The sequence below is a fragment of the Sulfitobacter sp. G21635-S1 genome, assembly GCF_027213915.1.
Classification (GTDB): Bacteria; Pseudomonadota; Alphaproteobacteria; order Rhodobacterales; family Rhodobacteraceae; genus Sulfitobacter.
Genome location: NZ_JAPWGV010000033.1, coordinates 1 through 52773 on the forward strand (window position 1 = coordinate 1; position 52773 = coordinate 52773).

At 61.3% G+C, this 52773-nt stretch carries 66 protein-coding genes, 1 tRNA gene and 1 pseudogene (1 of these 68 only partly in view); 47 read left to right on the forward strand and 21 right to left on the reverse strand.

Annotation, left to right across the window (positions count from 1 at the left end; translation table 11 throughout):
• Window positions 1–185: 185 nt before the first annotated feature.
• The gene (locus O4H53_RS23495; protein WP_269367413.1) at window positions 186–737 is read right to left on the reverse strand and encodes a L,D-transpeptidase; all 552 of its coding nucleotides are present in this window, start codon (window positions 735–737) and stop codon (window positions 186–188) included.
• A 499-nt stretch (window positions 738–1236) separates the two neighbouring features.
• On the opposite strand from O4H53_RS23495, the gene O4H53_RS23500 reads away from it, so the two are divergent.
• Window positions 1237–2211 (forward strand): response regulator, encoded by a 975-nt coding sequence (locus tag O4H53_RS23500; protein WP_269367414.1) that lies wholly within the window; start codon window positions 1237–1239, stop codon window positions 2209–2211.
• A 487-nt stretch (window positions 2212–2698) separates the two neighbouring features.
• Here the strand turns inward: O4H53_RS23500 and ettA are convergent, their stop codons facing one another.
• Window positions 2699–4354, reverse strand: a complete 1656-nt coding sequence (gene ettA, locus O4H53_RS23505) for an energy-dependent translational throttle protein EttA (protein ID WP_269367415.1) — start codon at window positions 4352–4354, stop codon at window positions 2699–2701.
• Window positions 4355–4547: 193 nt separating this feature from the next.
• Here ettA and O4H53_RS23510 point away from each other — a divergent pair, with 193 nt between their 5' ends.
• The 4 genes from O4H53_RS23510 (at window position 4548) to O4H53_RS23525 (ending at window position 8316) form a co-directional block, all read left to right on the forward strand.
• Entirely contained in the window at window positions 4548–5234 is a 687-nt protein-coding gene (locus tag O4H53_RS23510; RefSeq protein ID WP_269367416.1) for a methyl-accepting chemotaxis protein, read from the forward strand.
• A 395-nt stretch (window positions 5235–5629) separates the two neighbouring features.
• Window positions 5630–6070, forward strand: coding sequence for a universal stress protein (locus tag O4H53_RS23515; RefSeq protein ID WP_269367417.1), 441 nt, complete (start codon window positions 5630–5632; stop codon window positions 6068–6070).
• Between the two features lie 16 nt (window positions 6071–6086).
• Window positions 6087–7634, forward strand: a complete 1548-nt coding sequence (locus O4H53_RS23520; RefSeq protein WP_269367418.1) for an alanine/glycine:cation symporter family protein — start codon at window positions 6087–6089, stop codon at window positions 7632–7634.
• Window positions 7635–7716: 82 nt separating this feature from the next.
• Window positions 7717–8316 carry a nicotinate-nucleotide adenylyltransferase gene (locus tag O4H53_RS23525; RefSeq protein WP_114277477.1) on the forward strand — a complete coding sequence of 200 codons (600 nt, stop codon included), beginning with the start codon at window positions 7717–7719 and terminating at the stop codon, window positions 8314–8316.
• On the opposite strand, the gene O4H53_RS23530 is transcribed toward O4H53_RS23525, so the two are convergent.
• Entirely contained in the window at window positions 8299–9123 is an 825-nt protein-coding gene (locus O4H53_RS23530; RefSeq protein ID WP_269367419.1) for a DMT family transporter, read from the reverse strand. The genes O4H53_RS23525 and O4H53_RS23530 overlap by 18 nt on opposite strands.
• Window positions 9124–9209: 86 nt before the next feature.
• Here O4H53_RS23530 and dacB point away from each other — a divergent pair, with 86 nt between their 5' ends.
• From dacB to O4H53_RS23545, 3 genes are read left to right on the forward strand one after another with little or no spacing between them, the layout of a single operon-like run.
• Window positions 9210–10706 carry a D-alanyl-D-alanine carboxypeptidase/D-alanyl-D-alanine endopeptidase gene (gene dacB / locus O4H53_RS23535; RefSeq protein ID WP_269367420.1) on the forward strand — a complete coding sequence of 499 codons (1497 nt, stop codon included), beginning with the start codon at window positions 9210–9212 and terminating at the stop codon, window positions 10704–10706.
• Between the two features lie 24 nt (window positions 10707–10730).
• Window positions 10731–11498 (forward strand): polysaccharide deacetylase family protein, encoded by a 768-nt coding sequence (locus tag O4H53_RS23540; protein ID WP_269367421.1) that lies wholly within the window; start codon window positions 10731–10733, stop codon window positions 11496–11498.
• Window positions 11491–12345: a GNAT family N-acetyltransferase gene (locus tag O4H53_RS23545; protein WP_269367422.1), complete on the forward strand. Its 855-nt coding sequence runs from the start codon at window positions 11491–11493 to the stop codon at window positions 12343–12345. The genes O4H53_RS23540 and O4H53_RS23545 overlap by 8 nt, the downstream gene beginning before the upstream one ends.
• A gap of 6 nt (window positions 12346–12351) precedes the next feature.
• Here the strand turns inward: O4H53_RS23545 and O4H53_RS23550 are convergent, their stop codons facing one another.
• A complete protein-coding gene (locus O4H53_RS23550; protein WP_269367423.1) occupies window positions 12352–12774 on the reverse strand; it encodes a tellurite resistance TerB family protein in 423 nt (140 codons plus the stop codon).
• A gap of 116 nt (window positions 12775–12890) precedes the next feature.
• On the opposite strand from O4H53_RS23550, the gene O4H53_RS23555 reads away from it, so the two are divergent.
• The 3 genes from O4H53_RS23555 to O4H53_RS23565 all read left to right on the forward strand — a co-directional run bounded on the left by O4H53_RS23555 (window position 12891) and on the right by O4H53_RS23565 (window position 17498).
• Entirely contained in the window at window positions 12891–14471 is a 1581-nt protein-coding gene (locus O4H53_RS23555) for a lysine--tRNA ligase (protein ID WP_269367424.1), read from the forward strand.
• Window positions 14472–14636: 165 nt separating this feature from the next.
• Window positions 14637–15050, forward strand: coding sequence for a DUF4864 domain-containing protein (locus tag O4H53_RS23560; protein WP_269367425.1), 414 nt, complete (start codon window positions 14637–14639; stop codon window positions 15048–15050).
• A 159-nt stretch (window positions 15051–15209) separates the two neighbouring features.
• The gene (locus O4H53_RS23565) at window positions 15210–17498 is read left to right on the forward strand and encodes a glycosyl hydrolase family 28-related protein (protein ID WP_269367426.1); all 2289 of its coding nucleotides are present in this window, start codon (window positions 15210–15212) and stop codon (window positions 17496–17498) included.
• A 44-nt stretch (window positions 17499–17542) separates the two neighbouring features.
• Here the strand turns inward: O4H53_RS23565 and O4H53_RS23570 are convergent, their stop codons facing one another.
• Window positions 17543–18208: a hypothetical protein gene (locus tag O4H53_RS23570; RefSeq protein ID WP_269367427.1), complete on the reverse strand. Its 666-nt coding sequence runs from the start codon at window positions 18206–18208 to the stop codon at window positions 17543–17545.
• Between the two features lie 129 nt (window positions 18209–18337).
• Window positions 18338–18523 carry a PLDc N-terminal domain-containing protein gene (locus O4H53_RS23575; RefSeq protein WP_114272772.1) on the reverse strand — a complete coding sequence of 62 codons (186 nt, stop codon included), beginning with the start codon at window positions 18521–18523 and terminating at the stop codon, window positions 18338–18340.
• 106 nt (window positions 18524–18629) lie between these two features.
• Here O4H53_RS23575 and O4H53_RS23580 point away from each other — a divergent pair, with 106 nt between their 5' ends.
• From O4H53_RS23580 to O4H53_RS23600, 5 genes are all read left to right on the forward strand, one after another.
• A complete protein-coding gene (locus O4H53_RS23580) occupies window positions 18630–19178 on the forward strand; it encodes a hemerythrin domain-containing protein (RefSeq protein WP_269367428.1) in 549 nt (182 codons plus the stop codon).
• 74 nt (window positions 19179–19252) lie between these two features.
• Complete coding sequence (locus O4H53_RS23585) at window positions 19253–19441, forward strand: DUF3008 family protein (RefSeq protein ID WP_269367429.1); 189 nt, start codon at window positions 19253–19255, stop codon at window positions 19439–19441.
• Window positions 19442–19558: 117 nt separating this feature from the next.
• Window positions 19559–19915, forward strand: a complete 357-nt coding sequence (locus O4H53_RS23590; protein WP_269367430.1) for a PRC-barrel domain-containing protein — start codon at window positions 19559–19561, stop codon at window positions 19913–19915.
• 50 nt (window positions 19916–19965) lie between these two features.
• A complete protein-coding gene (locus O4H53_RS23595) occupies window positions 19966–20298 on the forward strand; it encodes a DUF4160 domain-containing protein (protein WP_269367431.1) in 333 nt (110 codons plus the stop codon).
• Complete coding sequence (locus tag O4H53_RS23600) at window positions 20282–20527, forward strand: DUF2442 domain-containing protein (RefSeq protein WP_269367432.1); 246 nt, start codon at window positions 20282–20284, stop codon at window positions 20525–20527. The genes O4H53_RS23595 and O4H53_RS23600 overlap by 17 nt, the downstream gene beginning before the upstream one ends.
• 47 nt (window positions 20528–20574) lie before the next feature.
• Here the strand turns inward: O4H53_RS23600 and O4H53_RS23605 are convergent, their stop codons facing one another.
• From O4H53_RS23605 to O4H53_RS23615, 3 genes are all read right to left on the reverse strand, one after another.
• Entirely contained in the window at window positions 20575–20949 is a 375-nt protein-coding gene (locus O4H53_RS23605) for a hypothetical protein (RefSeq protein WP_269367433.1), read from the reverse strand.
• 202 nt (window positions 20950–21151) lie between these two features.
• Window positions 21152–23356: an excinuclease ABC subunit UvrB gene (gene uvrB, locus O4H53_RS23610; RefSeq protein ID WP_269367434.1), complete on the reverse strand. Its 2205-nt coding sequence runs from the start codon at window positions 23354–23356 to the stop codon at window positions 21152–21154.
• A 111-nt stretch (window positions 23357–23467) separates the two neighbouring features.
• Window positions 23468–23752 carry an antifreeze protein gene (locus tag O4H53_RS23615; RefSeq protein WP_269367435.1) on the reverse strand — a complete coding sequence of 95 codons (285 nt, stop codon included), beginning with the start codon at window positions 23750–23752 and terminating at the stop codon, window positions 23468–23470.
• A 144-nt stretch (window positions 23753–23896) separates the two neighbouring features.
• Here O4H53_RS23615 and O4H53_RS23620 point away from each other — a divergent pair, with 144 nt between their 5' ends.
• The 3 genes from O4H53_RS23620 to O4H53_RS23630 all read left to right on the forward strand — a co-directional run bounded on the left by O4H53_RS23620 (window position 23897) and on the right by O4H53_RS23630 (window position 25469).
• Window positions 23897–24208, forward strand: a complete 312-nt coding sequence (locus O4H53_RS23620; protein ID WP_114272766.1) for an ETC complex I subunit — start codon at window positions 23897–23899, stop codon at window positions 24206–24208.
• 141 nt (window positions 24209–24349) lie between these two features.
• The gene (locus O4H53_RS23625; RefSeq protein ID WP_269367436.1) at window positions 24350–25303 is read left to right on the forward strand and encodes an MYG1 family protein; all 954 of its coding nucleotides are present in this window, start codon (window positions 24350–24352) and stop codon (window positions 25301–25303) included.
• A gap of 89 nt (window positions 25304–25392) precedes the next feature.
• Window positions 25393–25469: transfer RNA gene (locus O4H53_RS23630), tRNA-Arg, on the forward strand.
• Window positions 25470–25501: 32 nt separating this feature from the next.
• On the opposite strand, the gene O4H53_RS23635 is transcribed toward O4H53_RS23630, so the two are convergent.
• From O4H53_RS23635 to O4H53_RS23645, 3 genes are all read right to left on the reverse strand, one after another.
• Complete coding sequence (locus O4H53_RS23635) at window positions 25502–26578, reverse strand: tyrosine-type recombinase/integrase (RefSeq protein ID WP_269367437.1); 1077 nt, start codon at window positions 26576–26578, stop codon at window positions 25502–25504.
• Window positions 26575–26787: a hypothetical protein gene (locus O4H53_RS23640; RefSeq protein ID WP_269367438.1), complete on the reverse strand. Its 213-nt coding sequence runs from the start codon at window positions 26785–26787 to the stop codon at window positions 26575–26577. Before O4H53_RS23640 ends, O4H53_RS23635 begins: the two co-directional genes overlap by 4 nt.
• A 65-nt stretch (window positions 26788–26852) precedes the next feature.
• Entirely contained in the window at window positions 26853–27017 is a 165-nt protein-coding gene (locus O4H53_RS23645; protein WP_269367439.1) for a hypothetical protein, read from the reverse strand.
• A gap of 41 nt (window positions 27018–27058) precedes the next feature.
• Here O4H53_RS23645 and O4H53_RS23650 point away from each other — a divergent pair, with 41 nt between their 5' ends.
• Window positions 27059–27748 carry a DUF4145 domain-containing protein gene (locus tag O4H53_RS23650; protein WP_269367440.1) on the forward strand — a complete coding sequence of 230 codons (690 nt, stop codon included), beginning with the start codon at window positions 27059–27061 and terminating at the stop codon, window positions 27746–27748.
• A gap of 51 nt (window positions 27749–27799) precedes the next feature.
• On the opposite strand, the gene O4H53_RS23655 is transcribed toward O4H53_RS23650, so the two are convergent.
• The 9 genes from O4H53_RS23655 to O4H53_RS23695 form a co-directional block, all read right to left on the reverse strand.
• The gene (locus O4H53_RS23655) at window positions 27800–27931 is read right to left on the reverse strand and encodes a hypothetical protein (RefSeq protein ID WP_269367441.1); all 132 of its coding nucleotides are present in this window, start codon (window positions 27929–27931) and stop codon (window positions 27800–27802) included.
• Between the two features lie 64 nt (window positions 27932–27995).
• Window positions 27996–28313: a hypothetical protein gene (locus tag O4H53_RS23660; protein WP_269367442.1), complete on the reverse strand. Its 318-nt coding sequence runs from the start codon at window positions 28311–28313 to the stop codon at window positions 27996–27998.
• Window position 28314: 1 nt separating this feature from the next.
• Entirely contained in the window at window positions 28315–28554 is a 240-nt protein-coding gene (locus tag O4H53_RS23665) for a hypothetical protein (RefSeq protein WP_269367443.1), read from the reverse strand.
• 19 nt (window positions 28555–28573) lie between these two features.
• A complete protein-coding gene (locus O4H53_RS23670) occupies window positions 28574–28720 on the reverse strand; it encodes a hypothetical protein (protein WP_269367444.1) in 147 nt (48 codons plus the stop codon).
• On the reverse strand, window positions 28717–29079 hold the full coding sequence (locus tag O4H53_RS23675; protein ID WP_269367445.1) for a hypothetical protein: 363 nt from the start codon (window positions 29077–29079) through the stop codon (window positions 28717–28719). Before O4H53_RS23675 ends, O4H53_RS23670 begins: the two co-directional genes overlap by 4 nt.
• Before the next feature lie 208 nt (window positions 29080–29287).
• The gene (locus tag O4H53_RS23680; protein WP_269367446.1) at window positions 29288–29560 is read right to left on the reverse strand and encodes a hypothetical protein; all 273 of its coding nucleotides are present in this window, start codon (window positions 29558–29560) and stop codon (window positions 29288–29290) included.
• Window positions 29557–29979, reverse strand: coding sequence for a hypothetical protein (locus O4H53_RS23685; RefSeq protein WP_269367447.1), 423 nt, complete (start codon window positions 29977–29979; stop codon window positions 29557–29559). Before O4H53_RS23685 ends, O4H53_RS23680 begins: the two co-directional genes overlap by 4 nt.
• A 131-nt stretch (window positions 29980–30110) precedes the next feature.
• Window positions 30111–30512, reverse strand: a complete 402-nt coding sequence (locus O4H53_RS23690) for a hypothetical protein (protein ID WP_269367448.1) — start codon at window positions 30510–30512, stop codon at window positions 30111–30113.
• 109 nt (window positions 30513–30621) lie between these two features.
• A complete protein-coding gene (locus O4H53_RS23695) occupies window positions 30622–30984 on the reverse strand; it encodes a helix-turn-helix domain-containing protein (RefSeq protein WP_269367449.1) in 363 nt (120 codons plus the stop codon).
• 407 nt (window positions 30985–31391) lie between these two features.
• Here O4H53_RS23695 and O4H53_RS23700 point away from each other — a divergent pair, with 407 nt between their 5' ends.
• The 27 genes and pseudogenes from O4H53_RS23700 to O4H53_RS23830 form a co-directional block, all read left to right on the forward strand.
• Window positions 31392–31622, forward strand: a complete 231-nt coding sequence (locus O4H53_RS23700) for a hypothetical protein (protein ID WP_269367450.1) — start codon at window positions 31392–31394, stop codon at window positions 31620–31622.
• A gap of 127 nt (window positions 31623–31749) precedes the next feature.
• Complete coding sequence (locus O4H53_RS23705) at window positions 31750–32082, forward strand: hypothetical protein (protein ID WP_269367451.1); 333 nt, start codon at window positions 31750–31752, stop codon at window positions 32080–32082.
• Window positions 32075–32383, forward strand: coding sequence for a hypothetical protein (locus O4H53_RS23710; protein WP_269367452.1), 309 nt, complete (start codon window positions 32075–32077; stop codon window positions 32381–32383). The genes O4H53_RS23705 and O4H53_RS23710 overlap by 8 nt, the downstream gene beginning before the upstream one ends.
• On the forward strand, window positions 32380–33522 hold the full coding sequence (locus O4H53_RS23715) for a DUF7146 domain-containing protein (RefSeq protein WP_269367453.1): 1143 nt from the start codon (window positions 32380–32382) through the stop codon (window positions 33520–33522). Before O4H53_RS23710 ends, O4H53_RS23715 begins: the two co-directional genes overlap by 4 nt.
• A complete protein-coding gene (locus O4H53_RS23720) occupies window positions 33519–34121 on the forward strand; it encodes a hypothetical protein (RefSeq protein WP_269367454.1) in 603 nt (200 codons plus the stop codon). Before O4H53_RS23715 ends, O4H53_RS23720 begins: the two co-directional genes overlap by 4 nt.
• Complete coding sequence (locus tag O4H53_RS23725; RefSeq protein WP_269367455.1) at window positions 34118–34426, forward strand: hypothetical protein; 309 nt, start codon at window positions 34118–34120, stop codon at window positions 34424–34426. Before O4H53_RS23720 ends, O4H53_RS23725 begins: the two co-directional genes overlap by 4 nt.
• Complete coding sequence (locus O4H53_RS23730) at window positions 34423–35232, forward strand: DNA adenine methylase (RefSeq protein ID WP_269367456.1); 810 nt, start codon at window positions 34423–34425, stop codon at window positions 35230–35232. Before O4H53_RS23725 ends, O4H53_RS23730 begins: the two co-directional genes overlap by 4 nt.
• On the forward strand, window positions 35225–37072 hold the full coding sequence (locus O4H53_RS23735; RefSeq protein ID WP_269367457.1) for a DNA primase family protein: 1848 nt from the start codon (window positions 35225–35227) through the stop codon (window positions 37070–37072). The genes O4H53_RS23730 and O4H53_RS23735 overlap by 8 nt, the downstream gene beginning before the upstream one ends.
• A gap of 401 nt (window positions 37073–37473) precedes the next feature.
• The gene (locus O4H53_RS23740; protein WP_269367458.1) at window positions 37474–37779 is read left to right on the forward strand and encodes a hypothetical protein; all 306 of its coding nucleotides are present in this window, start codon (window positions 37474–37476) and stop codon (window positions 37777–37779) included.
• Window positions 37776–38636 carry a hypothetical protein gene (locus tag O4H53_RS23745; protein ID WP_269367459.1) on the forward strand — a complete coding sequence of 287 codons (861 nt, stop codon included), beginning with the start codon at window positions 37776–37778 and terminating at the stop codon, window positions 38634–38636. The genes O4H53_RS23740 and O4H53_RS23745 overlap by 4 nt, the downstream gene beginning before the upstream one ends.
• 219 nt (window positions 38637–38855) lie before the next feature.
• The gene (locus tag O4H53_RS23750) at window positions 38856–39470 is read left to right on the forward strand and encodes a hypothetical protein (protein WP_269367460.1); all 615 of its coding nucleotides are present in this window, start codon (window positions 38856–38858) and stop codon (window positions 39468–39470) included.
• A 130-nt stretch (window positions 39471–39600) separates the two neighbouring features.
• The gene (locus O4H53_RS23755) at window positions 39601–40257 is read left to right on the forward strand and encodes a terminase small subunit (RefSeq protein WP_269367461.1); all 657 of its coding nucleotides are present in this window, start codon (window positions 39601–39603) and stop codon (window positions 40255–40257) included.
• Between the two features lie 2 nt (window positions 40258–40259).
• Window positions 40260–42380 (forward strand): terminase gpA endonuclease subunit, encoded by a 2121-nt coding sequence (locus O4H53_RS23760; RefSeq protein WP_269367462.1) that lies wholly within the window; start codon window positions 40260–40262, stop codon window positions 42378–42380.
• A gap of 3 nt (window positions 42381–42383) precedes the next feature.
• Window positions 42384–42587 carry a phage head-tail joining protein gene (locus O4H53_RS23765; protein ID WP_269367463.1) on the forward strand — a complete coding sequence of 68 codons (204 nt, stop codon included), beginning with the start codon at window positions 42384–42386 and terminating at the stop codon, window positions 42585–42587.
• Window positions 42588–42589: 2 nt separating this feature from the next.
• Window positions 42590–44056, forward strand: coding sequence for a phage portal protein (locus O4H53_RS23770; RefSeq protein ID WP_269367464.1), 1467 nt, complete (start codon window positions 42590–42592; stop codon window positions 44054–44056).
• The gene (locus O4H53_RS23775) at window positions 44053–46206 is read left to right on the forward strand and encodes a head maturation protease, ClpP-related (RefSeq protein ID WP_269367465.1); all 2154 of its coding nucleotides are present in this window, start codon (window positions 44053–44055) and stop codon (window positions 46204–46206) included. The genes O4H53_RS23770 and O4H53_RS23775 overlap by 4 nt, the downstream gene beginning before the upstream one ends.
• 91 nt (window positions 46207–46297) lie before the next feature.
• Window positions 46298–46648, forward strand: a complete 351-nt coding sequence (locus O4H53_RS23780) for a DUF2190 family protein (RefSeq protein ID WP_269367466.1) — start codon at window positions 46298–46300, stop codon at window positions 46646–46648.
• Window positions 46648–46974 carry a head-tail joining protein gene (locus O4H53_RS23785; protein WP_269367467.1) on the forward strand — a complete coding sequence of 109 codons (327 nt, stop codon included), beginning with the start codon at window positions 46648–46650 and terminating at the stop codon, window positions 46972–46974. The genes O4H53_RS23780 and O4H53_RS23785 overlap by 1 nt, the downstream gene beginning before the upstream one ends.
• On the forward strand, window positions 46974–47144 hold the full coding sequence (locus O4H53_RS23790) for a hypothetical protein (protein WP_269367468.1): 171 nt from the start codon (window positions 46974–46976) through the stop codon (window positions 47142–47144). Before O4H53_RS23785 ends, O4H53_RS23790 begins: the two co-directional genes overlap by 1 nt.
• Window positions 47144–47560, forward strand: coding sequence for a hypothetical protein (locus O4H53_RS23795; RefSeq protein WP_269367469.1), 417 nt, complete (start codon window positions 47144–47146; stop codon window positions 47558–47560). The genes O4H53_RS23790 and O4H53_RS23795 overlap by 1 nt, the downstream gene beginning before the upstream one ends.
• Window positions 47561–47588: 28 nt before the next feature.
• Complete coding sequence (locus O4H53_RS23800; RefSeq protein ID WP_269367470.1) at window positions 47589–47978, forward strand: hypothetical protein; 390 nt, start codon at window positions 47589–47591, stop codon at window positions 47976–47978.
• Window positions 47978–48307, forward strand: coding sequence for a hypothetical protein (locus O4H53_RS23805; RefSeq protein ID WP_269367471.1), 330 nt, complete (start codon window positions 47978–47980; stop codon window positions 48305–48307). The genes O4H53_RS23800 and O4H53_RS23805 overlap by 1 nt, the downstream gene beginning before the upstream one ends.
• Window positions 48308–50252: 1945 nt before the next feature.
• Window positions 50253–50447 (forward strand): annotated as a pseudogene (locus O4H53_RS23810) (phage tail tape measure protein); the annotation flags it as partial.
• Between the two features lie 191 nt (window positions 50448–50638).
• Window positions 50639–51391, forward strand: a complete 753-nt coding sequence (locus O4H53_RS23815; RefSeq protein WP_269367472.1) for a hypothetical protein — start codon at window positions 50639–50641, stop codon at window positions 51389–51391.
• On the forward strand, window positions 51382–51966 hold the full coding sequence (locus O4H53_RS23820) for a hypothetical protein (protein WP_269367473.1): 585 nt from the start codon (window positions 51382–51384) through the stop codon (window positions 51964–51966). Before O4H53_RS23815 ends, O4H53_RS23820 begins: the two co-directional genes overlap by 10 nt.
• Complete coding sequence (locus tag O4H53_RS23825) at window positions 51966–52382, forward strand: DUF6950 family protein (RefSeq protein WP_269367474.1); 417 nt, start codon at window positions 51966–51968, stop codon at window positions 52380–52382. The genes O4H53_RS23820 and O4H53_RS23825 overlap by 1 nt, the downstream gene beginning before the upstream one ends.
• Before the next feature lie 83 nt (window positions 52383–52465).
• Window positions 52466–52773 carry the 5' end (the start) of a phage tail protein gene (locus tag O4H53_RS23830; protein WP_269367475.1) on the forward strand. The gene runs 1786 nt beyond the window's last position, so 308 of the gene's 2094 nt are visible here — the first part of the coding sequence; the start codon lies at window positions 52466–52468; its stop codon lies off the right edge, out of view.

Sequence of the window (52773 nt, forward strand, 5' to 3'; positions counted from 1 at the left end):
AAGGGAGGCGCTCCGAATGCGCGTCTCAATGCGCCCTCCCAGGCTCGGGCGCGGCCCTTCGTTCGAAAACGTAACGCAGAGCGCAGAAGAACGATTTACCTCCGGCGGCAGCCGTTTCCGGGTTTGTCAGCAGCCTCGGGCCGATACATCGTACCGGCCCCTTTCCAGTCAAGATGTCGCGTCTCTCAGAGAACGGTGACCTTGGTGCCCAGGGGCACACGTTCGTAGAGATCCTTGACGTGTTCGTTCAGCATCCGGATGCAGCCGTTGGACACGGACCGGCCGATGGAGTTCGGCTGGGTTGTGCCGTGGATGCGGAAATAGGTGTCCTTGCCGTTCTGGAACAGGTAGAGCGCGCGTGCGCCCAGCGGGTTGCTGGGGCCACCGGGCTGCGCATCGGTGTTGCCCTTGAAGCGGCCATAGGCCTGGGGGTCGCGTTCGATCATCTCGTCGGTGGGGCGCCATGTGGGCCATTCTTTCTTGACGGCGATGGTCGCGGTCCCGGTGAATTCCAGACCGGCCTTCCCGACGCCGACGCCATAGCGGATCGCACGGCCGGGGGATGTGACGAGATACAGGTAGTGGCTGCGCGGCAGGATCAGCAGTTGACCGGGTTGGTACTGGCGCTTGATCGACACTTCCTGAGGGGTCGGGTCATATGCTCCGGCCTGGGCGCTCAGGGCGTGTGGCAGGGCGGCGGCAGCCAAGGAACTGGCGATAAATGTACGGCGGCGCATGTAATGCTCCATGTAAATGGGGTTGGCAGATGATCCATTTTCCAGAGCGTTTGTCTCGATGACAAGTGGAGTCCCTTAAAATATCTGCCGGTTGTTGCACAAAGGCCGGAATAGCTGACGGGCCTTCCCGACCCTTGGGGGAAACGCGGAGGCTGGCACAGAGTTCCCGTGAACCGGAACGCGCCCCGCGCCGGACAGGAAGGTCAGCCGCAGGTGATTCACGCCCCCTTGGTGCGATCTGACGGACGTTTTGCCCTTCGGCATGTTCTGGCCTTAAAGTCTTGAATCAAAGGGCATTTAGGGCATGAAATGGGAAGCGTGACATGTTGCCGACGCGAGTACGGCATATTCCTGACCAGGTTGGCACAAAGTCGTCGCCAATCTTAAAATTGTCTTAATCTGGTCGCAAAAACGCCCCCGATCCCTCACCACCTTTTGCTGATGCCACGGAATGACCGATCTGGCGCCGCAGGTAACCGACGAACCTTGAGGAAAACGCATGCGTATTTTGGCCGTTGATGATGATCCGGTGATTCTCGACCTGCTCGAACGGGCATTGGCCGACAGCCGGGGATATGAGCTGACCACCTGCACGTCGGGCGAGGATGCTCTGAAGTTGCTGAAAGGACCGATTGCCCCTTTCGAGTGTTTCCTGCTGGATGTCATGTTGCCGGGGATCGGCGGGATCGAGCTTTGCGATGCGATCCGCCAGACAGCGGCCTATCGCACCGCGCCAATCATCATGATCACCGCCAGCCGCGAGCCTGACCTGATGGAACGTGCCTTCTATGCCGGGGCCACCGATTTCATGTCCAAGCCGCTGGATGGCGTGGAGCTGAGCGCGCGGATCGTTTCGGCGAGCATGCTGAACGACAGCCTGCACCGCGAACGCGAGGCGCGGCATACGCTGGCCGATCTGACGGCCAAGATGAAGCTGCGCTTCGATGAGGCGGTCAGGCTGAGCAACCCGGAGGTGACGGATCTGCTGGCGCTGGAAAACACGCTGCTGCGGATGCCGGAAGGCTGCTATGCGATGACATTGTTTTCCATTGATGTGATGGGCCTGCGGGGGATTCACCGCGCGGTCAGCCCGATGGCATTCCGTTACCACCTTGAGGCCGTCGCGGGGGCGGCTGTTGATGCGTTCAAGCACCGTACAGCGCGGCTGGCCTATACCGGGTCGGGGCGTTTCATGGGTGTCGTGATGGGGCGTGAACGGTTCGACCGTGACGCCGTGTTGACAGGGATCAACGCAAGCCTGTCATCGGATTGGGATGCCACGGCAAGCGGCACGCCGATGCCGCCGGCGATCCGGCTGACGACACTGTCGGATCAGCGGTTGTGGTCGGGTGTGTCGGCCAGCGACATGCTGCGCACGAAAAAGGCGAATGTCGATCTGCTGCGCGGCGTTCAGGAGGAGCAGGAAGACAACCTGTTCAGCAAGCTGGAAGCCAGGGTGCCACGCGCCTCTTAAGGGGGTTCGGAAGGGCCATTGATCAAAACGGCCCGTTCCTTCTGTGCGTGATGGACCCTCGCGTTCAACAGAGGGAAGTAAGCCATTACCGCTGAGTGCGAACGGGCTTGTAAACAAGCCCTCAGATTGCTGACAAACCCGGAAACGGCTGCCGCCGGAGGTAAATCGTTCTTCTGCGCTCAGCGTTTCGTTTTCGAACGAAGGGCCGCGCCCGAGCCTGGGAGGGCGCATTGAGACGCGCATTCGGAGCGCCTCCCTAACAAATATCAATGTTGTCAGTGTGATACGAGAAGTCACCAAAAGCGCCCTCCCGGGGGGAGGGTCGGGCGCGGCCCGGGCTTTCAGCCCGCGCCAAGGGTTGTGGCTGGCGTCGTGGAAGAACGATTTCGTTGTTTCGGGGGGGCGGGTGCAGGAACGTGCTTTTTCAGCAGCCTGCGGGCTTGTAAACAAGCCCTGCCTCGCACACGTTGAATTTGCTACGCAAAGGTCAACGTACAAACTTCTTGTGTTTCAGCCGCTTGGGTTCCAGCGCATCCGCGCCGAGGCGGCGTTTCTTGTCTTCCTCATAGTCTTCGAAGTTGCCTTCGAACCATTCCACATGGGCCTCGCCCTCGAAGGCGAGGATGTGGGTGCAGATCCGGTCGAGGAAGAAGCGGTCGTGGGAGATGACCACGGCGCAGCCCGCGAAATCCACCAGCGCATCTTCGAGCGCGCGCAGGGTTTCGACGTCAAGGTCGTTGGTCGGTTCGTCAAGCAGCAGGACGTTGCCGCCCTCTTTCAGCAGGCGTGCCATGTGGACGCGGTTGCGCTCACCACCCGACAGCAGGCCGACCTTTTTCTGCTGGTCGCCGCCCTTGAAATTGAACGACGAGCAATAGGCGCGGGAATTGACCTCGGCATCGCCCAGCTTGATCAGCTCGGCCCCGCCGGTGATGGCCTGCCAGACGGTATCCTCGGCATTCAGGTCGTCGCGGGACTGGTCCACATAGGACAGATCGACGGTATCGCCATATTCGATGGAACCCGCGTCGGGCTTTTCCTGACCGGTCAGCATCCTGAACAGCGTCGATTTACCCGCGCCGTTGGGGCCGATGACCCCGACAATCCCGCCCGGCGGCAGGGAGAAATCCAGCCCTTCGACCAGCAGCTTGTCACCCATCGCCTTTTTCAACCCCGCGACCTCGATCACCTTGGAGCCGAGGCGCGGGCCATTGGGGATGACGATCTGAGCGCGCGACAGCTTCTCGCGCTCGGAGGTTTCGGCCATCTCGTTATAGGCGTTGATCCGGGCCTTGGATTTGGCCTGCCGTGCCTTGGCACCCTGGCGCATCCATTCCAGTTCGCGCTCCAGCGTCTTCTGCTTGGACTTGTCCTCGCGCGCTTCCTGCGCCAGGCGCTTGGCCTTCTGTTCCAGCCAGTCGGAGTAGTTTCCTTCGTAGGGAACGCCGCGGCCACGGTCGAGTTCGAGAATCCAGCCGGTGATGTCATCCAGGAAATAACGGTCGTGGGTGACGATCAGGATGGTGCCCTTGTAGTCGATCAGGTGCTGTTGCAGCCAGGCGATGGTTTCCGCGTCCAGGTGGTTGGTCGGTTCGTCGAGCAGCAGCATGTCAGGCGCTTCGAGCAGCAGCTTGCACAGGGCCACGCGCCGCGCCTCACCGCCCGAGAGGGAGGCAACATCGGCGTCGTCGGGGGGGCAGCGCAGCGCCTCCATGCTGACGTCGATCTGGCTGTCAAGGTCCCACAGGTCCTGCGCGTCGATGTCATCCTGCAGTTTGGCCATCTCATCGGCGGTTTCGTCGGAGTAATTCATCGCCAATTCGTTGTAACGGTCGAGGATGGCCTTTTTCGCGGCGACACCTTCCATCACATTCTCACGCACGGTCTTGGTCGGGTCGAGCTTGGGTTCCTGCGGCAGATAGCCGACGCGCGCGCCTTCGGCGGACCAGGCCTCGCCGGTGAAATCCTTGTCCATGCCTGCCATGATCTTGAGCAGGGTGGATTTACCCGCGCCGTTCACGCCGACGACACCGATCTTGACGCCGGGCAGGAAGTTCAGGTGGATGTTTTCAAAAAGCTTTTTTCCGCCCGGATAGGCTTTGGAGACGCCGGACATGTGATAGACGAACTGATAGGCGGCCATTGCGGTTTCCTGTCTGGTCAAAGAGGTTTCGCCCCGCAATATCGCGGTGATCGGTCAAGATCAACGCAGTCGTAAAACGAGGGTGGCCGCGCAGGTGATACCTCGGCGGGCCCCGCTGTTTTCCGCGCAGGCGCCCTGCTGGAAACGAATTCTTCAGCATTGCGGCACTAGCTTGCACCTGAAAGGAGCCAAAATGCTCGATTCCCGGGATGACGATGCGCAGGCCGACCAGCCGGGCGATGCGCATGAAAACGCGATCGACGCGGTCGTGTCGATTGATGAACGCAATAATATCTCTGCCTTCAATCCGGCGGCGGAGCGGTTGTGGGGCTATGACAGCGCCGAGGTGATCGGCAAGAACGTCAAGATGTTGCTGCCCCCTGACATGCGGGCAACCCATGACAGTTTTGTCGACCGCCATCGCAAGTCCGGGCAGGACCGCATTGTCGGCACCAGCCGCGAAGTGCCGATCCATTGCAAGGACAACACCACCGCCTATGCGCGGCTGTCGCTGCGCCGGTCCGTGACGGCAGCGGGTGCACAGGGATATACCGCCTACCTGACCGATATGACCGAACAGCATCGCAAGACGACCGACACCGTCGAGGTGATGCGCGACCTGCTGGACCAGATCGACAGGTTGACCACGGGTATCAACACCATCGCGCAGCAGACCAACCTGTTGTCGGTCAATGCTTCTATCGAAGCGGCAAGGGCGGGTGACATGGGGCGGGGCTTTGGCGTGGTCGCGATGGAGATCAGGGCCCTGTCGAACCAGGCCAAGGAGATCACGCTGGAAATCGAGAACGTGGTGGAATCCGGCAGGCAATCAGTTGGCAAACTGGCGCAGGAGGCGACCCCGACCGGGCAGGGCGGTTGAGGCAGGACCGTCCCGATCGTGATCACGCTGAACGCCCGGCGTGGCCCGATGCCGTGCGATGTTTCAATATCTGCGCGAATTGCCCGATGGCATGAACTGTCCGATGACATGCGTCGATTCTACTGAGGCGAGAAGATTTCTGCAGGCAGTTCGGCTGCTCAAGACTGCATCTGCCAAGCGAAATTGATGCTTTCGGCTGAGAAATCGGGTGATTTTAGGCGTTTTTACCGGAAACTGAACTTTTTCAGTCGATGTGAATTCAAAATCTCTGTTACGCTTTTGTTAACCTGCGAGGGTCGGTCGATGTCCGCCCTACGTGGGGAAACGAAGTGGTGTCCATGCAGGGACGGGGTTTCCCGCCGCTGCAAAGGCACAGGGACAACAGGGAACATCTCATGTCAAAAACCGCAATCGTTGTGGGTCTGGACGGGTCGGAGGCCGGCGAACGCGCGCTGGCTTTCGCCAAAAGCAGAGCCGAAATGATCGGGGATTGCTCAATCACGCTCTGCTACGTGATTGAATGGTCACCCTTTTCATTCCAGACACCCGAGGAAAACGAGCAGCGCCACAAGCGCCGCGAAGAGGAATTGAAACTGGCGCATGAGCGGGTCATCGACCCCGCAGTCGCCCAGGCCAAGGCCGACGGTTTCGAAGTGACCGGTGTCGTCAAGCACGGCGATGCGGCGGATATTCTGGAGGATATCGCCAAGGCGCAGAGCGCCAGCCAGATCGTGGTGGGCCGGGTTGGTGCGCGCGGTCTGAAAGAGCGCCTGTTCGGTGGTGTCACGGGGCGGCTGGTCGCTTCGGCGAGCGTCCCGGTCACAATCATTCCCTGAAGCAGAGGTTTTCGACATGTCCAGACTATACGCAGTACTACTGACCCTGATCGCCTCTGTCCTGCCGGGCCTTGCCGCGGCACAAGAGGCGGTTGGCGTCGACCAGCGGATCAACCAGATCTTTGCGGATTACACCGGTTGGTACGTTTCCTTCATCTTTGCGCCCGTACCGGGCACAACCTTTTCCTGGATCGCCCTTTGGCTGGTGGTCGGTGCCGTGGTGTTCACGGTCTATTTCGGGGCCATCCAGTTCAAGGGTTTCGTGCATTCCATCCGACTGGTGAAAGGTGACTATTCCGATCCCAATGACGCGGGCGAGGTCAGCCACTTCCAGGCGCTGGCGACGGCGCTGTCGGGGACCGTGGGCCTAGGCAACATCGCGGGGGTCGCGGTTGCGGTCAGCATCGGGGGGCCGGGTGCGACCTTCTGGATGGTGGTCGCGGGCCTCTTTGGCATGGCGACCAAGTTCACCGAATGTACGCTGGGTGTGAAATACCGCAACGAATACCCGGACGGCAGCGTCTCGGGTGGTCCGATGTACTATATCACCAAGGGGTTCAAGGAGCGCGGTCTGCCACTGGGCGGCTTCATGGCGGTTCTGTTCTCCATCTTCACGATCCTGGGCGCGCTGGGCGGGGGCAACATGTTCCAGGCCAACCAGGCACATGCACAGATCGCGGGTGTGGTGGGTGATTATCCGGGCTGGATCACCGGTGTGGTCCTGGCGGGCGTCACCTTTGCCGTGATTGCAGGCGGTCTGAAGTCCATCGCACGGGTCACCGAAAAGGTCGTGCCCTTCATGGGTATCTTCTATGTGCTGGTGTCGATCCTCATCCTGCTGATCAACTTCGATCAGATCGGCTGGGCCTTTGGGCAGATCTTCATGGGTGCCTTTACCGGTCTGGGTGTTGTCGGCGGCTTTACCGGCGCGCTGATCCAGGGTTTCCGCCGTGCGGCCTTCTCCAACGAGGCGGGCATCGGGTCGGCGGCCATCGCGCACTCTGCGGTGCGGACCAAGGAGCCGGTGACAGAGGGCTATGTGGCCCTGCTGGAGCCGTTCATCGACACGGTGGTGATCTGCACGATGACCGCTTTGGTGATCGTGATCAGCGGCGTGATGAACGTCGACCCGGAAACCGGTCTTTACATCTGGAATGCCGAGGCAGGCCGGATCGCGACCGACGGGGATGTCAGCGGTGTTGCCCTGACCTCGGCCGCCTATGCCAAGGCGTTCTCCTGGTTCCCGGTCCTGCTGATGGTGGCGGTGGTGCTCTTTGCCTTCTCCACCATGATCAGCTGGTCCTACTACGGGCTGAAAGCCTGGACCTACCTGTTCGGTGAAGGGCATACCAAGGAGCTGGTGTTCAAGATCATCTTCTGCCTGTTCATCGTGATCGGTGCGGCGGCAAGCCTTGGCCCGGTGATCGACTTCTCGGATGCGATGCTGTTCTCCATGGCGATCGTGAACATCATTGCGCTGTATTTCCTGATGCCGATCGTGAAACGCGAGCTGAACAGCTATGTCACGCGTCTGCGTGCGGGCGAGTTCGTCAAGCACAAGTAGGCTGATGCATTGACAATGGGGCGCAAAGCCCTTCCTTTCGGCCCCTGAAGAAATTCGGGGGCCGATTTTGTTGCGCCATAGAATGCCATATGCCGCAGCCGGTCAGGTGATCGGCCTGTTGGGCGGGTCGTTCGACCCGGCCCATGCGGGCCATGCCCATATCACCACCGAGGCGCTCAAGCGGTTTGGTCTGGATCGGGTCTGGTGGCTGGTCAGCCCCGGCAACCCGCTGAAGACCCGTGGGCCGGAGCCGCTGGACAAGCGGATGGACCGCGCCCGCGAGGTCATGCGCCACCCCCGCGTCGAGATCACCGATATCGAGAGCCAGCTTGGCACGCGCTATACGGCGCAGACGCTGGCCAGGTTGCGCAGGCTTTATCCGAATGTGCGCTTTGTCTGGCTGATGGGTGCGGACAACATGGCGCAGCTGCATCAGTGGCAGGATTGGCGCGGGATCATGGAGACCGTGCCGATTGGCGTTCTGGCCCGCCCCGGACAGCGCATTTCGGCGCGGATGAGCCGGGCGGCGGGGCTTTATGCGCCCTACCGGATTCCGGGGCGTTTCAGCCATCTGCTGGGGCTGGCCGATGCGCCGGCCTGGTGTTTCATCAACGTGCCGATGAACGATGCCTCCTCGACCGCGATCCGGGCGCGGGGCGGCTGGTCAGCGCAGGCGGGTTGAGGCCAGCCCGGCCCCGATGATCAGCGCCAGCCCGGCCCAGGTGAAGGTATCGGGCAGGTCACCGAAGATGATCCAGCCCAGAAGGACAGCCGCGATCAGCTGGAAATAGACCAGCGGCGCCAGCCGCGTGGCAGGGGCGATGCGGTAGGCAAAGAGCAGCAGAAGGTTGCCCAGCATGGAGAACAGGGCCGAAGCCAGGGTCAGCCCGGCGATGGGCAGGGTCATCGTCGGCAGGTTGAGCAGCCCGAGCGGCATCAGCAGAAGGCCTGCGATTACAAGCTGGGTAAAGGTCAGCGCCATCGGGCTGCCCAGCCCGGACAACCAGCGCGACATGGTCAGGAAAGTGCCGTAGCAGGTGCCGGCGGCCACCGCCCAGAGCACGTCCAGATCTCCGTCCGGACCGGGGCGGACCACCAGCAGCACGCCGATAAACCCCAGCACGGTCAGGGCGCTGCGCAGCGGTGTGACGGCTTCACGCAGGAAAATCACCGCCAGAACATAGCTGACCAGCGGCCCGACAAAGAAGGCGGCAAAGACTGTGGCGATGTCGACCGTCTGCAACGCCATCTGGATGCAGGAGATGCCCATGGCGAGAACGGCTGCACGTGCCCAGATGCGCCAGTTGCGCAGCAGCGCATCGCTGCCGCGTGGCAGAAAGGGCAGCAGGATCATGGTGCCCAGGGCAAAGCGGGACCATGCGACGAACAGCGGAGAAACGCCCAGACCGCTGGTAAGCAACTTACCGGCGCTGTCCCCGCCGGGGATCAGGGACATGGCAACAAACATGATCAGAACGGCACTTTGCATCAGGCCTGCTAGCACGCATTCACGGTCTGTAAAATGTGAAATGAGACTGCTTGTGGAAGACCGCGAGGTGCGGTTTAACCGGGCGCATGGGCAAGCTTGTTTCACGTCGGTTTTTTCTGGGTTCGATTGCGGCCTTCGGCACCATGCCCAGGGGCGTCCTGGCCGAGCCGCCGACCGCATCCCTGCGTCCCGTTCTGCGGGGGGAGGATTTCCACAAACGCGCGGTGGCCGATGTGGAAGCCATCATCCGCGAGGCGCATTTGACCGGCGATGTGGCCTTTGCCGTGGCGCGGGCCGATACCGGGGCCTGGCTGGAATGTCGGAATGAACAGGCAGGGACCCCGCCTGCCAGCGTCGCCAAGGCGATCACGGCGCTTTACGCGCTGGCGGCTTTGGGGCCTGATCACCGGTTTCAGACCCGTCTTTGCGCCACCGGTGGGATCAAGGATGGCGAGGTGCAGGGCGACCTGTGGCTGGTGGGCGGCGGCGATCCGACGCTGGATACCAACGGGCTGGCCGATATGGCCGCTGACCTGAAAGCCGCGGGGGTGCGGGCGGTCAAGGGCGGTTTCAAGATCTATGAGGCCGCGCTGCCGGTGATGCGCCAGATCGATCCTGAGCAGCCCGATCATGTGGGATATAATCCGGCGGTGTCGGGGATCGCGTTGAATTTCAACCGGGTGCATTTCGAATGGAAACGGGCCAGCGGCAGCTATTCGGTGACCATGGACGCGCGGTCTGACAAGTATCGTCCGGCGGTGGCGATGGCGGCCATGCAGGTGCAGGACCGCAGTGCGCCGGTCTATACCTTTGAAGACCGCGGCGGCACCGATCACTGGACCGTGGCGCGCGGGGCACTGGGCGACGGCGGGTCGCGCTGGTTGCCCGTGCGCAGGCCGGGGCTTTATGCGGGGGATGTGTTTTCCACCATGGCGCGGTCGCAGGGCATCAAGCTGGACCGGCCGGAGGTTGTTGACACCTTGCCCGAGCAGGTCGAAACGCTGGTGACCCGGCGCAGCGGGCCGTTGCGCGGTATCCTGCGCGAGATGTTGAAATATTCCACCAACCTGACGGCGGAAATGGTGGGCATGGCCGCGACGCTGGCCCGCGGGGAACCGGCGGCAAACCTGCGCGCCTCTGCCGCCGCGATGAACCGCTGGGCGGTGGCGGAACTGGGCATGACGGCACCCAAGCTGGTGGATCATTCCGGCCTGGGAGATGACAGCACCGTCACGGCGCTGGATATGGCGCGGGCCCTGGTCAAGGTGCAGGACAGCGGGCTGCGCCCGATCCTGAAACCTTTCGGCATGCGCGATGCCAAGGGACGCCCGATGAAGGATCATCCGATTGCGGTGGATGCCAAGACCGGAACGCTGAATTTCGTATCCGGGCTGGCGGGATATCTGACGGCGACGGATGGCACCGTGATGGCCTTTGCCATTTTTGCATCCAACCCCGGGGAGCGCGCCAAGATCAGCCGCGAGGAGCGTGAAAGACCGCCCGGTGCGCAGGGCTGGAACAGCCGTGCAAAGCGCGTGCAACAGGCGCTGATCGAACGCTGGGGTGCGCTCTACGGCAGCTGACCCATGGGGCAGAAGGAGATTTCCATGGCAAGCTGGGCCGATCTGGACGAAGAGCTGCGCCTGTGGCGCGCGACAGGCGAAATACCCACCTTCTGGTGGCGGGATGACGATACCGAAGCGCCGACCGCCGATCTGGAGCGGCTGATTGTACTGGCAGAGCGGTTTTCGGCCCCCTTGCATCTGGCTGTGGTGCCCCATGCGATTGATCCCGGCCTCGCGCCGCGCCTCGGGGCGTCACCGCTGGTTTATGCGTTGCAGCACGGGTTTTCGCACAAGAACCACGAGCCCAAGGGCGCGCGCGCCTCAGAAGTCGGGGTGAATCGTGACATCGCCTTGCAGGAGGCGGATCTGACGCTTGGCTGGCAGCGGATGGTGGCGGCGGGATTGCCCAACCTTCTGCCCGTCTTTGTCCCGCCCTGGAACCGGATTGCGGAGAAGACGCTGATGGTCCTGCCGCGTCTGGGCTATCACGCTGTGTCGATCTTTGACCGGCGGCCGGAGAATCCTGTGGGGCTGCCGCATTTCAATGGTCATATCGACCCGATCCGCTGGAAAGAGGGCGCGCGTTTTGCCGGTACGGAAAAGACGCTGGAGCAGGCGGTGCGCCACCTGCGTCAGCGCCGTCTGGGCGAGGCCGAAAAGGATGAGCCGACAGGCTTTGTCACCCATCATCTGCAGACCGACGAGCCAACCTGGGATTTCAGCGCCGCCTTGCTGGAGCGGCTGACATTCCGGGATGCGACCCGCTGGATCGCGCTGCCTCAGGTCCTGAAAGGAGCCCACCTTGGTTGAGATTGCCTATGCCGTGCCGTCGGAGCGCGAGGAAGTCGCGCAGTTCATGAACGCGGTCTTTGTGAAAGCGAAATGGGACATCGACGGCTGGCGCCGGCTGGTGGCCGGGCGCTGGTGCGGACCGGAGGGGCGCTATGCCATCACGGTGCGCGATAACGGGCGGCTGATGGGGGTTCTGGGGTTGGTCTATGCCGAGCGGATCACGGCGGAAGGGGTGCGGACCACGGCGGACATGACGTCATGGTATGTGTTGAAAGACCTGCGGGGGCAGGGGGTTGGCGGCAAGATGATGGCGCTAGCCACCTCTGATCCTGAGGTCACGGTCACCAATTTTTCCAGCGCCAAGGCGGCGGTCAGCGTGTTGGAGCGTGCGGGGCTGGAGGTGCTGGACAGCGAGCGGCTGGTCTGGCTGCCGTCAGAACTGCCGAAGTTCAGGGTGCATGAGGATCCGCTGGCGCTGGGCGACAGGCTGACGGCGAAGGACAGGCGGATCATCGGTGATCATCAGGGTCTGCGCCTGCGGCATCTGGCGGTGGAAACGCCGGACGGGTTGTGTGTGATGGTGGTCTATCCGCAGAAGAAGCACGATGAATATGTCACGCATGAGATCATGTATCTGGCTGATCAGCCGCTGTTTGCGCGGCATGCCAGGCAGATCGCGGCGTCTGTCCTGCCCGAACGGGAGGCGATCCTGTCACTGGACCGCAGGTTCGCGGCAGAGGGGATCGAACCGGACGATGTACGCGCCTTTGCCACGCCGAGGTTCTGTCAGAAGGGGCTGCTGCACCCCTCCGAGATCGACATGCTTTATTCCGAATGCGTGTTGCTGAACATCAAGATCCACTAAGCGCCGTCAGCTGAGGTGACGCGCGCGCGCGCCGCGTTCGATGGCGGCGGCATGCAGGCGGTCGATGTTCAGCTCGTAACGGATTTCTTCGAGCAGACGCAGTTCGGCTTCTTCGAGCTTGCCATCGGCGGCGGCGACGTCGCAGGCCAGCGCATAGGCGGTCTCATACAGGCGTTCCGGCAGCGCCTCGCGGATCAGGCCGAAGAGCGCGTCGAGCCCGTCTTCCTGTTCGAAGAGGTCGAACACGGTCTTGCTGATGGTGCTGAGCCGGTCGTTGTCATAGCCCGCAAAGATCGGCAGCATGTTGACCGAAGACTGGATCTTCATCAGTTCGGTGGTTCTGATGTGCTCGTCAGACGCGGAAACGGCGACCATCATCGCGACAAGACTGTCCTGCGCGCTGAGCGACAGGGAGGGATCGTCAGGCATTGAACTTCCTTTGATGCTGTGTTGGGTACAGATTATTGACCCGGTCCGCCCGGCGCAATAGGAAGCGGCCTGACCTGCGCGCATTGGGCGCTCGGGTGCCAATGATGGAAAATGTGATGTCTGATATGCGTGACGCCGCGATGAGCAGCAAGGCCTGGCCCTTTGAAGAAGCGCGTCGGGTGCTCAAACGGTATCAGAACAAGCCGCCGGAAAAGGGTTTTGTGCTGTTCGAGACGGGCTATGGCCCCTCTGGCCTGCCGCATATCGGGACCTTTGGCGAGGTGCTGCGGACCACGATGATCAAGCGCGCTTTTGAGGAGATTTCGGACATTCCGACCAAGCTGATCTGTTTTTCCGACGATCTGGACGGGATGCGCAAGGTGCCGGGCAATGTGCCGCAGCAGGAGATGCTGGCCGAGCATATGCACAAGCCGCTGACATCGGTGCCGGATCCCTTCGGCACGTATGAGAGTTTTGGCCATCACAACAACGCCATGCTGCGGCGGTTCCTGGATACTTTCGGGTTCGAATACGAGTTCTATTCGGCGCGGGAGTTCTATCAATCGGGCCAGTTCGACGCGATTCTGCTGCGCGCTGCGGAACGGTACGACGAGATCATGGCGGTGATGCTGAAATCGCTGCGCGAAGAGCGGCGTCAGACCTATTCGATCTTCCTGCCGATCCACCCGGAGACGGGGCGGGTGTTGTATGTGCCGATCCGCGAGGTGAATGCAAAGGATGGCACGATCACCTTTGATACCGAAGAGGGCGAGGAAATGACCCTGCCGGTTACCGGAGGGAACGTGAAATTGCAGTGGAAACCTGATTTCGGCGCGCGCTGGGCGGCGCTGGACGTGGATTTCGAGATGTACGGTAAGGAACATGCCACCAATACCGCGATCTATGACCGGATTTGCGAGATCCTGGGCGGCAGGAAGCCGGAGCATTTCAGCTATGAGCTGTTCCTGGACGAGAATGGCCAGAAGATTTCCAAATCCTCCGGCAATGGTATCTCGATTGACCAGTGGCTGACCTATGCGAGCACGGAATCGCTGGCCTATTTCATGTTTCTCAAGCCCAAGACCGCCAAGCGGATGCATTTCGATGTGATCCCGAAGGCCGTGGATGAATATCACCAGCAGTTGCGCGCCTATGAGACGCAGGACGCCGCGGGGCGGGCGAACAATCCGGTATGGCACATCCACGGGGGCGATGTGCCCAAGTCGGATATGGTTGTGCCGTTCTCCATGCTGTTGAACCTCGCGTCCGTGTCCTCGGCCGAGGACAAGGGGCAGTTGTGGGGCTTTATCCAGCGCTATGCGCCCGATGCCTCGCCGGAGAAGAACCCCGGCATGGATGCGGCGGCAGGCCAGGCGGTGCGGTATTTCAATGACTTCGTGAAGCCGTACAAGGTGTTCCGCACTCCGACCGATCTGGAGCGCGAGGCCCTGGAAGAGCTGCGCGACAACCTGAGGGCCTGGGACGGCGGGCTGGATGCGGAGGCGTTGCAAAGCATGGTCTTTGCCGTCGGAAAAGAGCGGTTCGAGCCGCTGCGCGACTGGTTTACGGCGCTTTACGAGGTCTTGCTGGGGGCGTCGCAGGGGCCGCGTTTCGGCGGGTTCATCGCGCTTTACGGTGTGACGGAAACGGCCGATCTGATCGACGCGGCGCTGGCGGGCAAGCTGACAGCGGGCTGAAACTCTTGCCCTGTTGGCGCCGTGACTTACCATATGCGCGCCCGACCTTAGACTTGAGACACGAATACCCTGCCGCGCCTGCGGCGCTCTCGGGACATTCGAGTCACAGGATGATGAAGGTTAAAGGCCGGGCGCTCTAGTCACACAGCCAACAGGAGAGAGGTCATGCGGACAGGGTTTTTGAGGATGCTCGGGGCGTTGATGCTGGCGGTTATGTCCGTCACCGGGGCCGCCGCGCAATCCACCGAGATCGAAGGCACGATCAACAGTCAGTTCGAAGCCTTCAAGGCGGATGATTTCGCGACGGCATTTACCTATGCCACGCCGAGCTTGCAGCAATTGTTCCAGTCACCGCAGAATTTCCAGCGCATGGTGACGCAGGGCTATCCGATGGTCTGGCGCCCTGCCGAAGTGCGCTATCTGGAGCTGCGCGAGCGGGGCGGGGCGATGTGGCAGAAGGTGCAGATCACCGATGCCAAGGGGTTCACCCATATCCTGGATTACAAGATGGAAGAGACGGATATGGGCTGGCGCATCGGTGCCGTGCAGATCCTGGATGCGCCGGGGGCGACGGCCTGACAGCGGGCGTTGCGCCAAGACCGTGCGCCGGTCTCAGCGCTGCTTAAGACTTCATTGATATTTCCCTGTCCACGGGTCGGCAATCGCCGGGTCTGAGGTCAACCAGACGGGGTGCTGGCGGTTTGGGTGCCGTGGCGCTTCCGGAGAAAGGGATATTTGATGAACAAGGCGATTACCGATGGCGTGGTGCTGATGCCGACCCCGTTTGCGCAAGGTCTGGATGTCTGGTCAAGCGGCGATGGGACGCCGGGTTCGGACACTTACGAAGGCTCGGCCAATGGGGCTTTTGTTCCTGCGGATCAGGATTTCGGGGGGGCGCTGGAGCTGCTGAAGACGCAGAACACGCAGAAGCTGCGTTACATGGGCGAGACCCCGCTGCTGCCGGGGTGCTATCTGCAGATCAGGGCAAGGGTGAAGGCGATCAGTGGCAATCTGCCGTCGGTGCGCATCGCCGGATATGCGGCCCGCGCGAACGGGACGCTTGTGAACAATGTTGCGGGGTTTGCGCCCTATGTCACGCTGACGAGCTATGGCGAGGTTGTCGAGGTGTCGGCCATCGTGGGGGCGGGCGATCGCGGCGGGGTCGATCTGGTCTGGGGGACAGAGCCGGTTTACGGCCATTTCGGGATTGACCTGGTGGGCGCGAACGGCGGGATCATCCGGGTCGATGACATCGAGATCGAGGATGTGACATCGGTTTTCCTGCGCGACATGCTGAGCCAGGTGGATGTGGTGGATTTCGGCGCGATCGGTGACGGCACAACCGATGACAGCGCCGCATTCGATGCGGCCAATGCGGCGGCCAATGGGCGCACGGTCTTTGTGCCGGCCGGGACCTATCGGCTGAATTCCAGCGTGACGATTGACAGCAATGTGAAATTCGAGGGCAAGCTGAGCATGCCGACCAGTGCCGTTCTGGTGCTGCGCCGCAATTTCGACCTGCCGAATTACATCGAAGCCTTCGAGGACGAGGAACTGGCCTTTCGCAAGGCCTTCCAGGCGTTGCTGAACAATGCGGATCACGAGACGCTGGATCTGGGCGGGCGCAAGGTGACCATCAACGGGCCGATTGACATGCAGGCGGCGGTGCCGGGGCAGAATTCCTATGCGACGCGCCGGGTGATCCGGAATGGCCAGCTGGAGGCGGCAAGCGGCAGTGCCTGGGACACGGAAGTTGTGACCTCGCAGGCCACCTACAGCACGAGCAACAACAAACGGCTGACCAATGTCACCAACATTGCCAACATCCCTGTCGGTGCCCTGGTGGAGGGAAACGGGGTGGGCCGCGAGATTTATGTGAGGTCCAAGAACGTGGCGACCGGGCAGATCGAACTGAACGCGCCGCTTTACGATGCCTCCGGCACGCAGAACTTCACCTTTCGCAAGTTCCAGTACATGCTGGATTTCAGCGGTTTCAGCCTGCTGAGCAAGTTCGTGCTGGCCGACATCGAGTTCCAGTGCAACAACCGGTCCTCTGCGATCATGCTGGCCCTGTCGGGCACGGCGTTTCACCTGCGCGATTGCTTCATCACGCGCCCGGCAGACCGGGGGATCACCTCTATCGGCGGAGGTTGTCAGGGCATGCTGATCGACCGCTGCCAGTTCCTGTCGGCGGAAGATGCGATTCCGGTGTCGCAGCGCACGACCATCGGGTTCAACGCCAATGCCAATGATGTGAAGCTGCGCGACAACCGCGCCACGCGTCTACGCCATTTCGGCCTGCTGGGCGGGGCCAACAGCATCATCACGGGAAACCATTTTTTCCAGGGTGATGAGGTGAACAACGGGGTCCGCTCGGCGGGCATCATCCTTGCCAATACCCATGTCAGTTCGATTTTCTCGGGCAATTATGTGGACAATTGCTTTCTCGAATGGACCAATGAGCAGGACCCGGCGCCGGACTTCAATTCTGAATATTCGTTCAGTGCGCTCAGCGTCACCGACAATATCTTTCTGTCGGGTGAGGTGGCCCCCTGGTTCAGCTATATCGTGGTCAAGCCGCATGGGGCGGGGCATTTCCTGAGTGGTGTGTCGATCACGGGCAACCGGTTCCGCAGCCTGAACGGCACCATCGACAGGGCAGAGCGGGTCGATACCACCTTTGCGGATCTCGACCTTTCAAGGTGCAAGAACGTGGTGTTTACCGAGAATTCGTTTCATGCGGTGACCCATCAGGTTGAGAGCCCGGCCAAGGTCGAATTTTTTCAGAATACGGCATCTGACATCTGGACCATTGATATGTCCGGATACCTGCCTTTCGGAGGCGAGGCGTTGAAGGTGGAAAGCGTGTTGCCGCAGGGGGCCCTGCGCAATGACAACAATGTGCGCCAGTGGGAAACACCCTATGCCGATGTGGCGATTGGCGGGAACCGCGACCAGATACGGCTGAACTGGTCGACCGCACTGCGCGGGCGGGTGCAGGTGACGGTCCGCATGGACAGTCGCTGAATGCACCGGCAGGCCCCGTCTGAGAGGGCGGAGGGGGCCTGCCATCAGAATTCGCGCCATAACCCCAGCTTGATTGATGTAGAGGATAGATTGTCAAACGGGGTTTCGGTGCCGATCTGGATTCGGAAATTGCGGTTCTTCGGCTTGATGAGGATCGAAGGGGCGAAGGTGCCATAGGTCTGCTGATCAATCCGGGCCAGGTAGACCTGCAACATGCCCGATGTCACCTGGCTGAAATTATACCCCAGAGTGCCATCCAGTTTTGCCGCGCGCCGGCCGGAGGTAACGTCCCAGTAAAGCGCGCTGTCCACACCCATCCATCCGTAGTTCTGCCCGATCTGAAAGCTTCGTCCCCAAGACAGCCCCAGCTTGACGTGGGGCAACATCAGATCCTGAACCCAGGCGGTGCCTGCCCCGACTTCATAGGCCCATTTGTGCGTCGCGTCTGGCCGGCTCAGCGGGCGCCGCAGGAAAAGCGTGACCGCACCGGACTGCAGGCCGAGATGGCTGTTGGCAAAGCTGAGGTCGGCACCGATGGTCAGGTCGTCATGCCATCCGTATTCGATGTAGGTTCCGCTGCTTTGATCGAGCGATTTGTTCAGGGTGAAAGTGGATGAAACGAAGCTGGTGCCCTTCTCTCTCATCCAGGCCCCTGCCTGTGCAGGGCCGGACAGGCAGAGAAAGATCAGGGCATAAACCAGGACAGGCATCGCATACTCCTGCGATGATCTTGGTTAATGCGAATTAAAAAAGGATTACCGGCCCTGGCCCTGTGCAAAAGGCCGGGCGACGAAAAAGCCCGGAACAGGGTTCCGGGCTGATCCGTAAATGTTCGGGGCTCAGATCGTCGCGCGGCTGCCGCGGGGGCCGAGGATGAGCCAGGCGATGAAGCCAAGCACCGGCAGCACCAGAATGACGACGGTCCAGATGATTTTCGCAAGCGTTGACGCGGTTGATGTCAGCACCTGATAAATTGCGTAGATATCGGCGATCAGGACGATCAGTCCGAAGAGGCCATATTCCATTGGGTGTCTCCTTGAATCACATATTGCGTATTGCTGGATAAACTCCGCGTGATCGGAAAAAGTTCCGCAGCTTGCGGCAGCGCATTGTAATCGCTATGGAATGCGGATGATCTCTGACCCCAAACTGGCGCTTGACCGGCGCGATGGCCTGCCGGATGCCCTGCGGGTTCTGGCCGAAGCCTATCCGCGTGCAAATTGGGAGGCGCATGCCAACTTTGGCGAGATGATCCGCTTCTGGATGGAACGGCATGCCATGTTCCGGCAATTGACCGAGCTGTTGCAGAGCGACGCGCAGGCGCTGGCCGATGGCCGCGTCGATTTTGCCACCTATGCGCCGCGGCTGTCGCAATATGGCGGGATGCTGCTGAACCAGCTTCACGGGCACCACCAGATCGAGGATCAGCATTATTTTCCGCAGTTGATCACGCTGGATGGACGTCTGGAACGCGGCTTTGAGCTGTTGGAGACGGATCATGAGGCGATGGACGGTTTGCTGCACGGGATGGCCGATGGGGCCAATGCCGTGCTGCAAGGCGGCGAGATCGGGCCGTTTCTGGAGCGTCTGAACGGGTTCACGACCTTGTTGAACCGCCATCTGACCGACGAGGAAGAGATCGTCGTGCCGGTGGTGCTGGAAACAGGGTTCAGCGGGTAGGCCGGGATTTGCGGAACATCGCTGCGGCCACCTGAGTTGAGCGGGTAAACCGACCTCAACCGAAAGGAACAGCTATGCCTGCCCGATCCAAAGCCCAGCAGCGCGCCGCCGGTGCCGCCCTCTCTGCCAAACGTGGCGAGACCAGGGTGTCCGACCTGCAGGGCGCGTCGAAAGAGATGTATGAGACCATGACCGAGGCGGAACTGGAGGATTATGCCAGTACCGACCATGACGGGCTGCCTGAAAAGGTGGATGACGATTGATCAGGATCAATCGGTCCTGCGCCTGCGCTGTTATCCGCCTGTGGCCAGCAGGCTCCGGAACCGAAGATCGCCAGGGGCGTTTTCCTGTCAGACACGCACTCAAGAAAGGAACACGTTATGAATGACATGTCTTCGACTGCATCTCTGGTTTCTTCCAGTGATGTGAACGGCACGGTGGTTTTCGGCACGAAGGGTGACGAGATCGGCCATATTGATCATCTGATGATCGACAAGAAATCCGGCAACGTGGCCTATGCGGTCATGGGTTTTGGCGGATTTCTGGGGATGGGGGAAGACCATCACCCGATCCCGTGGAACGCCCTGCGTTATGACCCCTCCCGCGGGGGCTATGTGACCGACATCGACGCCGACACGCTGAAAGGCGCACCCGAGCGCCCCGAGGGCTGGCAAAGCGACCGCGCCTGGGAACGGCGGACGTTCGATCACTACGGCGTGCCGTATTACTGGATGTGATTGCCTGACAGGCGGTTGAATGCGGAAGGCGGGCTGGATGGCCCGCCTTTTTGTTGATTTTTTTTGCAGAAAACGTGGTCGAGGGCGGTGGGCGTTGTAAAGCTCTGGTCCTGTTCGTGATTTCTGACATAGTTCGTATTATGCCGACGATCTTTCGACAGGGCGGGTTCCGCTTCTTTTTCTATTCAAATGAGGGAGACCCGCGTGAACCAATGCATGTTCATGCGGTGAGCGCGGATGGTGAAGCCAAGTTTTGGGTCGGCGCGGAAGTCGAACTCGCGAGAAGTGCAGGACTAAATTCAAAAACCCTGCGCAAACTGGTGCAAATCGTGGTAGAACGGCAGGAAGACATTAGTGGAGCATGGTATGACCATTTCGGCTGAAAAGGTGCATTTCGACGATGATCAGATGTGGGTTGCCCTGTCGGATGGTCGCGTGATTGGTGTGCCCTTGGCTTGGTTTCCACGTTTGTTGGGGGCAACGAAAGCAGAGCGTGACGCTGTAAAGATCAGCCCATTCGGACTGCATTGGGAGTCGCTGGACGAAGATATTTCTGTGGAGGGGCTGCTGGCGGGTCGCGGGGATTTGTCGGGCGTTGGAAAGGTGGCTTAGTAATCTAGATGATGTGTACTTTCAGTACCTGATAAAACGGCCTGGTTTCAGAAGGGATCTATCTTGCTCTGAAACGGATCTGACAGCTTGATACGATTAGAGCATTCGACCAGCTTTGTCAGTGCCGCGCTTGAACCCGCCAATGAAAAGAGAGCTATCCGCCTTTCGTCTTGATTTAATACGGCTAAGGCAGAACCTTGCGAAACTTGGGAGAGAAACCGCACGGACTTGTTCGGCTCATCCATCGTGAGGGAGACAGAAATTCCTTCAGCTGAACCGTCGATGATCCATCGTTCATAATCGACATCGATTAGAAATCGAACGGCTCTTTTCCTTATGTCCCAATTCGGGTCAAACACGAAAAGTGTCAGTCCGCCGTTATCATAAGCTGTTATCGAAAATGTTTGGTTTGCTCTGTTCATAGTTTCCGCAGAACACCAAATTGACCCAGTTTCGGTATCATGCGTAAGTTCGACTCGCCATGCTTTATGCCTGAGCAACGACGTGCTGTCGTACTCTGCGGATGCGCACGTGGCGAATAACAAAAATGAAGCTATAAAAGAAAACTTCACACCCAGACCCGAAATATCTATCAGATGATACTCCGTTCATGGGTATCAGTTGTCAACGCTTCCCCCCATACCGGCTTTTCCCGCCGCGCATGCCGCCGCGGCCGCCGGTGCTGCGGCCTGAGGCTTTTTGCGCGTCGCCGACGGCTTTCTCCACCGCGTATTGCCGCGCCATCGGGTCGTCGGCGATGGCCAGATCGACCGCCTCCAGCCGCTTGACCTCGTCGCGCAGGCGGGCGGCTTCTTCGAACTCCAGGTTCTCGGCCGCCTTGCGCATGTCGGTGCGCAGCCCTTCCAGCACGGTCTGCAGGTTGCCGCCATGGGCCTTGTCCACCTTGGCGGTGACGCGGTTCATGTCCACGTCGCCCTTGTAGAGACCGGCCAGAATATCCTCGACGTTTTTCTTGACCGTCTGCGGAGTGATGCCGTGTTCTTCGTTATAGGCCAGTTGCTTGGCACGGCGACGTTCGGTTTCGCCCATGGCGCGTTCCATGCTGCCGGTGATGCGGTCGGCATACATGATGACGCGCCCCTCGGCATTCCGCGCGGCGCGGCCGATGGTCTGGATCAGTGAGGTTTCGGAGCGCAGGAAGCCTTCCTTGTCGGCGTCCAGGATCGCCACCAGCCCGCATTCGGGAATGTCCAGCCCCTCGCGCAGCAGGTTGATCCCGATCAGCACGTCAAAGGCCCCCAGCCGCAGGTCGCGCAGGATTTCGATCCGCTCGATCGTGTCGATGTCGGAGTGCATGTAGCGCACGCGGATGCCCTGTTCGTGCATGTATTCGGTCAGATCCTCGGCCATGCGTTTGGTCAGCGTGGTGCAAAGCGTGCGGTAGCCATCGGCGGCCACCTTGCGCACCTCGTCCAGCAGGTCATCCACCTGCATTTCGACGGGGCGGATTTCGATCTGCGGGTCGATCAGGCCGGTGGGGCGGATGATCTGTTCGGTGAACACGCCGCCGGCCTGTTCAATCTCCCAGGCCGCGGGGGTGGCAGAGACAAAGACGGATTGCGGGCGCATCGCATCCCATTCCTCGAACTTCAGCGGGCGGTTGTCCATGCAGGAGGGCAGGCGGAACCCGTGTTCGGCCAGGGTGAACTTGCGCCGGTAGTCGCCTTTGTACATGCCGCCGATCTGCGGCACGCTCACATGGCTTTCGTCCGCGAAAACAATGGCATGATCCGGGATGAATTCGAACAGGGTCGGGGGCGGCTCGCCCGGGGCGCGGCCGGTGAGGTAGCGCGAGTAGTTTTCGATGCCGTTGCAGACGCCGGTGGCTTCCAGCATCTCAAGGTCGAAGTTCGTGCGCTGCTCCAGCCGCTGCGCCTCCAGCAGCTTGCCATCCGCAACCAACTGGTCGAGCCGCGTGCGCAGCTCCTTCTTGATGCCGATGATGGCCTGGGACATCGTTGGCTTGGGCGTCACATAGTGGCTGTTGGCATAGACGCGGATCTGGTCGAAAGTATCGGTCTTTTCCCCGGTCAGCGGGTCGAATTCCGTAATGCTTTCCAGTTCCTCGCCAAAGAAGGACAGTCGCCAGGCCCGATCATCCAGGTGGGCGGGGAAAATTTCAAGGCTGTCGCCGCGCACCCGGAACGACCCGCGTTGAAAGGCGGCGTCGTTGCGTTTGTATTGCTGGGCAACCAGATCGGCGATGACCTGGCGCTGATCATAGCTGGAGCCTGTTTTCAGGTCCTGTGTCATCGCGCCATAGGTTTCCACCGACCCGATGCCATAGATGCAGGAGACCGAGGCCACGATGATCACATCGTCGCGTTCCAGCAGCGCCCGGGTGGCCGAATGGCGCATCCGGTCGATCTGTTCGTTGATCTGGGATTCCTTCTCGATATAGGTGTCCGACCGGGCGACATAGGCCTCCGGCTGGTAGTAATCGTAGTAGGAAACGAAGTATTCGACGGCGTTGTCCGGGAAGAATCCCTTGAATTCGCCGTAGAGCTGGGCTGCCAGCGTCTTGTTCGGGGCCAGGATGATGGCGGGGCGCTGGGTCTCTTCGATCACCCGCGCCATGGTAAAGGTCTTGCCGGTGCCGGTGGCACCCAGCAGGACCTGGTCCCTTTCGCCGTCTTTCACCCCCTGGGACAGTTCCGCGATGGCGGTGGGCTGATCGCCTGCGGCCTCGAATTCCGTCTGCAGGCGAAACCGCCTTCCGCCCTCCAGCTTGGGGCGGTTGCGCACGTCCGGCGCGGGGTTGGACAGAATAGGCGCGATTTCAGAGCTGTCAGTCTGGGCGTAGGGCATCTGTGGCGTCCTCGGGTGGGGAGCCCCATAGGTGTCGTTTTTGGCGGCAGGATCAAGGGGGGATGGCGGGCAACTGCCAGCTTATGTCAGCAGTATTCCCGACACCCCGTGTCATTTCATCAGGCGTTTCCGATTCGCCCTGACCTTGCGGCTGAGCGGGGCCATTGCGGCGGATATCACCTGATCGGGGCTTTTGCCTGCCATGATGGCCTTGCTTGCCGCGGCATTGGCCTTGTTCAGGGCGGGCAGCTTTTCAGAGACCATGCGGGTGTTCTCGCCCGCCTTTTGCGGGATCAGCCCGGCCATGGCCATCAGCCGCAGGGCCATGACGGTTTGCGCCTCCAACGCCAGCAGGACGGCATTGGTTGTCAGGGAAATCAGATTTACAGGGTACATCGAAAGCTCCTTTCGAAAACTGATACCAAGATAATGCTGCGGCGCAGCATTTGTAAGGGGCATTCCGCATTATCCCGACGAAGGCCTTGCCCCAGACCTGCGAATGGCCGATACAGGATCGCAACACAGACCAAGGAGCGTCTCATGCGCGCACGCATCTATCAGCCCGCCCGCACGGCCATGTCATCAGGCACGGCAAAGACACGGATGTGGTTTCTGGAATTTGCACCATCAGAGGCGCGCGAAGTTGATCCGCTGATGGGATGGACCTCTTCATCCGACACGCAGGCGCAGGTGAAACTGCGCTTTGACACGCGTGAAGAGGCGGTTGAATATGCCCGCGAGCACGGCATCGACGCCCAGGTGCAAGAGCCGCACAAGCGCAAGCCGAATGTCCGCCCCGGCGGCTACGGGGAAAATTTTGCAACCGGCCGCCGCGGTGCCTGGACCCACTGAAGCCGGGCCTGTGGCCGGTAGCCGGATCATCCATGATCGGCCGGACATGACCGGTGATGCGACCGGATTGCGAAAACCAGCATGTTGGCAGGGTCACATCCGATCCACTTTGAAACCCAGTGATCCGGGATCGCAGCACCCATGACCCTACCCAAAGCGGCAATCCGGTATCTGGTCACCCATTCGGGGGGCTTTCACGCGGATGAGCTGTTGTCCTCGGTTGTTCTGACCCGGCTGTATCCGGAGGCTGAACGTGTCCGCAGCCGGGAAGCGCGCTGGATCACCCCGGCCCTCGACAGGATCATCTATGATGTGGGGCGGCAGTTTGACCCCGCCGCGGGCATTTTCGACCATCACCAGGTGCCCGGCCCCCTGCGGGCGGATGGCCAGCCCTATAGTTCCTTTGGCCTGATCTGGGCCAGTTACGGGCGCGATTACCTGCGTGCCCTTGCCGTGCCGGAGAGCGACATTGAGGCGGTCCATGCGGGGTTTGACCGCGATTTTGTGCTGCCCGTCGATCTGATGGACAACGGGGCGCTGGACCCCGGCGTTGCGGGGCCGCTTGCCGGCTTGACCCTGCCGGTGCTGCTGGAAACGCTGAAACCGGTCTTCGACAACCGCAGTCCGCAGGCGGATGACGATGCCTTTACCGCCGCCTTGCCCATCGCCCGCGCTTTTGTCGAGGCGGCGATTGCCGGAAAGGCGGCCAAGCTGCGCGCGGCCACGATTGTCCATGATGCCATTGCCCTCGCGGGCGAGGCGCGGGTGCTGGAACTGCCGATGGGCATGCCGTTTCGTGCCGCGATCCTGGAGGCGGGGGCGGATCACCTGTGGTTTGTGGTGCACCCGCGCGACACCGACTGGGCGATCACGGGGATCCGGAAGAGCGACGACAGTTTCGCGCTGCGTGCGGATCTGCCTGCGGCCTGGGCGGGGCTGAGCGATCAGGACCTGCAACAGGCCAGCGGCGTGCCCGGTGCCCGGTTCTGCCACGCAGGACGGTTCATTGCGGTCGCGACTGACCGCGACAGCGCGCTGCGCATGGCCGCCCTTGCGATCGAGGCGGCGGACCAACTGGCGGCCGAGGCGATCTAGGCCGGTGGAGGCCGTCGCGGAATAGATCACGCAGAGGGGCGCCAGAAGGCTTGCCAAGCCGGCCCCGATGATGGAAAACCCCGCGCAGCGGTCCCTTAGCTCAACTGGATAGAGCAGCTGACTTCTAATCAGCAGGTTGAGGGTTCGAGTCCTTCAGGGATCGCCAGTCCGTCTCAACAGACTTTCAAAATGTTGATTTCATTTGTTTTTAATAACCAAGGTGACACCTTGTTCCGGTGAGGTGTCACCTTGCGTTCCTGTAATGATCTTTTTCAGATCGGCAGATTTGCTGTATCGCGTCGCCTCTGATGCAGAATCGTGGCCGAGGATTGCCATCCGCTGTTCCTCTGTTGCGCCGTTTTCCTTGAACACGGCAGCGCGGTGTTTGCGGATGCCATGGGCCGAAAGGCCCGTCAGCCCGGCCTTTCGGCATGCTGCGGAAAACCATTGCGCCGCCGCTTTGGGAGACCTGGTTGCACCTGACGCCGTGATGATCCACGTCATGTGTCTGGGGCTGTTGCGCAGGCAGCGATCGAGGTGGTCGGACCATTCAAACCAATGTGGGGCCGCAGACGCTTGCCATGGCACTGCCGCCTCTGACCCACTTTTGCCTCTGGCGTAGGTCAGCCACCCGTCCCGAACCATGCCCCGGCCCAGACCGCAGGCATCCTTGATGCTGGCGCAGCTGCGGTGCATCAGTTCAAAGGCCAGCCGCTGAGGTGTGTCGTGTGGCCAGAACGCGCGGAACTTGGCCACGTCATCGCGACCCCAGGGCGTGAACCCGTCGCTTTTCGGGGTCTTGCGCTTGCGCACGGCAAGGGCGGGGTCATCTGCGATCAGCCCGGACTCTAACCAGAACCGCCCCAGCGACCGCCATGCCTTTAGCCTGGCGTTGGCGGGGTGTGGCGCGCGGTCGGACAGGTCTTGGCGGATGTGCTGCGCGCGCAGGGTGTTCAGGCTGCCCGTGCCATAGTCTGCCTCGATCGCCCTGACCTGGCGCCGCCACGCATCACGGGTGGATGGTGCAAGTGCCATGAAGGTGTCAGATGCCAGATAGGCGTGACAGGCGGCGCTGATCGTGCCTGCAATCGGCTTTTGGCGCGGTGCGTGGCCTTTGTGCTGTTCAACGCAGGAAGCGTGAGCCTTGAGGAACATGGCGCTGTCGGGGGCTGCATCCGGTAACGGCCAGCGCGTTACCTTGCCGCCGGTCTTGAACCGGTAGTAATAGCGGACGTTGCCGCTGGGGTGGTGCCCTTTTGGCCAAAGATTTTTCAACCGGACGCCCGTTTTTTGAACAATTCGTCGCATGATACCACCTTGCCAGAACCAGGGTCCGGCGATGCTATGGCATCGTTTTGCATTGAGGCAAGGATTCGCAAGGTCCCGTCACGTTCGATCCGCACTTCCGAAATGCAGATGCCCATGGCCTGCGCCGCCGAAATAGCGGTTTCGATCCGGGCTTTTGATGGCGTGACGGCGGGCATGGGTTAGGTGTCCTTGTTTGCCAGTATCAGCAGGACATCGGCATGGCGTATCGAAAGAGATAGATTCATTCCTCAACAGCCTCCAAATGCTTAAGTCGCGATGTCGAAATCAGATGCAACTCAATGATGGCGAGAAACGCTTGCTCCATGCCGTATTCAAACGAAAGCGCTTTGGCCGCATCTATACGAGCGGTTGGTTCACTTTCGTGGGAGTTGAAGATTTCACTCATTCGATTAACAATCTGACGATTGGCTAGCATGGGGTCCTCCAATGGAAGTGATGAGAATTAATTGCGGCCATTGCCGTCAATGCGTCGATGTTGTCCTGCAAGCCCAGCAGGATGCTGTCCGTGCGGTGATACGTGACCCGGCTTCTGGCGAAGAGCAAACGGTCACCGGTGTTCGGATGAAAGAGGGCGAAAAGCGACAGGCTGCTATAGCGTTTTGTCCAATGTGCCTTGCTCCCAATCTGCTTTGGTACAAACGCGAAAGCCAAGTAGGTTTTGTGGACCATTTTCCGAAACAACCTGGTAGCAAGCGCGCCAAAAACGAAATGGTGTTTACAGACATCAGGCAATACCCTGACATTGAACCATATGTGATGAACGCAAACTGGCCATCTGATCTTTCGGAATCCTGGGGGGATGTCCTCAAGATGGTCGATGCCAAGGTTTCCCCTCCGAACATCGCGGCTGCTATAGGCGTATGTCTTGAGATAGCTTGCAATGCCCTCAACGCGGGCGGCAAAAAACTCTACCTGATGATTGACGCGCTGAAAAATGATGGCCACATTACTGAACCAATGCATGCCTGGGCTCATCAAATAAGAATTCTCAGAAATTCCGGGACACACAAATTTGTTGCCTCGAATTCTGATGTCGATGCAGCAGTCGATTTCATGAAGATATTTCTGCATGTGGCTTTCACCTTGAGGCTTGAGATTGAAGCAAAAACGACTTAATTCCGTCTATTTGCGTTTTCAGTATCAAGAAGAACCGGGTTTTCGGGTCAGTCATGTGTCACCCCTCCCCCCTGGTCCACGCCGGACAAAATCCTGCACCAAATTGTAAGGCGCGAGGCTGCCGAACCTTGCGGCGATCTGTTCCGCGATCTGGGCGCGGATTTCCTTTTCGGCGGCGGTCATCGCGCCACCTCGATCAACAGGCCCAGCAGGGACACGATTAGAGCACATAAGAGCAGGTCCAGCATCAGCCATCCTCCCCGTGTGCCGCGATGATCGGCAAGGTTCCGGCGCAGTCGGCGCAGACCAGGTGCCGGGATGTGCTGACGATCTTTGCGATGTCGTCATTCGGCCCCATGGTGTTGGCCAATGCGGCGCTGCCCAGCATCATCCCCAGCCCAACCTGCCGCTGCGCTGCCTTGGTATCGACCACGGCCTGTTCCAGCGCGATCCGATAGAAAAAGATGCCCAGCGGCTGGCCGCAGAAGTGGCAGGGGCGCAGGTCGCTTTCCTTGATCCCCGGCAGGGCCGCGATGTCGGCGGTGTCTTGTGGGGTTCTGTTCATGTCAGTTTTCCTCCCATTCTGACCGCTGCTTTTCCCTGACCAGTTCGGGCAGGGTACAACCGCTCAATCCCGCAGGCACCCGGAACGGGCCGCGCTCAAATACGCGGGGGGCGCTGCCGGTGCGTTTCTCGGTCGGCTTGTCGCCGTGGTAGAGCGCGGGGCGCGGGCCAATCATGGTGCGCTCAAGCACCAGCCAGGCGGTGCGGGGTTTCTGGGGCAGGGAAGTGATGGTTACAGACATGGATTTTCCTTTCTGTCGCTCAATCCGCTGCCGGGGCGGTGATGGATTGGGTTGTGACCTGGACGATGCCAGCGATCTGCAGGGTCAGGACCAGCAGGCAGCCGATGCAGATCAGGCGGGTGACGGTGACGAACAGGTGGTTCAGTCGGTCTCGGCTCAGGTTCATGGCTGGTTTCCTCGCCCGGTTTCCTGGTCTGTCTGGCCGTCCTTCCGTTCGCGCAGCCAGGCATCGACCTGGTTGGACAGCAGGCCCAGCACACCCTGACCGGGCGTGTCCTTGCGGCCCCGATAGCTGCGCCAGATCAGCAGGTGCTGATAGAGTTTCGCCCCCCGCTGTGCGGCAATCTGCCACCAGAGGCGGCGACAGGCGGCGGAACAGAAGCGGGCGTGATGCTTGCGCTTGGACGCGGGCAGCCGGTTCCGGCATTGGTCGCAGAAGCCCGGACGCAGGGCGGGCAGGCGTTCCACGTCCGCCCGGTCGATTTCGGGCCTTGTTGGCCTGTGTGACTCTGTCTGCGTTTGCATCAGGTATGGGAACCTTCAAGCTATCGGCAGAGCGCGAGGGCTGCCTGTCTCGCCCGCGCTCTGCCGTGCAGCAGGTGTCGCATCCCAGGAGCGGCACCCGGCAAGGGAATGAAAAATGCCGGGGGTGGGGAAGAGGGCACCCCCGGCAAGGTTGCCGACACGGGGCAGGCCCGGCAGTGGGCTTTTACGTGTCGGATGGCGTCTGGCATCACGCGGCACTTTCGGTGGCTACCAGGGTGTTTCGGGCTGCGCGCATCCAGTTGTCTGGCAACTGCGCGGGATCGTCGGCAAAGGCGGATACGCCGAATAGCTGAACCTCGAACAGAGCGGGGCTGAAATCAGCCGGCCGTTCGGGCACACCCCATACGCCGCCATTGTTCAGGGTCAGGTTTTTCAGCTGCAGCAACCGCGCGTCATGCGCAACCTGGTCCAGAAGGTCGAGGGCTGCCCGCAGGCGGTTGGACGGGGGTAGGGCGTTCATGCCGACACCTCCATCTGCCGCAGGATGTCGCGGGCGCTGTTCTGCTCGATCGTATCCTTGGACAGGTTCAGCAGGATCTGGCAGGCGGTCACGAGGATGTCGCGCGCGACCGGCCCTTCGCTGCGCAGGATTTTTCGCGCGGCTTTCAGGTTCAACTGATCTTCGCCGGGCAAATGCACGATGGTCAGCGCCGCGCTGCGTCGGGCAAGCAGTTCGCCGCAGAGGTCCGGCAGGATCATGGCGAGGATGATCTGATCGCCGGGGGAAATTTCGCCCCGGTCGCGCACCGGATCGTGCCGCCCCAGATGGCGCAGCATTTCATCTGTCACCATTTCGTCGGGCAGCAGAGGGGTGACCGCCTGGGGATCGGCCATCGCAACGGCGCGCGGGTCCGGAAAACTGCGGGTAGAAGTGTTCATGTTGGCCTCCTGTTTTCAGAAGGCGTAATAGAACAAAATACCTATGTCAAACAAAATAGAACTTTGTACCTATAAACTTGCGTGCGTAAATCGCCCGCGCGGCGGGGCAGGTAGCAGTCATCAGACCGGTTTCAGTGTTCTGCGTTGTCGATTGTTTCTTCGCCAGCGGGATTGACGCGCAGTCGCCAGGTCCAATCGGAGAAGGGGCCTTCAACCATCAGGGCCAGTGCATCCTGGGTGGTTGGCGCTGCTGACAACGCATCCCCGTTTGGCTGCTGATTGGTGCAATCGACAATAACGGCCAGAACCATCGCACCTTCGGTTCGTGTGATCCGGTCAAAGGTCTCTTCGGCCTGTTCCCTGGTCGGTGTGCCTTCCGAGCAATAAGCCTGTATCCGGTTTTTGTCATCGTCCTTGAAATAGCCGATCTGCGAAATTTCTGCTTCGGCTGATCCGGTGTCCAGCGTGCCGATAACAGCAGCGGTCATTCCTATGGCCGCTATTCCAAACAGCCCCTTTCCAAGTTTTCCCATTTATCCACCTTGATAAGTTTTCTGTTGATAATTGAAATCCCAGGTTGATCCGTCAAACGGCGTTCATCTAATGTTCCTCAGGGGGTGCCACGAATGTCAGATAAGGAAATTATTGCGGGTCTTCATCGGATACTGAACGCTCCCGATCAGACGCATCAACAAGCCCTCGTGCGTAGCCTAGGAGCTGGCGGCGCAGGTGATCGGGCAGCTGAAGTGTTAGGCGAACAATCTCTTGCTCTTCTGGGGTTTGAGCGTCTGACATAAACGCTTCGAGCGTTGTGCCAAGGGCAGCACAAATCTTCCTTGCATTATCGACGCGGGGGCTTCGGTTCGGTTTTGAAAAATATTGCCGGATTGCACTGTCTGAAAGTCCAGCCTTTTTTGCCAGCCCAGCCTCAGTCAGGTCCGGGTCGCTGTCGATCCTGATGCGCAGTCGTTTGAGGAATGGGTCAGTTATCGGCGGCTTGTTCATGCTACTTGTATGGCCAGAAATTTCGTTTCGCTCCATAGGTACAAAGTTCTTGACATGCATAGAACTTAATACCTACACCATGATCCCATGGAACAATTCATGCTTGAAGTTCGGCAGTATGCTGCCGCAATCGGGGTTCAACCCACGACCGTCATCCAAAGGGCGGAGGCCGGGAGCGGCTCGACCTGGTCGAAGTGGGAGAGCGGTAGCACCGCGACCCACCGCACGACTGACAAGGTTCGCGCCTACATGGCAAACAACCCGCCGAAGTCGGAGGCTGCGGCGTGAGCGTGGGGCGGGATCATTCGCCATCTGTTGTGGTCTATGTGAACGGGTCATACCCTCAGGATGAGCCGGTCAGAGGTCAGATAAAATCCGGGGTTTTGTCCGGCCCTCAGACCGGACAAATGTCCGTCACCGATCCTTACCAGTTGCATCGCGATTTTCCGAAACGCTGGCAATCGTATCTGCACGGCACCTACCGCAACGCCGCCCACGTCCGCGACGTGTTCCGGGTCGATGACCGGACCGCGCGTAAGTGGTGGAAAGGGGAAACCGGCTGTGTCGGCGGATTCGTTGCGGTTGCCTTCAACCTGGACCCGCAGGGCGTGTCCGAAATGCTCATGGCAGCGGGATGATGGGCGGGGCTGACATGCGGTCAGCGGGGGGGCGGACTTTTGTCCGGCCAGAAGTCCGGGAAAATGTCCGCGCTTTTTCCGCCATAGCGGAGGGCTTCCTGCACCCGTCCAAAGGGGGCATCCTGTGATGAAGGACCGGAACCCCCTGATCGCATTTGGCCTTTTGGCAACCACGGTTGCGCTCAAGGCGCGCACCGGCCAGCTGCGCGATGCCGACAGGCTGCGTCTGGCGACCGCCGCGCTGGAATGGGTGCCTGACCTGCCAGAGGCGCGGGCGGCGGTGCTGACCTTCCTGCATCTTGCGCAGTCTGACCCGGCAACCGCCGGGCTTGCGCTGCAGGAAGTGGCGCGGGGGCTGGTGGGCGATGACCTGGGGCGTGATCCGGGGGAGGTGCTGGCGCAGATGCCGCAGACCCATGCGCCGGACTGGATGCAGCGAAAGGATTGTGGGCATGGCTGACCGGAAAGCGCGCGCGCATGCGGCCATGGTCGCGATCTGTGCAAGCATGGTGGTGGATTACCTCGATCAGCAGGATGCGAAGATGTGGGCCGATGCCCTGCGGGACATTCTGCCTGATTGCGAGGGGTGCCCCAAAACGCTGGAACCGTTGCGCATCGCTGCCACGGGCTTTGCCCATGGCGCGGGTGACAACCGGGAACTGAGCCTTTCGCGGCTGCGCTTTGCCGTGCGGAATTACTACCGGATGCAGGCGGGGCAGCGGCTGGAAGCCTGGCGCGATGGCGCGGGGGATGTGACATGAGCGGGGTCACCGATGATCCGCGCCTGATCGAGGCCAAGGCCATGCCGATGTCGGCGGTGGTCGATCGGCTGGGCATCGCGCGGCTGGTCAAGCAGGGCACCGAACTGATCGGGCCTTGCCCACTTTGCGGGGGGCGGGACCGCTTCGGGATCAATCTGCGCACGGCGCTTTTTCAGTGTCGCCAGTGCGGCATCAAAGGCGGCGACCAGGTGGCGCTGGTCCGCGAAGTTCTGGGGCTGGGGTTCCGCGATGCGCTGAAATGGCTTTGTGGCGATGCGCCTGCCTTTCTCGACCCTGCCGAAATGGAACGTCGCCGCGCGGCAGCAGCGGCAGCGGCGGCAAAACAGCAGGAACAGGCTGCCGCCTACCGGGACCGGGCGATCCGGGATGCCCGCCGCATCTGGGACCAGTCGCTGGACGGAAACCGGGGCGTGGTGCGCGCATATCTCAGTGCGCGGGGCATCACACCTGCAATGCTGCCTGACCTGCCGCGCTGTCTGCGGTTCCAGCTGGATCACCAATATCAGAAATGGATAGGCGGGCGGCAGGTTGATCATTCCGGTCCCTGCATGATTGCGGCGGTTCAGGCACCAAGCGGCGCGGTGGTCGCGGTGCATCAGACCTGGGTCAGTATGGACCCGCCGCACGGCAAGGCGGTGATCATGGACGGCGGCAAGCCGCTGCTGATCGACGGCAAGCCTGCCGCCGCCAAGCTGGTGCGCGGCGCGAAAAAGGGCGGCGCGATCCGGCTGCACACCCCGCGCGGGTCGGACACTCTGATCATGGGCGAGGGGATCGAAACCACCCTGACCGCGATGGCGGCAAACGCGGTTGCGGGCGCGGCCTATTGGGCGGGTGTGGATCTCGGGAACATGGCCGGAATTATGAAAAAAGTGCCGGGCACGCGGGCGTCCGGCATTCCTGACATGAGTGATAATCGGGCCTTTTTCCCGCCGCCGTGGGTCCGTCGATTGATCTTTATCCAGGACGGCGACAGCGCGCCGAAACCGACCCGCGCCAAGCTGGAAAGCGGTCTGCGCCGCGCCATGGCGCGCGTGCCGGGGCTGAAAGGCCAGATCGTCCACGCGGGCGAAGGGGTCGATCTGAACGATGTACTGAACAAGGGGGATGATGAATGAAAGTCCTCGTCGCCTGCGAATATTCCGGCACTGTGCGCAATGCCTTCCTGTCGCGCGGGCATGATGCCTGGTCCTGTGATTTGCTGCCATCCGAGGACGGCAGCAATCGGCACATTCAGGGCGATGCGCGCGATCTGTTGGACGATGGCTGGGATTGCCTGATCGTGGCACATCCACCCTGCACCCGGCTTTGCAACTCCGGGGTGCGCTGGCTTCATCGTCCCCCGGCGGGCAAAACACTGCGCCAGATGTGGCGCGAGTTGCGTGAGGGTGCGGCGCTGTTTTCGGATTTCTGGAACGCGCCGATCCCGCTGCGGTGTATCGAAAATCCGGTGATGCATAAGCATGCCAAAGCGCTGATCGACAACTACCGCGAATTTGCTCAATCGGTGCAGCCCTGGCAGTTCGGACATGGTGAGACAAAGCGCACCTGCCTGTGGCTGCATGATCTGCCGCCGCTGGTGCCTACGGATGTGGTCGGAGGCCGCGAAAACCGGGTACACCGGATGCCGCCTGGCCCGGACCGCTGGAAAGAGCGCAGCCGCTTTTTCAAGGGCATTGCTGAGGCGATGGCAGACCAATGGGGCGCGTTGGCATGAGCGTTTTGCGTGACATCTGCGACGAAATTGGCTGCCGCAGACTGTGGACGCAAGTCCTGGCTTTGCAATGGGACATCAGTTTCGGAAACAGCCCGTCCACCCGGCTGGAACGCACGCAGGCCCTGCGCTGGTTCGGATCGGAGGATTTTTTCATCGTCTGTACCCTTCTGCAGTTGAACGGTCATGCCGTACTGGCCCGTTGGCGGGATCAACAGCGACGGATGGGCGAAGGGGAACGCGGGTTTCTGCCTGCGACACCATCGGCCCGGCCAACGCAGGTGCAGAACGTGGGGGATGCGGTATGAAGCGACCCCCACTGCGCTGGCACGGCGGTAAATGGCGCATCGCGCCCTGGATCATCGACCTGATGCCACCGCATCATGCTTACATCGAACCTTTTGGCGGTGGCGGTTCCGTTCTGATGCGAAAAGATCGGGTCCAGCTTGAGATTTACAACGACTTGGATGGTAGCCTGGTCGATTTCATGCTGTGCGTGCGCGACAGCCCGGATGAATTGATCCGCGCTGTCGCTGCCACGCCGTTTGCGCGAACAGTGTTTGAAGGTGAATGCCCGGACGATCCTTTGCTGAAAGCGGTTCATTTTCTGTGCCGATCGCACATGGGTCATGGGTCAAGTGGTAACGGTCGCGCGACAGGGTTCAGGGCGGCCGGTCGGCGGGCGGGTTCCCTGCCTGTGCACAATTGGGCTGATATGCCCTGGGTCTTGCGCGAAACTGCGGAAAGGCTGCGCGGCGTGGTGATCGAAAACCGCCCGGCGGCTCGGATCATAGAAGATCACGATGAAGCCAGTGCGCTGTTTTACCTCGATCCGCCATATTTGCCGGAAACCCGTGACACCGGCGCGGACTATCGGTGCGAAATGACATGCAGTGAGCATGAGGCTCTTTTGAATCGTATTTTGGCCGTGCAAGGGAAAGTGCTGATTTCCGGCTATGACAGTGAATTATATCGCGATGTTCTGTCAGATTGGCGTGCAGAAACGCTAGAAACGGTAGGCGACCGGGCCTGTAAAAGGACTGAGGTGATCTGGGCAAATTTCGAAAGAAATCAACAGCAGATCGAACTATTCGGGGCATTGCTAAATGACTGACCGCCTGGACCCCGTACGCGAGAAATTTGCCTCCCCCGAGGACATCGCACCGATCGACGGGCTGTCTCTCCCGAGCGGGGGCGACCCCGATGGCGATGGCGGCGCGCCGCCCCCCGCACCCCCTGACGATGACCGGCCCCTTGATCCGTTCGAGGCGGCTGCGCTGCAGCCCTTGAATGATTACGGCAACGGTCAGCGGTTCGTGATCCATTTCGGGCAGGACGTGATGTTCGTACCCCGCGTGGGCTGGCACGTCTGGTCCGGCAAGGTCTGGGCCTTTGATCCGTCGCTGAACTCCAAGAACGGGATCACCTCGGGCGGCATCGCGGTGCGCGCCAAGGCGCAGAAAATCTGGAAGCTGATTGAGGGTGAGGTGCCCTATATCAAGCCGACCAAGCGCGAGGAAAAGCACCTTGCCGAGGAAAAAGAACTTAAACAGCGGCTGAAAGCCCTTGAGGACACCCCCAAGGATGAACGGGCCGATACCCATGACAATGACGTGGGGTCCATTCTGGGCCGGATGCGCGCCATTGAGGCGATGCTGAAAGACCGCAAGTCGCTGATCGGCAGGCGGTTGACCCATGCCAAGAACGCAGGCAACAACGGCCCTCTGGGCCACATGCTGACCGAAAGCACCACGGACCTGGCGGTAGATTTCGAGGAATTGGACGCGCATCCGCTGGACGTGAACACCAGCAGCGGGCTGCTGCGCTTCACCGTCGAGGAGTTGCGAGAGGAAGGGGCAGGGCGTGTCGCCAGCTGCAGGCTGTTGCCCCACGCGCGGGATCAGCGCCTGACCAAGATGATGCCGGTTGCCTACAACCCCGATGCCAGTGCCTCGAAATTTGAGGCCTTCCTTGAACGGGTGCAGCCCGACCCGGAGCGTCGCGCCTTTCTGCAGCGGTGGTTCGGCCTGTCGCTGACCGGGATCAAGGTTCAGGGGTTTGTGTTCCTCTACGGCAGCGGGGCGAACGGCAAGTCCGTCCTGGCCGACCTGATCGCCCGGATCATGGCCGGTTATGCGGCATCGCTGAAAATCGAAAGCCTGACGGGGTCAAACCGCCGGTCAGGGGCTGAGGCCACGCCGGACCTGATGCCGCTGCTGGGCGCGCGGTTTGTCCGCACCTCAGAACCCGACCAGGGCGAGAAACTGCAGGAAAGCCTGATCAAGCAGCTGACGGGGGGCGAGCCTATTCCGGTGCGCCCGAACTACGGCGATCAGATCGACCTGGAACCGATTTTCAAGCTGACGATGTCGGGCAACTACAAGCCCGAAATCAGGGGCAGCGATGATGGCATCTGGCGGCGGGTGATGCTGATCCCCTTCGAAGTCCAGATCCCCGAAAGTGATCGGGACCAGCAGCTGGGCGAAAAGCTGTGGGGCGAACGCGACGGCATTTTCGCCTGGATGGTCGAAGGGCTTCTTGATTTTCTGGAAAACGGGTTGCAGGTGCCGCAAAGCGTGCTGGATGCCACCACGGAATATCGCGATGAATCGGACCCGATCGGCGCGTTCCTGACCACCTGTTGCGTGATCACCGGTGATCACACCGACAAGGTGCTGTCCAAGGAATTGGGCGATGCTTTCAACTATTTTCTGATGGAGCGGGGCGAGACCACCTGGAAGCCCACGACCTTTGCCAAGCAGATCGCCACCAAGGCACGACACTGGAAACATCCTGAAACCGGCCAGCAGTTCGAGAAAGGCAAGGCATCGCTGTCGCAGTACACCGGCCTGCGCTTCACCGATGCCTTTGCCAAGCGGTTTGATGATGCGCCGCGCGACAGCAGCGGGAGGGTGACCGGCGTCCGCGTGCCTGCATCCCCCGACCCCTTGTGATGGTCATCGAAAGATTACGGGAGGGTATCCTCCCACGCGCGGGAAGGTAGGGGCCATCAGGGGTGCAGGGGGAAACGGTTTGAAATCAGCGGCTTGAGGGGTGCTGTGGGAGGCTGGGGAGGGTAGGGAGGCAGTTTGGCCCACGTACGGAAAGGATCAGGGGTCAGGGAAAATCAGAGAAGTTTCTAGGGGAGTTTTCTCTTTTATCCTCCCTACCTTCCCTACCCTCCCTGAGAAGTAGAAAAACAACGATAAAACAAAAGGTTAAAAGGCAGAAAATCATGGGAGGGTGGCGCGGCGCAAAATCTCTACCCTCCCCAGCCTCCCACGCGGGGCGGGGCATAATCAACGGGCAGTGGTGCCGGGATCAGGGACCACAAGATATAGCGAAAGGGGCGGTAATGACACAGGATCAGGGGCGAATAGGTGGCGGGTGGGGGCCGTGGATTGAGCATGATGGGTCTGCAAAGGCACCGAACCGCCTTCGCGTCGGTGACCTGGTTCAGTTCGATCTAGAGATATTCTTTACAAGGGAATTTGTGGTGATCCGGCTTGCTGCAGAGCATTTGCAAGATTGGGTTTGGGAGAGTGAAGCATTTCGCCGAATTGTCCGCTATCGCATTCGCAAACCCCGCGACCTGCGCGCGCTGTTCAATCTGCCCGAAGAGGTGCCCGCGCCAGTACAGCCGGAAAAGGTGGACGTATGACCCGCATTCCCAAGGCCCGCGATACTTCATGGGCGATCGAGGCCGGGCGTGCATGGGCGGATGAGCAGGCGGCGCGGCCTTTCACCTATCAGCGCGCTGATCCCGCCGCCCTGGCACAGGCCATCAAGGATGGCACCGCCGATGACGTGGCGCGCGAGGGTGACCGGATCGACGCGGTCAAGCGGGCCGGTTTGGCCCCTCTGGAATGCGGCCCGGACGTGGTGCTGATCGCCCCGGCGCGGGGGCCGGTCATCGCGTCGATGCCGCGCGAGTTCTATCCAGAGGGAGAAAGGGCGTTCAAGGCGGTGGACGCGGGCTATCGCGGGCGCATGAACATGCGGCAAGAGGACGTGTTCGACCGGATGCACGATCAGGCACGCCGCGCGAAAGGTGCAGCATTCCGTCCCGATGATGCGCCATTTACCAAGACCCAGATTGGCATTGCCCGCGACTACCGCGCCCTGTTCGAAGCGGTACAGGCCGGGGGCATCAAATGTTCCGCTGATCTGAGCGGCCCGACCGGCGGGGGCGATGGCCGCGACTTCATGGACCTGTACATGCAGAAATCTGCGCGCCTGCGTTGGGCGCACCGCCGCATCGGCACCGGCGTGGCAAAAGAGGTCCGCCGCGTCCGCCCGTCGCGCGCAGGGGTGGTGCATGCCACAATCCCCGAGGGCGCGCTGTCGCGCATCGGGCGCAGGCTGATCACCCGCATGGACCTGGTGCAAATGGTCTGTATCCACGACAAGAGCCTGAAAGCGGTGCTAGAGGCGCACCACTGGTCAGCCTCAACCGCAAACCTGAAAACCCTTCGCGGTGCCCTACGGGCCATTCTGGACGATCTGGGCGGCATTTGAAATTAGGTGGTGCAGAAAACTGTTGACTGAATGTCAGCCGGATGCAACAGATGTGTCATCATCAGGAAATGCGCCCACGGGAAACCGGCAGGGCGCATTTTTTGTTCCACTGAATACACCGCGAGAGAGAGCCGTCCGACCCGTAAGGGGTGCGCCGGGTTCAAAGTCGGGGCTGCGCTGTCGGACCAGTGCGGCCCCGCAGTGTTTGAAAGGCTCTGCATGATCGACGTGTCCGCAGACTTTCGCAAACTGGAACGGATGCTGGCGGATATTCCGCAGCGCCAGCTGCCTTTCGCGATGTCGCTGGCGCTGAATGATACGGCCAAGGATGTGAAGCTGGCAGAGGAACGCCAGATGGAACGCAAGCTGGACCGGCCCACGCCCTTCACCAAGCGCGGGGTTTACGTGCGGGGTTCGACCAAAAAGTCGCTGACTGTCTGGATCGGGATCAAGGATCATCAGGCTGCCTATCTGAAATGGCAGGCGGGGGGTGGCGTCCGAAAACCGAAGGGGCGGGCCTTGGTCATCGGGGCGGGGCTGCGCCGGAACAAGTACGGCAACCTGCCGCGCAATGCGGTGGCGCGGGCTGTGACAAAGCCGAACACCTTTGCGACCAAACGGAACGGTCGCGGAAAGCATCTGGCCCCCGGCATCTACCAGCGGGGCCGGAAGGTCCGGGGCAAGACCAAGCTGAAACTGCTGGTGGCTTTCGAGCCGCGCGCCAAATACCAGCCGCGCTTTCCGTTCCAGGCGACGGCGCGGCGCACGGCAGAGGGCGCGATGCAGTCTCACCTGCTGCGCCGGATCAAACAGGCGGTCGAAACCGCGCGATAGGTTTGGGTCCTTCCCCGCAGCCCCAACGCACACGGGTAATTCGCACCGTGTTTTATTTGACAGGAATTGTTCGGAGGCCGCTTTCGGATATGGTTTCTGTTGTTGTTCAATGCCTTAGAAAGGAAAAGACGTGCTGACGCTGGCGGATGGGACGGTGCTGAACCTTGCGCGGTATCCGCTGCCCGACGATGTGCCGGACGTTTTGCTGAACCGGGGCCAGATTGCCGAGGCCATGGGGGTCACGGAACCGACGATTACCGCCTGGGTGAAAGACGGCATGCCGGTTGCGACCAAGGGGGGCAACGGGCAGGCATACGAATTCCAGACATCGCACTGCTGGGCATGGCGGATGCACAAGACCGCAGAAGAACGCGCGGCCCAGGACACCGCCAACCAAGCGGCGGCGCAGATGCGGATGGCCTTTGCCAACCTAGATCCCGACCAGGCGGGGGCTGAGGCGGGGCTGACCCCCAAGCAGATCGCGGAAATGGCGGATGCGGATTACCGCCGCAGCCGTGCGGCAGAAATGCGGGGTGAACTGGTCCGGGTCGATCGGGTCCGGGCGCTGCAGGAACAGCAGATGATCGACTTTCGCCAGGCCTTGATGACGCTGCCCGATTTTGCGGAACAGGAATTTGGCCTGACCCCTGCACAGGCGAAGAAATTGCAGGACCGTTGCGAAAGTGCGCTTGAAGAATTGAGCCTGACCCTGCGTCGGCTGCTGCCTGAGACCTCTGGCGGTCAGGCGATGTCCCTGGATGGCGCACGACAGGACGCCTTTATCTGATCATGGTGCAGATGCGGGATGCGGCCATAGGCACGGTGCTGGACTTCGCACCGCTGCCGCCTTTCACGACGCCAGAGGAAATCCTGGCGGATAGCCTGCCGCTGTTGGAACCGCCCAGCCGGATGTCGGTTACCGATTGCGCCGAACGGCACATTCGGGTGGAAAACAACGGGGTTTGGGGAAACTTCGACCGGGAGACCACGCCCTATCTGGTCGAACCGGCGGACACGACGAAATCGCGCCTCTACCGGACTAGCGCGTTCGTCGGGCCTGCGCAGTCGGGCAAGACGTTCATGCTGATCACGGTGGCGGGCTATTCCATTGTGAATGAACCGGGGCCGGTCCACATCGTCCATATGTCGCGCGGGGATGCGCAGGCATGGGTCGAGGAAAACCTGAACCCCACGATCCGAAACAGCCCGATGCTGTTGGACCGGCTGGGCCGGGGTGCTGATGACGACACGTTCAGCCGCAAGCGGTTCAAGGGGATGCGCCTGACCATCGGTTACCCGGTGGCTTCGCAACTGTCAGGGCGCAAGCAGCTGCGTGTGCTGATGAGTGATTACGATCACTTCAAGCAGACGCTGGGCCGAAAGGACAACCCCGAGGGCACGCCCTGGGGCATGGCGCTGCAGCGGATCAAGACCTATCTGAGCCGTGGCATGGTGCTGCTGGAAAGCACCCCGGCATTTGAGGTGACGGACCCGACCTGGCAGCCGTCCGAAGCGACACCGCACATGCTGCCGCCGGTCAGCGCCGGGATCGTGCTGGTCTACAATGACGGGACGCGGGGCCGATGGTATTGGGAATGCCGCGATTGCGGGCATCTCTATGAGCCAACATTCGACCGGCTGCACTTTGACCGAAAGGCTGACCCGGCGGAAGCTGGTGCCGGGGCTGAAATGCAATGCCCGGATTGTGGCAGCCTGATCGCGCATCGGCACAAGACGGAGATGAACCGCGCGGCATTAAGGGGCCGGGGTGGATGGCTGCATGAGGGCCGCAAAGGCCAGCTGGTTCCGATGGGCGACAGCGCGATCCGCGCAACCGACATCGCCAGCTGGTCACTGGAAGGCACCGCCGCGACGTTTTCGAACTGGGCGCAGATGGTCACCAAGACGCTGAATGCGGAACGGAAACTGGCCGACCTGGGCGACAGTCTGCCCTTGCGGGAATGCTATTTTCTGGACCGGGGCAGACCCTATTGCCCGCCGCCAAAAGACGATGACGACGACCTGAACGTGACGGCCCTTAAATCGGATCGCGGGGCGGTTTCCAAGGGCAGAGCACCGGAGTGGGTGCGGTTCGTCACGGTCAGCGTGGACGTGCAAGGCACCTATTTCGTGGTGATGGTCACGGGCTGGGGGATCGACGGGCGGCGCACGGTGATCGACCGGTTCGACCTGGTCAATCCGCCGGATGCCGAAGGCCGGAAGCTGGACCCCGGCAAGTATCCCGGCGACTGGCAGGTTCTGGAGCCGTTGGAAACGCAGGTCTGGCCGGTCGAGGGGCAGGCGGGCGGGTTGCGGGCGTTGTCGCTTGCGGTCGATTTCCAGGGCGCGCGCGGGGTCAGCGACAACGCGGAAAAGTTCTGGCGGGCGCGCAAGCGGGCGGGTGTGGTCGGTCGGTGGTTCCTGTCACGGGGGCAGGGGGGGTTCAAGCAGCGCGACCGGGTTTGGTACGCGGCCCCCGAACGTGCCTCAGGCGGTAAGCAGAAACGCGGCATCAAGCTGCTGAACATGGCGACCGATCTGCTGAAAGACACGGTCACGGCGGCGCTGGTGCGTCCTGCCGACGAACCGGGGGCATTCCCGCTGCCTGAGTGGATGGAAGACGATCACCTCGGCGAGTTCGTGGCCGAGGAACGGACGGAAAAGGGCTGGACGCCGAAACCTGGTCAGAAGCGGAACGAAAGCCTGGACCTTTCGGTGCAGGCGCAGGCGCAGGCCGAGCACAAGGGCTTGCGCAGAATCAATCCCGAGGCGCTGCCGATCTGGTGCGTCCTTGGGCAGGACAATCCGTATTGGGTGCCGGACGGTTCCACACCGCCCGCATCCACAGCCGAGACACCGGCGACGGACACACAACGGCCCCGGCGGGTCGGTTATCTGAACAGAGGGTAAGGCATGGCGTATTCGCAGGCGGACATCGACGCGCTGAAAGCGGCAGTTGCGCGGGGGGCGACCCGTTTGCGGATGGGCGATGAGGAAGTGCAATATGCGTCCCTTTCCGAAATGCGCCGACAGATCGGGGTGATGGAAGCTGAACTTGCCGGTCAGAAAACGGGCGGTCTGACCATCAGCACGCCGCGCACATTGCGGGGGCTGTGAGCATGAACATCATCGACCGCACGGTGCATTTCTTTGCGCCGGAAAAAGGTTTGCGCCGGGTGAAGGCGAGGGCGGCGGCAAATGCCGTGATGAACTATGACGCCGCATCGCGCGGGCGGCGCACGGCGGGCTGGAAGGCCCCGGCGACGGCTGCGGATGCGGCAGCCGGGGCCAGCCGGTCGCGGCTGCGGCAGTTGAGCCGCGACATGATCCGTAACAGGCCCTATGCCGCGCGCGGGCAGGCGGTGGTGACCGGCAACGTGGTGGGGCCTGGCATTTTGCCCTCGCTGACCATGCCGCATGGCACGAACGACCCTGATGCGGCAACCGAGGCGCTGACATTCCTGAAAAGCCACCTGATGACCCCGGCGATTGACGCTTACGGTGTTCACGGGCTGCCCGGTTTGCAGACCCAGGTGATGAACTCGGTGTTCGCGGATGGCGAGGTACTGGCGCGGCTGCGACTGCGGAACCGGGTGTTCAATCCCGATCTGCCGCTGATGTTCCAGGTGCAGCTGATGGAATGCGATTACCTGGACGAGGTGATCACGTCCTATGGGCAGAACGAAGTGATCGAAGGGATCGAGTATGGGCCGACCGGGCGGATCGAGGCCTATCACCTCTATGACCGGCACCCCGGTGATGTGCGCTGGTGGTCCAAGCGCGCGCTGACATCCACGCGGGTGCCTGCGGGGCAAATCCTGCACATCCGCCGCGCGGATCGGCCCGGCCAGATGCGCGGTGTGCCATGGCTGGCCCCGGTGATGCTGACGCTGGGCGACATCAGCGACTATCAGGAAGCGCAGATTTTGAAACAGCGGATTGCATCGTTGATGGCCTATTTCGTCGAAAGCGATGACGAAACGCTTGTCGACAAGGATACGCGCACGATCGAAAAAATTGAACCGGGTTCCATCGTTCATCTTAAGCCGGGACAAAAGATTGTGCCGACCGAACCGCCCAAGGTCGATGGATATGGCGAATTCATGCGGCAGGCGATCTGGACGATTGCCATGGGCCTTGGAATCTCCGGTGAAAGTCTGTCCGGCGATCTGCGGAATGTGAATTTCAGTTCCGGGCGCATGGGGCGGATGGAAATGGATCGTTTCGTTCAGGTCTGGCAGCAGCAGCTGATGATCGACCAGTTCTGCAACGGTGTTGCCCGTTGGGCGCTGGATGTCTGGAAAATGCAGAGGGCGGGCGACCCTTCACTGCCGCAAGTGCCTGAAAGTATCGGCTGGACCGCACCGCGCCGCCCGCTGATCGACCCGGCAAAGGAAATCAAGGGGGCACAAGCCGAAGTCGATGCCGGGTTCACCAGCCGACAGCGCAAGCAGCGCGAGTTGGGCCATGATCCCGACACCATCGCGAAAGAGCGGGCGGAGGATGCGGCGCGCGATGCCGCCGCCGGGGGTAGCCCGTCGCCCGATACCCCGACACCTGAGACACAAACGGAGGAAACCGCATGAACGGTTCAGACCTGATTTTCAATGGCGAGATTGTGCTTGAAGGCGACGTGCTGCCCCACGAGTGGTGCCAGTGGCCGGACGATTCCTGTTTTTCCGCGCGCATGGTGCGCGAGGCGTTGGGGCAGTTCAGCGGCGACGTGACGATCCGCGTCAATTCACCCGGCGGTTCGCCGCACGAGGGCGAGGCGGTCCGGGCCGCGATCGAGGCACATCCGGGCAAGGTCACGGTTATTGTTGCGGGCCTGGCGGCGTCTGCGACATCGCTGCTGATCATGGCGGCAGACCGGATCGAGGTCACTGCCGGTTCGTTCATCATGATCCACGACCCCAGCACCTGCATCTGCGGTAACCCCGACCAGCTGCGCGCCGAGGCGGATGTGCTGGACGTTCTTTCTGACACCTATGCCCAGGTCTATGCGGCCCGGACTGGCCAGACCGTCGAGGCGATCCGAGCGATGATGAAAAAAGAGGTCTGGCTGGGGCCGGATCAGGCCATCGCAGCCGGTTTTGCAGATGCCATCGTGGGGGCCGAACCCGCCCCGGCGGTGCCCGCCGATCTTGCGGCGGCGATGGCTGCCCATACCACCAGCCTTTCGACGCTGCGCATGTGCGCAGCGAAAGCGAATGCGGCGCCGGGCACCCCGGCGGGCAACCCGACCGGGCGTTCCGGTCAATCCCCGGCCATGAGCGCCACAACCTTGGAGACAGACATGCCCCCTGAAATCGAAGAAACAAACGCGGCACCTGCCGTGGCCACACCCGCCGCCACCCCGGCGGCATCCTCAACCCCGGCTGCTGCCCCCGCGACCACGATGGCCGCGCCCGCACCGGACACCCAGGCCATCCGCGACCAGGCGATGCGCGACGAGCGCGACCGTGCGCGCGGCATCCGTGAAATGTCCGCGCCCTTCATGGCATCGGGTCAGCTGACGCAGGCCGATGTCGATGCAGTGATCAATGACGGCACGTCGCTGCAAGCAGCGTCGGGTCGCCTGATGACAGCCATGGCTGCCGCGCAGCCCCCGATTGCCCCCACGCCCAGCACCACACCGGCGCGGGCGCGGGGCGGGGATCAGCGCGATCCGCAGATGGAAGGAATGATCGCCGCACTTATGCGCGATTTCAGTGGACCCGGTGCCCAGTATCGCGGCATGCGTTTGAGTGGCCTTGCCATGACACTGTCGGGCACGTCGCGCGGTTTTTCCGATGCGGAAAGCATCCGCCGCGGCATGATGTCCACCACCATGATGGGTGGCGCGCATGGCGTGAGCGATTTTGCCTATATCACCACCGAGGTGGTGAACCGGACGCTGATCGCGGAATACGAACGCCGCACGGCCCAGTGGTCTCTGGTGACTGGCGAGCCGCTGACCGCGTCCGACTTCCGCGAACTGCACGCCGCCCGGTTTGGCGGTGATTTCCAGCTGAAAAAGGTTCTGGCAAATGGTGAATATCAGCAGGCGGTGCTTGCCGATGAAGCCGAAGGCCTGAAGGTGGAACGCCGGGGCCGCGAAATTGGCATCACGTTCGAGGCTGTTGTCAACGACGACATGGCGGCCTTTACCCGCATCCCGCGCGAGTTTGCCATGGCAGCGCGCATGATGGAGGCGTCGATGGTCTGGTCGCTGATCCGTACCAACGCTGTTTTGAAATCGGACAGCAAGGCATTGTTCCATGCCGATCACAACAACCTGAATGCCGGTGGTGCTGCGGTCATTTCTGTGGACAGCGTGGGTGCCGCCCGCAAGGCGATGTGGGAACAGCGGGCGTTCGGGTCGAAAGACAAGGACGATTTCCTGAACCTTTCGCCCAATCTGTTGCTGGGACCGCCCGCGCTTGAAATCGAAATGGGTCAGTTCGTGCGCCCCACGACGCCTGCCAAGGATTCGGACGGCAACCCCTACAAGGACACGCTGACACCGCATGCCATTCCGCACCTGGGCGCTGCGGCGAACGGATCGGATACCGCATGGTATCTGGTCAGTTCCGATCTGCCGCCGGTGTCCGTCGCGCGCCTGGAAGGCTACGAGACCCCTACCGTGCAGACCCTGGAAGGCATGAACCCCGACCTGGTGAAAATGAATGCGCGGCACATGTTCGGCGCAGCCAACACCGAATTCCGGGGCGTGCAGAAAAACAACGGCGCGTAACGCGCGCCGCTTGATCTGAACAAGAGGGCTGCCCGCCGGGTGGCCCTTTTTCTTTGACACGGTCCCAAGGGGCCAACCGAAAGGCAAAACGATGAAAAATTATGTGCAAGCGGGTGATAATATCACCATCACGGCGGCTGCCGATCTGACAAGTGGCGAAGCCGTTGCCGCCGGTCTGCTGGTCGGCATCGCGCAGGAAACGGTTTTGAGCGGCGATGATGTCGTGATCGTGACCAAAGGCGTGTTCGAGGTGCCGAAAACCTCTGCCCAGGCATGGACGGTCGGGCAGGCGATCTATCTGATCCCCAGCACGGGCAATTTCACCACCGCGACCACGGCTGGCAACATCTTTTGCGGTGTTGCGGTCGAGGCTGCGGCAAACCCGTCTGACACGGGTCTGGTGCGCCTGAACGGGGTCGCCCCGGCAGCTGCCGAAAGCTGATGACATCGCTGTTCGACGGGATGGGTCCGGCGCTGATCGGCGCGTTCGGTGGGCCGCTGATCCATACGCCCCAGGGCGGCGCATCTGTCGCCATCACGGGGCGTTTCCGCACCAAGCCGCTTGAAGTGTTCGATGATGAGGAAGGGCGATCTTCCCTGATCATGGAACCAACCCTGCGGGTTGCGGAACCCGTCGCCAGCACCATCGCCAGCGACGACCTGATCACCACACCGCAAGGCGTGATCTATGAGGTCAAGAACCGGCATGGCAGCGGATCACCCGCTGCCGATGCCCTTGTAATTTTCAGATTGAGGGAGGTCAGCTGATGACCCAAAAAATCGAGATGCGCGCCCTGATGTCCATCAGGGCGATTCCGGGCCGTGATGCAGTCAAGCGCGGTGATACTTTCACCGCGCGGGATGCGCAGGAGGTCCGCGACCTTGTCCGCATGGGTCAGGCTGAGAAGGTGGGCACCCCGAAAGCGGGCAAGACCTGATGCCACACCCCCGGAGCACGCTGCGCGCGTCAGTACGGGCTGCCCTTGAAACCTCCCCCGACCTGGTCGGGGTCAAGGTTTATCGGTCCTGGGCGCATGCCGTGGGCCGTGATGACGTACCCGCGTTGGGGGTATTCACGCCGCGCGAACGGGCGCAGGGCGCGACGGGAAATCAAGTCGATCGCGCCACCGACATCTTGGTGATGTACCGCGCAGAAGGTGGCAATGATCTGGATGATCACCTCGACGACATCAGCGCGGTGATCGAACCGCTTGTCCTGGGCGTGCTGGCTGGGTTCCAGCTGTATGGCCTCGACACCACCGAAATCGACATTAACGGCGATGGTGAGAAATTGACTGGCAGTCTCACCCTGACTTTCAGCGCGGTGCGCTACACCGCCGAAGGTCAGCCGTAACCGCCAGAACATCGAAAAGGAAAGAGACATGGCGCGGCATAGCGGCAAAAATCTGAAAGTCCTTCATGGGGCCAATGAAATCGACGGGTGCGACGGTTTCGACATCGAGGAAACACACGGCACAACCGATCTGACATCGGCGGGTGAGGCTTGGAAGTCGCACGAAACCGTGCAGGGTGAATGGTCCGGCACCATCACCATGAAGGCGGATCACGCTGCGGCGGCAAATCAGACCTTGCGGTCGGGCGACAGCATCAACATCTCGGGCTACACCGAAGGTGATGCGACCGGCAAAACCTTCCTGTCTGGCACCTGCACAATCACCAGCCACAAGGTCGCAGCCGCTTTCGATGGCACTGTGACGCGGGAATATTCCGTTATGGGCAATGGCGCGCTGTCCGTTGATGTGGTGGCCTGATGTCGGATGTTCTGGCAAGGATGCAGGCCGTCCACGAGGGCCGGAAGGCAAAGAAAGTTCCGGTGCCCGAATATGGGTTTGACCTGTATTTTACCCCGTTGACGGTCGCGGACCGGTCGCGCATCCGCAAGGGCGTTGATCCAAGCGATGACGACGAACTGACCATCAAGACGCTGATCCACAAGGCCTGCGACAAGGATGGGAAACCCGTGTTCGAGGATGACGGGGCAACCCGCAAGATCCTCTATCAGATGGACATGAATGTTCTGCGCCGCATCCTTGAGGAAGCCGAGGATGCGCCGGACGAGGGTAGCGCAAAAAACGACTGAGGGGTGACCGGGAGGCTTTCAACCTCTTCCGGGTCGCCCAGGCCTTTGGCCGCCTGCCGCATGAACTGCTGAACCTGCCCCTGACGGAGGTTCAGGAGATGCTGGCTTTCCTTGAAATCTGCGATGAAAACGCGAGGCGCTGATGCTTGATCTTTTGAAATTCGGGATCACGGCCAAAAACCGTTCGGGGTCTGCCTTTTCGGAGGTCAAACGCGATCTGCAAGGCGTCAAGGGAATGATGGCCAGCGTGTCCGCACAGGGAAAGCGCCTGGGCCGGAACCTGCGCAATGTCGGTGCGGGCATGTCAGTAGGCGTGACTGCACCGCTTGCCATGATGGGCAAGCAGATGATCACCCTTTACGACACACAGGCACAGGCCGAAAAGACTGTCGCCGCCGCCATCACCTCGACCGGCGGGGCGGCGGGCAAGACGCTGGACCAGTTGAAAGGTCTGGCGTCGGGTCTGCAGAACGTGACCACCTATGGCGATGAGGACATCCTTCGCAATGTCACGGCCCCGCTGCTGACCTTTACCAAGATCCAGGGCGACGTATTTGATCGGGCGCAGGCAAATGTCCTTGATTATGCCACGCTGATGAAAACCGATCTGAAATCGGCATCCATTCAGGTCGGCAAGGCCTTGAACGATCCGATCAAAGGGGTTTCTGCCCTGGGCAAGGCGGGGGTGCAGTTCACCGAAGAACAGAAGGGCATGATCAAGTCCCTTGTTGAAACCGGTGATGTGGCGGGTGCGCAGGCCATCGTTCTGAAAGAACTGGAAACGCAGTTCAAGGGGCAGGCGGCTGTTGCCGCTGCTGCACCGCTGGGGCAGTTCAAGCAGCTGTCTAACGCCATCGGGGATGTGAAAGAGGAACTGGGCAAGGAAATCGTGCCATTCCTGAAACCGCTGGTGGAATCGGTCAAATCGGCGGTGACCTGGTTCAGCACGTTGTCGCCAGAGGTGAAACGGAACATCGTGGTGGTGGGTGGTCTGGCTGCGGCAGTGGGGCCGCTGGTGACGGGGCTGGGGTTAATGGTCATGGGCGTTACCGCCGTGGGCGGTGCGCTGGCGACCATGGGGTCGCTGCTGCTGGCAAACCCGGTGATCGCCGGGATCGCCGCTATCGCAGCCGGTGCATACCTGATTTATCGAAATTGGGATGGCATCAAGTCGTGGGCAACCGGGGTCTGGGGGTCGCTTAAAACGACGTTTTTTGCCGGTGTGGACGCGGTGAAATCCTATCTTCTGAATTTCACCGCTGCGGGGCTGATTTATCAGCATTGGGATGGCATCGCGGAATGGTTTTCGGGTGTCTGGACCTCGATCAAGACGGGGGTCGCCACAGGCTGGGCTTTGATTACCGGCGAACTGGTTACCGCGATCCGGGGTGTCTGGACGGCGATCAAGAACGAAGTCGCATCATGGCCGGGTCGGATGCAGGCGTTTGGCAGCGACATGATCAGGTCACTTTGGGCCGGGATTACTGGCGAGAATGCCAAGCAAGCGAAAATGATGGAACAGGTCGGCACCGACATCACCGGTGGTTTGAAACACGGTATCCTGAAAGAAAAGGCATCGGTCGGCGCAGCAATGTCGGAAGTTTCCAGCTACCTTGAGGATGTGGCACGCGATGAGGTGGATTCGAATTCTCCGTCAAAAGTGTTCATGAAGATCGGCAAGGATGTTGTCGATGGGCTGGCCCTTGGCTTGCGCAACAATGCCGATCTGGCCGTCTCGGAAATCACAGGGCTGACCGGTCGCATCAAAGATGAGGCGGAAAAATCAACCAGCTTCATGGGCAGGTTTCGCGATGGTGCCAAAAGCGTTTTCACCAGCGTGTTGACCGGCGCGCAGAATTTGCGCGGTGCGCTGGCCGGTGTCCTCGGGGGCTGGGCAAATCAGCTGTTCACCAGCGGCACCAACCTGTTGTTTGATACCATCTGGCCTTTCGAAAAAGGTGGCGCGGTGCAGGGCGGCAAGGTGTTGGCTTATGCGCGCGGTGGCGTGGTCAGTGGCCCCACAACCTTTCCCATGGCAGGTGGCAACACCGGTTTGATGGGCGAGGCGGGGCCGGAGGCGATCATGCCACTGTCGCGCGGTCCTGACGGGCGTCTGGGTGTTCAGGCGAGTGGTGGCCGAAGACAGCAGGGGGGAGGCCCTCAGGAAGTCGTCGTGCGCTTTGCAAACGCGGAACTGACTATCGGCAGTGACGGCAAGATCGAGGCCTATATTCAGGCGATGGCAGATAATGCTGTAAACCGTGCTGTCAGCCGTTCCGTCAGCGCAGTGGATGCGCGCATGCGGCGCACCAAATCGTTTGGTCAGCCTGCATGACCGATGTGATTGCATGGCCCCCGGTGGGGCTTACCGCCTGGGAGTTGACCGAATTTTATCCGCAGTCGCGGTCAGTCGCGTTGATCGGGGGGCGCGCGCGCACATCGTCTGCGCAGCGGGCGCGGCGCATGGCAACCGCCGGGGTGCGCGGGATCGGCAAGGACCAGGCGGGGGCCGGTTACATCCGCATGATGAACCGCCTTTGGGCTGGGGCACCGCATTTGACGCGCGTCACCTGCCTGCCGACGATCTGGCACCTGGCGCAGCGGGGTCTTGACCTGACATCGCTGCCGCTGGACTGGCAACACTCTGCCGACGATCTGGTCTGGTCGCATGACGGCGACGATCTGGAATGGTTCAGCGGTGCCTACCTGACACCCGGTGAACCGGTGACGGATGGCGGCTGGCACGGCCTGCAGGTCAGCGGGCTGCCGCCTTCGACCATCGTGGCGCGTCCGTCGCAGCTGGTGACGGTGCGGGCAGGGGGTGGTGCGGAAACTGCCTATGCGCTGGACGTGGCCCGATCCGATGTGAATGGCGATGCGCTGATCCGCACCGACAAGCCCGAGGCGTTCACGATCAGTGGCGTGGTCAGCATTGGCGAGGCCGAGGTGATCACATTCGAGGCGGTGGACGTGCCGCGCGCGGTTCAGGGTCTGGATGGCGATTTCATCTATCAATGGGATTTTCGCGAAGTGTTCGAAGATGAATACGCTGACGGCTGGACATTGGTAAGCCCATGGCGCTGACACGCGGAACGCCCGGCGCGCTGCTGACGCTGCTGGCAGGGCATTTTTACCCGGTGCTGCTGACCTATGCCGATTGGCCGGGCGAGGAAATCCGCCTGCACACCGGAGTTGGGGAACTTTCATGGGATGGGCAGACCTGGCTGGGCGCGGGATCGCTGGTGCGGTTCCAGGCCCCGGAGGAAACCGCCGGCCTGGCGACTGACGAGGGCGCGGTGCATGTTGCGGCCACGGTGGAAGACATGCTGGCCGAACGCGGCAAGGTGATCCGCAACCGACCGATCAAGGTCTGGTTTGGCGCGACCACCGTAGAGGGCGGTAACGTCCTGGCCGCTGACCCGGTGGTCCTGTTCAGCGGATATTTCGACAGCCGCAAGGCATCGCTGGCGCGGTCAGGAGACAACCTGGCGCACGACATGGTGCTGGGCCTGGGGATCGGCCCCGGCGCGCGGTCTGCCGCCTCGATCACGCACAGCTATGAGGATCAGATCGCCAATTTTCCCGGCGATACGGCAGGGCGGCAGGTGCAGATTGCCATCCGTCGCCAGCGCAACCCGCAAAGCTGGCCGGAAACCTGATGATTTCGCCAGAGGCCGCGTTCGCGGCGGCGCGGGCGCAGATGTCCGGGCCGCTCATTTGGGGTGCCTGCGACTGCGCAACGGCGGCAGCGGCGGCATGGGCTGTCCTGCATGGGCGCGACCCGCTGGCGGCGTTCAGGCAGCGTTACAGCAGCCCGACCGGCGCAATGCGCATCCTTGTCTGTGCCGGGGGCTACCTCGCCTGGTGTGACACGGTGTTCGCGGCAGCTGGTCTGGTGCGCGTGGCGCGCCCGGTGCCGGGTGACCTGGTGCTGATCGAAAGCGACGGCCCGATCGGGGCTGCGCTGGGTTTGGCGATCGAGGGCGCGCGGGTCGCGACCAAGACTGAAACTGGATTGTGTGTGGCGCGCGCGCCGGTGCTGGGAGTGTGGAAATGCCGTTTCTTGGACCATTGATCGGCACTATTACGGCCGGTCTCACGGCCAATTTGTCGGGATTTTTTGCCAGTTTGGGTTTTGGCGCAGCCGCCGCCGGTGCATTGGCTAATGCCGTAATCCAGTTTGGCACATCATTGCTGTTGAACGCAGCGGCTGCGGCATTGCAAGGCCGCAATCAGCCATCGGCGCAGGATATTGCGCGGCAGTTGTCGCAGCCCAGCACGGAGCCGACCTATCGTTTTGTCTATGGCAAATGCAACGCGACCGGGTCGCCGGTGGGCACGCCGGTTCAGGGTGAGGTGATCTGGGGCTGCTGGCTGCTCAATTCCCGGCCCTCATACCTGGACACCTTCACGCTGTTTCTGGACAAGCGCGAGGTGACACTGACCGGCGATGCCTTTGACTTCGA

What these genes read in the sequence shown, in the direction of transcription:
- O4H53_RS23750 (WP_269367460.1), top strand. Translation starts at nt 38,856, where the DNA reads ATGATCGACGTGTCCGCAGACTTTCGCAAACTGGAACGGATGCTGGCG.
- O4H53_RS23705 (WP_269367451.1), top strand. Translation starts at nt 31,750, where the DNA reads ATGAAGGACCGGAACCCCCTGATCGCATTTGGCCTTTTGGCAACCACG.
- O4H53_RS23550 (WP_269367423.1), bottom strand. Translation starts at nt 12,774, where the DNA reads ATGCCTGACGATCCCTCCCTGTCGCTCAGCGCGCAGGACAGTCTTGTC.
- O4H53_RS23525 (WP_114277477.1), top strand. Translation starts at nt 7,717, where the DNA reads ATGCCATATGCCGCAGCCGGTCAGGTGATCGGCCTGTTGGGCGGGTCG.
- O4H53_RS23515 (WP_269367417.1), top strand. Translation starts at nt 5,630, where the DNA reads ATGTCAAAAACCGCAATCGTTGTGGGTCTGGACGGGTCGGAGGCCGGC.
- ettA (WP_269367415.1), bottom strand. Translation starts at nt 4,354, where the DNA reads ATGGCCGCCTATCAGTTCGTCTATCACATGTCCGGCGTCTCCAAAGCC.
- O4H53_RS23495 (WP_269367413.1), bottom strand. Translation starts at nt 737, where the DNA reads ATGCGCCGCCGTACATTTATCGCCAGTTCCTTGGCTGCCGCCGCCCTG.
- dacB (WP_269367420.1), top strand. Translation starts at nt 9,210, where the DNA reads ATGGGCAAGCTTGTTTCACGTCGGTTTTTTCTGGGTTCGATTGCGGCC.
- O4H53_RS23785 (WP_269367467.1), top strand. Translation starts at nt 46,648, where the DNA reads ATGACATCGCTGTTCGACGGGATGGGTCCGGCGCTGATCGGCGCGTTC.
- O4H53_RS23740 (WP_269367458.1), top strand. Translation starts at nt 37,474, where the DNA reads ATGACACAGGATCAGGGGCGAATAGGTGGCGGGTGGGGGCCGTGGATT.
- O4H53_RS23530 (WP_269367419.1), bottom strand. Translation starts at nt 9,123, where the DNA reads ATGCAAAGTGCCGTTCTGATCATGTTTGTTGCCATGTCCCTGATCCCC.
- O4H53_RS23620 (WP_114272766.1), top strand. Translation starts at nt 23,897, where the DNA reads ATGCGCGCACGCATCTATCAGCCCGCCCGCACGGCCATGTCATCAGGC.
- O4H53_RS23645 (WP_269367439.1), bottom strand. Translation starts at nt 27,017, where the DNA reads ATGAGTGAAATCTTCAACTCCCACGAAAGTGAACCAACCGCTCGTATA.
- O4H53_RS23685 (WP_269367447.1), bottom strand. Translation starts at nt 29,979, where the DNA reads ATGAACACTTCTACCCGCAGTTTTCCGGACCCGCGCGCCGTTGCGATG.
- O4H53_RS23575 (WP_114272772.1), bottom strand. Translation starts at nt 18,523, where the DNA reads ATGGAATATGGCCTCTTCGGACTGATCGTCCTGATCGCCGATATCTAC.
- O4H53_RS23745 (WP_269367459.1), top strand. Translation starts at nt 37,776, where the DNA reads ATGACCCGCATTCCCAAGGCCCGCGATACTTCATGGGCGATCGAGGCC.
- O4H53_RS23825 (WP_269367474.1), top strand. Translation starts at nt 51,966, where the DNA reads ATGATTTCGCCAGAGGCCGCGTTCGCGGCGGCGCGGGCGCAGATGTCC.
- O4H53_RS23510 (WP_269367416.1), top strand. Translation starts at nt 4,548, where the DNA reads ATGCTCGATTCCCGGGATGACGATGCGCAGGCCGACCAGCCGGGCGAT.
- O4H53_RS23780 (WP_269367466.1), top strand. Translation starts at nt 46,298, where the DNA reads ATGAAAAATTATGTGCAAGCGGGTGATAATATCACCATCACGGCGGCT.
- uvrB (WP_269367434.1), bottom strand. Translation starts at nt 23,356, where the DNA reads ATGCCCTACGCCCAGACTGACAGCTCTGAAATCGCGCCTATTCTGTCC.
- O4H53_RS23790 (WP_269367468.1), top strand. Translation starts at nt 46,974, where the DNA reads ATGACCCAAAAAATCGAGATGCGCGCCCTGATGTCCATCAGGGCGATT.
- O4H53_RS23720 (WP_269367454.1), top strand. Translation starts at nt 33,519, where the DNA reads ATGAAAGTCCTCGTCGCCTGCGAATATTCCGGCACTGTGCGCAATGCC.
- O4H53_RS23700 (WP_269367450.1), top strand. Translation starts at nt 31,392, where the DNA reads ATGTCCGTCACCGATCCTTACCAGTTGCATCGCGATTTTCCGAAACGC.
- O4H53_RS23640 (WP_269367438.1), bottom strand. Translation starts at nt 26,787, where the DNA reads ATGCCCGCCGTCACGCCATCAAAAGCCCGGATCGAAACCGCTATTTCG.
- O4H53_RS23665 (WP_269367443.1), bottom strand. Translation starts at nt 28,554, where the DNA reads ATGTCTGTAACCATCACTTCCCTGCCCCAGAAACCCCGCACCGCCTGG.
- O4H53_RS23560 (WP_269367425.1), top strand. Translation starts at nt 14,637, where the DNA reads ATGCGGACAGGGTTTTTGAGGATGCTCGGGGCGTTGATGCTGGCGGTT.
- O4H53_RS23760 (WP_269367462.1), top strand. Translation starts at nt 40,260, where the DNA reads ATGGTGCAGATGCGGGATGCGGCCATAGGCACGGTGCTGGACTTCGCA.
- O4H53_RS23625 (WP_269367436.1), top strand. Translation starts at nt 24,350, where the DNA reads ATGACCCTACCCAAAGCGGCAATCCGGTATCTGGTCACCCATTCGGGG.
- O4H53_RS23675 (WP_269367445.1), bottom strand. Translation starts at nt 29,079, where the DNA reads ATGCAAACGCAGACAGAGTCACACAGGCCAACAAGGCCCGAAATCGAC.
- O4H53_RS23730 (WP_269367456.1), top strand. Translation starts at nt 34,423, where the DNA reads ATGAAGCGACCCCCACTGCGCTGGCACGGCGGTAAATGGCGCATCGCG.
- O4H53_RS23655 (WP_269367441.1), bottom strand. Translation starts at nt 27,931, where the DNA reads ATGACCGCCGCCGAAAAGGAAATCCGCGCCCAGATCGCGGAACAGATC.
- O4H53_RS23615 (WP_269367435.1), bottom strand. Translation starts at nt 23,752, where the DNA reads ATGTACCCTGTAAATCTGATTTCCCTGACAACCAATGCCGTCCTGCTG.
- O4H53_RS23500 (WP_269367414.1), top strand. Translation starts at nt 1,237, where the DNA reads ATGCGTATTTTGGCCGTTGATGATGATCCGGTGATTCTCGACCTGCTC.
- O4H53_RS23680 (WP_269367446.1), bottom strand. Translation starts at nt 29,560, where the DNA reads ATGAACGCCCTACCCCCGTCCAACCGCCTGCGGGCAGCCCTCGACCTT.
- O4H53_RS23580 (WP_269367428.1), top strand. Translation starts at nt 18,630, where the DNA reads ATGATCTCTGACCCCAAACTGGCGCTTGACCGGCGCGATGGCCTGCCG.
- O4H53_RS23650 (WP_269367440.1), top strand. Translation starts at nt 27,059, where the DNA reads ATGGAAGTGATGAGAATTAATTGCGGCCATTGCCGTCAATGCGTCGAT.
- O4H53_RS23820 (WP_269367473.1), top strand. Translation starts at nt 51,382, where the DNA reads ATGGCGCTGACACGCGGAACGCCCGGCGCGCTGCTGACGCTGCTGGCA.
- O4H53_RS23805 (WP_269367471.1), top strand. Translation starts at nt 47,978, where the DNA reads ATGTCGGATGTTCTGGCAAGGATGCAGGCCGTCCACGAGGGCCGGAAG.
- O4H53_RS23520 (WP_269367418.1), top strand. Translation starts at nt 6,087, where the DNA reads ATGTCCAGACTATACGCAGTACTACTGACCCTGATCGCCTCTGTCCTG.
- O4H53_RS23695 (WP_269367449.1), bottom strand. Translation starts at nt 30,984, where the DNA reads ATGAACAAGCCGCCGATAACTGACCCATTCCTCAAACGACTGCGCATC.
- O4H53_RS23765 (WP_269367463.1), top strand. Translation starts at nt 42,384, where the DNA reads ATGGCGTATTCGCAGGCGGACATCGACGCGCTGAAAGCGGCAGTTGCG.
- O4H53_RS23570 (WP_269367427.1), bottom strand. Translation starts at nt 18,208, where the DNA reads ATGCCTGTCCTGGTTTATGCCCTGATCTTTCTCTGCCTGTCCGGCCCT.
- O4H53_RS23775 (WP_269367465.1), top strand. Translation starts at nt 44,053, where the DNA reads ATGAACGGTTCAGACCTGATTTTCAATGGCGAGATTGTGCTTGAAGGC.
- O4H53_RS23585 (WP_269367429.1), top strand. Translation starts at nt 19,253, where the DNA reads ATGCCTGCCCGATCCAAAGCCCAGCAGCGCGCCGCCGGTGCCGCCCTC.
- O4H53_RS23565 (WP_269367426.1), top strand. Translation starts at nt 15,210, where the DNA reads ATGAACAAGGCGATTACCGATGGCGTGGTGCTGATGCCGACCCCGTTT.
- O4H53_RS23770 (WP_269367464.1), top strand. Translation starts at nt 42,590, where the DNA reads ATGAACATCATCGACCGCACGGTGCATTTCTTTGCGCCGGAAAAAGGT.
- O4H53_RS23600 (WP_269367432.1), top strand. Translation starts at nt 20,282, where the DNA reads ATGACCATTTCGGCTGAAAAGGTGCATTTCGACGATGATCAGATGTGG.
- O4H53_RS23725 (WP_269367455.1), top strand. Translation starts at nt 34,118, where the DNA reads ATGAGCGTTTTGCGTGACATCTGCGACGAAATTGGCTGCCGCAGACTG.
- O4H53_RS23735 (WP_269367457.1), top strand. Translation starts at nt 35,225, where the DNA reads ATGACTGACCGCCTGGACCCCGTACGCGAGAAATTTGCCTCCCCCGAG.
- O4H53_RS23660 (WP_269367442.1), bottom strand. Translation starts at nt 28,313, where the DNA reads ATGAACAGAACCCCACAAGACACCGCCGACATCGCGGCCCTGCCGGGG.
- O4H53_RS23540 (WP_269367421.1), top strand. Translation starts at nt 10,731, where the DNA reads ATGGCAAGCTGGGCCGATCTGGACGAAGAGCTGCGCCTGTGGCGCGCG.
- O4H53_RS23690 (WP_269367448.1), bottom strand. Translation starts at nt 30,512, where the DNA reads ATGGGAAAACTTGGAAAGGGGCTGTTTGGAATAGCGGCCATAGGAATG.
- O4H53_RS23590 (WP_269367430.1), top strand. Translation starts at nt 19,559, where the DNA reads ATGAATGACATGTCTTCGACTGCATCTCTGGTTTCTTCCAGTGATGTG.
- O4H53_RS23715 (WP_269367453.1), top strand. Translation starts at nt 32,380, where the DNA reads ATGAGCGGGGTCACCGATGATCCGCGCCTGATCGAGGCCAAGGCCATG.
- O4H53_RS23605 (WP_269367433.1), bottom strand. Translation starts at nt 20,949, where the DNA reads ATGAACAGAGCAAACCAAACATTTTCGATAACAGCTTATGATAACGGC.
- O4H53_RS23815 (WP_269367472.1), top strand. Translation starts at nt 50,639, where the DNA reads ATGACCGATGTGATTGCATGGCCCCCGGTGGGGCTTACCGCCTGGGAG.
- O4H53_RS23710 (WP_269367452.1), top strand. Translation starts at nt 32,075, where the DNA reads ATGGCTGACCGGAAAGCGCGCGCGCATGCGGCCATGGTCGCGATCTGT.
- O4H53_RS23555 (WP_269367424.1), top strand. Translation starts at nt 12,891, where the DNA reads ATGTCTGATATGCGTGACGCCGCGATGAGCAGCAAGGCCTGGCCCTTT.
- O4H53_RS23800 (WP_269367470.1), top strand. Translation starts at nt 47,589, where the DNA reads ATGGCGCGGCATAGCGGCAAAAATCTGAAAGTCCTTCATGGGGCCAAT.
- O4H53_RS23795 (WP_269367469.1), top strand. Translation starts at nt 47,144, where the DNA reads ATGCCACACCCCCGGAGCACGCTGCGCGCGTCAGTACGGGCTGCCCTT.
- O4H53_RS23670 (WP_269367444.1), bottom strand. Translation starts at nt 28,720, where the DNA reads ATGAACCTGAGCCGAGACCGACTGAACCACCTGTTCGTCACCGTCACC.